The organism is Pseudovibrio japonicus, assembly GCF_014651595.1.
GTDB classification, from domain to species: Bacteria; Pseudomonadota; Alphaproteobacteria; order Rhizobiales; family Stappiaceae; genus Pseudovibrio; species Pseudovibrio japonicus.
On the sequence record NZ_BMXE01000004.1, the window covers coordinates 457,321 to 514,991 of the forward strand.

Genomic DNA, 57,671 nt, shown 5'->3' on the forward strand with positions numbered 1-57,671 from the left:
CACCATAATAATCACCTGATCGCAGGGCACTATCAAACTCCATCGCACCAAGGTGCATCACCCGCACCTCTGCACCACCCTTACGCGCAGCAGCCGCATAGGATTCAGCAAGAGCATGTCCAAGACGATCGTTTCCAAAATGACCGCTAAACACAAAAATCCTGTTCGTCATGGGGACTCCATTTATTTGACCACGGTCAATTTATTTTCAAAATATGACTGGAGTCAATTTATTTTTTGACCATAGTCATATTATTGAGTTTGAGGGAACCATGCTTCAGGGAAAACAAAAACGCGCGCAAGAAACCCGCCAGCGCATTCTGGTGGCAGCGACGGACCTGTTCAATCAGGGTAACTTCAACGCGGTCAGCACAGAAAGTATCGCAGAGCAGGCCAACGTTTCCAAAGGCACACTCTTCGCCCATTTTGGCGACAAGCTCGGCCTATTTGCTGAGATCGGGCTCAAAGAGCTGGAAACCTGTGTGAACGAGCTTCACAGGGACGCAGAAAGCAGCACTTTAAGTGGGCGTGGACTTCTAACCCAGTCTCTCATGAAAATCTTGCAATACTTTGAAAAACAACCAGAATTCCTTCATATCTTTATCGATACGGCAGGCTGGGAAAAAGGCGTGCGCGCGCAAAACTTCATCGCGGTTGCAAGCAGCATCGACAAGCTGTTTCAGCGTTTCATTGAAAAGGGCCAGCAGGATCAATCCATCAAATCAATGGAGCCAAAGCTCGGCGCAGTATCCGTCCGCGCTTTCATGATCCACTCCGCCATCAGCCGTGTCTGCGGCGAATACAAAGACACCGAAGAGCAGCAATCTGAAGTTAAAAAACTGCTCTCACTGGTGCTCTAAGCCGCATCAAACACCATAGGCACCCGACGCGGCCCGACTGGGGAAAAGTAACCTACTGACTTACAAGGCCAGCACCTTCCCCTTTCAGAAAGCACAGATCAGGTCATCGCACCTTGCGTAACCAGCGCCTGATCGATGGCCGCCTTGAACCGGCTGGCGACTTTGGCAAAGCCGTCAGACGTGCCGTGGATCTCATCCACCCAGTCACTCAGGTTCGGCATGGCCCCGCGGCAATCAACCACGATCACGTTCTCGTCCATCGCGACCAGACCATCAAGCATGTCATAGAGTTCATCCAGCAGCACACTGATGATCTTGCGTCCAAGCACACTGGGAATGTTCCGCTCAGCCAGCGGCTCTCCCAACCACTCATCCTGTGCTGCATGCAATGGATTACGGGTATCGCCCTCCCATTTATACGGGAACACATAATCATAGCCGTGCACGAACACCGGCAGGTTCTTCAGCTCCGGAACCGCACGAATGTCGCTGATCACCCGCTCATAAGCCCCCTTCAGAAAAGCCAGCTTCTCGTCTAATACTGCACGGTCGATATGGCCCTCCACATCCGAGATATCGCCGTTGAAGTCCTTCAGGATTTCCAGAAGCGTTGCCACACCCGTGTCTGGGTCTTCGCCAATAATGTCATTTCCGGCAGCGGAAAACAGGAAGCCGGAGACCTGGTCCTTGTAGTCTTTCAGCGCAGAAAGATACTCCCGCCGCCGCGCCCTGTTAGCCCCATACACCATGTTCTGCGCGGTATCACCCGCAGCGCCCAGTGAGTAGATGTTGTAGTGCGAGCTCAGATGATCAATCACGTCATCAACCAGAATGGGGAACTGAAACCAGCTGTCCCCCTCTGAGATCAACATAGGCCGTTCAGGATGATCATGAAGTGCATCTTTGAAGCTCCAGTACCGGCGGATGCGAGAGGCCCAGTTGCCAATCTGAAGAGCGTTCTCGAACTCTTCATCAATCTCGGTCATCTCCACCATGTCCGGTTTAACCCGGAACTGTATGTCAAATGCACCCGTATGCTTGACAACATCACAGTATTTCAAAAGCTCTTCTGCAGGGACACTCGGGTCCCGAGCCAACCTCAGAAATTCATCATATGTAATTCTCATAGTATTCCCCCTCCTAGATTTACGGATAAACTTTACACAAGAGGTGAGTTTACGGTTAAGCTTGCCATATGCAGATAACAATTTAAAGGTACATTTCATGACCATTAAATTACAGAGTTTAAACAGCGTATTACTGGAAAAAGCCGCAGAACGACTGAATGCCCGAAAGGGAGAGTTGAGCAAGACTAGAACTGCAATTATAACGGGTATGACAGCGGAGATCGACAGTGACGAACGCCTCAAACTCTATCAGAAACGACAGGCCACCCTTGCCTTGTCAGAAGGCTGCCCCGTTCCGCCGCAGCCCCCGATTTTCGAGGAGACCCCGACTGATTTGACCAAGTTGGGGCAGGAAGCCTTGATCGGTACAAGTAACGATCTTTTACCAATCGAGTTCTTCGAATACGGCCTTTACGCAGCACGATCCGTGGGAAGAATCGAGCACGTAGAGGGACTTAGGTTCGGCACCGGCTTTCTTGTCGGCCATAACCTCATCATGACCAACCACCATGTGCTGCCAAATGAGCACGAAGCACGCCAGCACTTCTTCGAGCTTGGCGCAGAAGCAAACCGCATCGGCAACCAGACACCCTCAAAGATATGCTCCATCGAGCCAGACCGTTTCTTCTGGGCCAGTGAAGAGCTCGATGTCGCCATTGTTGCGGTGGTGGACGAAGATCCCGGATTTATTCCGCTCGACCATTACGGCTGGCACGCCCTCATTCGCCAACAGGGCAAAATCAAGAAAGGCGATCCAATTAATATTGTTCAGCATCCATTGGGACGCAATAAGGCAGTGGTTGTCCATAACAACCACCTTCTTCATATTGAAAATGGAACTGATGCACACATGTTCTGCTGGTATTCAGGGGACACCCAAAAAGGCAGTTCCGGCTCTCCCGTCTTCAACAACCGCTGGGAAGTGGTCGCCGTACACCATATGGCCATCCCACAAACCAACACCGACGGTGACATTCTGAGCAAGAACGGCGAACCCATAACCCGCGCGATGGCACGCAAACGCCCGGACATGATTGCCTACGCCGCCAACGAGGGCATCCGTACCTCATGCATCGTCGACGCTTTGGAGACTGCCCAGTTCACCAAGGCCCACCACGCCGACATCCGCAACTGGCTCCTCAAAACATGGTCCAGCCCCGGCGCCCACAGAAGAGGCCTGCGCGCCGCCATAAGAAGCACACAGGCCTTGTAAGATCACTCATTGACCACTATTCGAATTTCATTGGGAAGCGGCTAGACTTCCAACCGTATCCAGATGCCTGGAAATTCGTAGGAGTTAGGCCCAATTGTTGTTGCTGGCTTCACCGTCAATCCGGTTTGTAACTCAAAATTGCTGGCAATGGGAATTTTCAGAACATCTCCGGTTGCGGGGTCATAGATCACGGCATTCTTTGCGTCATTCACGTCCAAGGTTCCGGCAATCCAGTGCATAGTCTCGGTATCTTTATATCGCACCAAAATTACATTCATCTGGGTCTTCTGAAATGGTATCTCCTTCAATGGAGAAGACTTAACCTGCTTTTTAATGTTGGTGGTGATCAGTTTTTCCTCTCTGTCAAACAGATCTCCCCCACCAGCATTCATAAGCGTTAAGCCATTGAACAACGCCTTCCCAAATGCAGTATAATAGGTGATGTTTTTCGCTAGTGTCGGGCAGGTTTTTGCTGCGACTTCGACCATACCGGAGGGACTGTTCTCCAGGTCAGTACAATCAGAACTCTCACGATATAGAGCTTGCTTACTGCCCATACGCAACTCAAGATTGCCGGTAACACCGTATGTCTTTTTGCCGACTTCTGCCGCAACTTGCAGCCGCTCAGACTCAAAATGCTTCACGCGCCACAAATTGACCCGCTCATCACCAAACGAACCATCATACCCGTTACTCACATCTGCAGTATTGAGCTTGTTTGCGTCTGCCGCTGTTGCAGTAAGACCCAAATCGGTCAACGCAGCGTTGATGCAGTACGCACCGCAAGATTTCGGGGAATGCTGTACGATACCTTTATAGACTTCAAAATCTGCCATTTTTTGTTTTTCCTTGTTGAGAGCAATGCTCTGCAAGGAAAGACGCGGCATTTGGTGCACTGTGAAAATCGTGAGGTCACAGGCACAAAAAAGCCCCGCTGAAACAGCGGGGCTTTGAACTTCGAACTCTGACCAGATCAATGGTTGAGGATCTGGGAGAGGAACAGCTTTGTACGCTCATGCTGAGGATTGGTGAAGAATGGCTCTGGCTCATTCTGCTCAACAATCTGGCCCTGATCCATAAAGATCACGCGGTTTGCCACTTTACGGGCAAAGCCCATTTCGTGGGTCACGCAGAGCATGGTCATGCCCTCTTCCGCCAGACCGATCATCACGTCCAGCACTTCCTTGATCATTTCAGGATCAAGCGCAGAGGTTGGCTCATCAAACAGCATAACCTTCGGGTTCATGCACAGCGAACGGGCAATCGCCACACGCTGCTGCTGACCACCGGAAAGCTGACCAGGATACTTGTTGGCCTGCTCAGGGATCTTCACGCGCTCAAGATAGTGCATCGCAATCTCTTCAGCCTGCTTTTTAGGCATCTTGCGAACCCAGATTGGAGCCAGTGTACAGTTCTCCAAAATGGTCAGATGCGGGAACAGGTTGAAGTGCTGGAAGCACATACCCACTTCGCGGCGGATCTCATCAATCTTCTTAAGGTCAGAAGTCAGCTCGATACCGTCAACGACGATCCTACCCTTCTGGTGCTCTTCAAGACGGTTGATGCAGCGGATCATGGTAGATTTACCGGAACCGGATGGACCACAGATAACAATCCGCTCGCCGCGCATAACCTTCAGGTTAATATCGCGCAGAACGTGAAAGTCTCCGTACCATTTGTTCATACCTGTAATCTCGATAGCCACATCGGTATCGGACACATGCATTTTCGAGCGATCCGCCTGGATATCTTCGGCAAGGTTTACGTCACTCATTTTTATAACTCCGAGTTTCTTTGGGCGCGTATCAAGTACGTATCAAGCACGCACCAGGCGACTAGCGATGGCCGGTATGCAGTTTGCGTTCCAGATACATCGAATATCGGGACATTGCAAAGCAGAAGATAAAGAACATGAACGCGATAAACGCATAAAGTTCCACAACAATACCATTCCAGCGTTGGTCAGCCAATGTTGGCGCAACCAGTCCGAGAGGATCCATAAGGCCAATAATCAGCACCAGTGTAGTATCTTTGAACAGGCCGATAAAGGTATTCACGATTCCCGGGATGGAGATCTTCAGCGCTTGCGGCAGAATAATCAGACGCATGCTCTGCCAGTATCCAAGCCCAAGCGCGTCCGCAGCTTCGTACTGCCCCTTCGGCAAGGCAGCCAGACCACCGCGGATAACCTCCGCCATGTAAGCACTCGCAAACAAGGTCACCATGATAACAACACGCAGCACGATGTCAAAGTTCACGCCCTTCGGCAGGAAGTAGTTGAGCAGCACGTGCGCAACAAACAGCAAGGTAATCAGTGGCACACCGCGAATGAACTCGATGAAAATCACCGCCAGCGACTTAACGATCGGCAGGTTGGAGCTACGCGAAAGCGCAAGCACAATCCCGATCGGCAGCGAGAACGAGATACCGGATACACCGATGATCATGGTCAGCAGCAGACCACCCAGCTGAGTGGAAGAGACCGGCTCAAGACCGAAACCACCCCAAATCAGCCAAAACGCCACAAATGGGAAAGTCATAGAACCCATCAAGGCCAGACCACGCTTCGGCATACCATCCCAAAGAGCTGGAACAAGAGCCACAAACAAAAGCGCGAAGGCAAGGATCGGACGCCAGTAAAGCTCGCTCGGATAGAACCCGAACAAGAACTGATGATAACGCTCGCGTACAACGCCCCAGCAAGCGCCGTTCTCAGTCAGTGCCCGGCACTCATCCAGTGAGTTTGCATTCCAAACAGAGTTCACAAACGCCCAGTTAACCAAGCCCGGCACAGTCGAATAGACCACGAACAGGGAAAGCAGCGTCAGAAATGTGTTCATCGGCGAAGAGAACAGGTTCTCACGAACCCAGCCAATAGCACCGGTTGTGCCCTTAGGCGCCGGTAACTGAGGCTTGTCAGAGGTCGCAACAAAGGCGAAATTAGTTTCACTCATTTTAGCGCCCCTTCAGCTTTACGGATTCGTTGTAGTAGTTCATCACCGCTGAAATCGTTAGCGAGATCACAAGATAGGTCGCCATGAGCAACAACATACATTCCATCTCACGACCGGTCTGGTTCAGCGTAATTCCGCCGAGTGTACCCGTCAGATCCATATAACCAACCGCAATCGCCAGAGAAGAGTTCTTGGTGATGTTCAGGTAGTTGGAGATCATTGGCGGAATGATGATGCGCAAAGACTGCGGCAACACCACAAGGCTCATGGTCCGCTGAGGACGAAGGCCAAGAGCATAAGCAGCTTCAGTCTGCCCTTTGCTGATCGCCATGATGCCCGCACGTACAATTTCCGCGACAAACGCAGCAGAATAGATGGAAAGTGCAAACCACAGCGCAATCAGCGGTGTACCAGCCTTTGTGCCACCAACGTAGTTGAAGCCCTTTAGAGTTGGGAACTCCAGGCCAATTGGCATGCCCGCAATGAAGTACACAATCGCTGTTGGAACAATCAGCAGGCCAAGGCTGTAAAGCCCAACCGGCAAGATCTGTCCAGTTTCTTCCTGACGTTTCTTAGCCCAGGAGCGAAAGATGAAAATACCCGCGATTGAGGCCAGAAATACAGCTACGACGGCAAGATAAGCGCCTTCATAGGTGAACCCTGGAATATAGAAACCACGGTTAGTTGCAACCAACGCCCCACCGAGAAGCGGCTCGGCCTGCTTTGGCTTCGGGAACACATGAATGAAGACAGCATACCATGCCAAAATCTGCAGCAGCAGCGGCACGTTACGCACACCTTCAATGTAAACCGCCATCAAACGGGAAATGACCCAGTTGTTAGACAGACGCAGCACACCGACGAAGACGCCGATGACAGTCGCAGCCAGACATGCCAGAAAAGCAACCAGCAACGTGTTGAGCAAGCCAACAAGTGCAGCCTTCCAGTGCCCGGAAGCGGAAGTGTACTCTACCAGCCTCTGACCAATGTCATATCCTGCTGGTTCAAATAGGAATCCGAAATTGAAATCTTTGCCAAGTGCTTCGAGGTTCTCGACAGCATTGCCGATGAGCATCATCACAACTGACAGAGCAACGACAAGCGCGATAATCTGGATCGTATAGGATCTGTATCGAGCATCTCGCCACAGTTGCGACAACTGGAAGCTATTATCGGCTGGTACGGTTGAAGTGCTCATAAGTAGCCCGCCTTATTTATTATGCTTAGAAAAAGGGCGCTGTCAGCCTGCAACAGCGCCCCCTTTTGTCAGATCTCAATCAGATCAACGGAATGGAGGTGCGTACTGCAGACCACCTTCGGTCCACACCGCATTCAGACCGCGAGCAAGGTTAACCTTGGTCTGTGTACCCAGGTGACGCTCGAAGGATTCACCGTAGTTGCCAACTGCCTTAATCGCGACCAGAGCAAAGTCGTTGTTCAGGCCAATAGCAGCACCCATTTCGCCGGAAGCACCAAGCAGACGCTTGACTTCTGGATCTTTGGAAGTTGCAGCCATTTCGTCAGCATTTGCAGCGGTGATGCCTTTTTCTTCCGCAATCTTCATCGCGTTCAGAACCCAGCGACCAATGTCTGCCCACTGATCGTCGCCATGACGGACGAGCGGACCAAGTGGCTCTTTAGAGATGATTTCTGGAAGAATGATGTGATCAGCAGCGTTCTCGAATGTTGCACGAGAAGCAGCAAGACCGGAAGCATCGGTGGTGTAAACGTCACAAGCGTCTGCAAGGTAGTTTGCACGACCTTCAGTGTTTGTCTCGATGGACAGTGGCTCGTAAGACATGCCTTCAGCAGTGAAGTAGTCAGACAGGTTCAGCTCTGTGGTTGTACCGGTCTGGATACAAACGGTTGCACCGTCCAGCTCTTTCGCAGAGGTAACGCCGAGAGACTTCTTCACCATGAAGCCCTGACCGTCGTAGTAGCTCACACCCAGGAAGGTGAACTTCAGGTCAGCATCACGGGAGTATGTCCAGGTAGTGTTACGGGACAGGATGTCTACCTCACCGGAAGCCAGCGCAGTAAAGCGGGTCTTACCAGTGGTTGGAGAGAACTCAACAGCATCCGCATCGCCCAGAACAGCAGCTGCGACCGCACGGCAGTAGTCAACGTCAAAGCCCTGCCACTTGCCGTTCTCATCGGTATAGGAAAAACCAGCAAGACCAGTGGAAACCGCGCAGCGCAATGTGCCGCGCTCTTGCACGTCTTCAAGAGTGCCAGCAGTTGCAGCAGACAGTGAAGTTGCCGCGAACGCTGCACCCAGCGCGACTGGAAGGATCATTTTTTTCATAGAATTGGAGCCTCTTTTTTTTGTCCAATTTTAAAATTCATCACCGGAAGTAGCAGGCTGTTCCCCTTCTCCTAGGACAACATCCAGGACAGACATGTCAGCGCATGCCCTTAAAGCCCCCCTATTGGCTTCAACCACTCCTCGCTAAGCATTCGATGATATTTCTATTAAAACGTCAAGAGGTTTTTATTAATAAGTTAGTCTAGCAGGCTATATTCGTGCGCTTCAGCAAAGTTTCTGTGCAATCTATATCTCGCCTGCACACGCTTTAACCATTAATCAAAATGACAAATATAGCGGCATTTACAACATCAAACAAATTAATCCAAACAATACTGAAATATAGCGGAAATATTACTTAGATAACGGACGAAATGAAAAAACTAATCTTGAAGACTGATCTCGAAATCAGAGCAACTTTCTTCAAAAATACGTATTTCACACTAACGTTTACAATCGGATTGCACAAATAATACGCAATTTTACGAAAATGCTACGAGGAAGTCTACCTTCCCCATAGGCAAACCACGTTCAGCATTTTGGGTGCATTCAAGCTGCATTAATTGCGGATAAATCGCCTAGAAATTCGGGTCCCGGCGTTTTTCCTTGTAGATAAGCCATAGGTTTCGGAAATAAATGATCAATCCAAGGCTCTGTCCCGCAATAAAAACAGGGTCTTCCTTGACGATTGCGTAAGTCAGAAGCAGCGTACCGCCCCCTATGGAGAAGAACCAAAACGCTATTGGAACGATCGACCTGCCGACCCGCTCAGAGGCGACCCATTGAATCATGAAGCGCATCATGAACATGAATTGCGCCACAAACCCCCACATCACCCAGAAGTCCCATTGAGCAACAAAGACATCGTAGAGCCAGTCAAGCAGACCTGCGAACATCAAGAATCCTCCTTCGCAGGAGACTGTTCAGTGTCTGTCACCACCGTGATATCAGGAATGACTTTCCGCCGCCGCCGCAACCACCACACCCCAAACAGGTCGAGAGCTCCCACCAGGGCGCGATCAAGAATTCCATACTTTGAAACACCAAATGCCCGTTCCCGGTCAACCACATCAACATGGACGACCTCGTAGCCTTCACGAATAACTAGAGCAGGCAAAAACCGATGCCAGCTGTCAAAGTAGGGCAGCTGCAAAAATACCTCACGCCGCAACAGCTTCAAACCACACCCGCTGTCACGCGTATTATCTTTTAAAATCGCTCCGCGTAGCTTGTTCGCTGCTTTTGACGCATAGCGTTTAAAGACCCCTGCTTTGCGCCCGAGCCGTTGCCCTGCAACTAGACCAACACGTTCCCCGCCCTCCTCCATGGCAGCAAGCATCTCACGGTAGTAAATCGGATTATTCTGCCCATCCCCATCAATAGTGGCGACATAGGTACCGCGCGCGTGCAGAACTCCGGAACGCACAGAACAGCTCTGCCCCCCGGAGTGCTTATGATGCAGCAAGCGCAAGAACTTGTGCTCCGCCCCATAGCTCTGCAGAACGTCAAGACTGTCATCGGTCGACCCATCATCGACCACAATCACCTCAAACCTGTAGCCAACCAGCGCCTCGGCAATTTCGTCCAGCAGTGGGGGAAGGTTATCTCTCTCGTTCTTGGCCGGAATGATGACGCTAACATCGATTTCGCTCTTACCGGTACTCATGGTCATTCCAGCTACCCCTACCCTTTAACGGTACTCCGCAGAGGCTAAGGGCAGTGACCTTATTCAGCCCGGAGTGTCTCCGATTGTTTTTTCACGGGCGAAAAACTGTCAGTGCGCGCTGCTCGCCAGGACCTTAAACATAAGGCCGCAGAGAAACTGTCCATGATCGGTTGCACACTGCCATTCTCACCAAACCTGAACCCGATCCGCCGCCGAGCCATCCACCGCGCGCAGCAGTAAGAAAACACCCCACCTACAACAAGACCAGCAACCACATCACTTGGATAATGGGCACCCACAATCACCCGGCTACCAGCTATCCAGAGCCCTACAACAACAAGCAACCAGCGGATCTTCGGTGCAATCAAGGCTAAGGCAACAATCAGAGCACCTGCGGTTGTCGCATGCCCACTTGGAAAACTTGAGAGCTTTGCCTCCCACGCGAAAAAGTCGAAATACAATGGCCCCGTCTGATCAAAGAGAACAGGCCGCGCACGCCCGATATTCCACTTCAAAACAATGGCAAGCAGACCACTGGCAGCAACAACAAAAAACAGATAACTCCCGTATATCGTCAAATACGACACTGCCATCTTTCTACGAAACGAGAGACGCTGCCAGCCACCAAAAATCACGGCTAGAATCCATAGCCCGGTTGGAAACAGGACCCAATCGGACTCACCTAAATTCGTAACCATCGAAAAAAGATCATAGTAGGCACCAGGAAGCTGGCGCGCCCAGATCGGGCTACTATGGTCCAGAAACACAATCGCCAAACCACACAGCCCAATCAGCAGGGCCGCAATATTTTGAGGCTTCAGAAGAGGTGGCAGCGCTGGAACAGCAACAGTGCGCCGCTCTCCCCGATTTTTCAAAATAACAAAGGCATCCGCTAGCTGGCTTCGCGCATTAGACGCTGCAATGCCTAACAGGTCTCTCAGACGATCCCAAACGGTAGGATCTTCTTCAACAACGCTCGTCGTGCTTTTAACTCTTTCATAGGCATCAACTTCAGGCACCGCATCTTCCACCCGGAAAGACTGCCTTTCTTGCGAAACCTTTTCTGGATTATCCACGCCCCGCACCGGACGCTCTAGAGTGTCTATGGAGCCATCATCAATCATCACTGCGCCCCACCTGCAGAGAAAATATGTATCAGCAGCGCCTTGCCACCATTGATATTCAAGCCAGAAACACTTGAGACTTCTGAAGCAGTCATACCCAGTTGATGCACTTCCGCATCAAATCGATCCAGCTGTCGTTTTTCCACCAGCACGACCCTGCAAGTCCCTTCGGAAGTAACCGTTTGCCGCTCTTCTCCTGCTAGAAAACGCGCTGCGTCTACCGCACCCAATAGTTTTGTTTGCGTACCCTGCAAAAACACGAAACTGGGCTCATAAAAACCTGTGATTGCAACCTCTTTCTGCTCACACCCCGGGATCTGTTCAATGGCCTCCACAAGGCGGCCCGAGATCCAGATTGTTGTAAGCGCTGGACTCGCAAACACCCAAAATCCGGCAAACATCATCAAGGCCGAGACAATTGTTGCAGGCAGCGCACTTAATAGCTTTCCCTCTATCAACCGGCGCGCCCCTGAAACCGCCGCAACAATCGCGAACCCGCACAACATAAATCCGGGAGGAGACGGCCACAGATCAAGCAAGAAGGGCCCAACGAGCACTGCGATGAAAATGCTCAGCGGCACCAGCAAAAGCAATATGGCGGAGGCATAGCGCCAGTAAGCACTACTCTGCTTTGTGCCACCGCTCATCACCGCACCTGCCGTCAGTAAAGCCACGGCTGGCATCATGGGCAGTGTGTAGTGAGGCAGTTTCGTTAAGACCATCTCAAAAATAACCCATGACGGAACCAGCCAACACAAGAAAAACCTATAGGAATGCGTGTTCCACTCCCTCTTAAGCACCGGAAAAGCAGCGACAAGGAAAGGTGGTATCGGCCAAAATGCGATGAAACTCACGAGCAGATGTGTAAGTGGAGGGGCACCGTGGGATTCACGTCCAACTGCCACCTTCGCCCAAAAGTCGCCGCCCAACGCGTCGCTGAAAAACACACCATCCGTCTCAATGTAAATCGCAATGAGCCACGGAGAGACCAAAGCAAGAAACAAAAGAGGTCCAACGATGGGTGCGAGCCCGCGCAGCCACGAAACCTTTTTCTCCCAGAGGCATAAAGACAGCACGGTAAGTCCACACACCATGAGGATAATGGGCCCCTTGATTAAAGTGCCCAGCGCCAGACCAAGCCAGAACAACAAGGCCGAACCCCATAATGCGCGGTTCTGCTGTGCTAGCCAGACGCGAGCAAGCGCCCCTTGAGCCAACATGACACACGCCAGCAAGGCGGCATCTGCGGTGGCCAGATGCGCCTCCGCATTTAAAACAAGAGCTAAGGCAACAAACAACGCCGCCAGAAATGCTTGTTGCTCCCTAAAAAAGGCCCGTCCGGCCCAATAAGTCAGCAAGACTGCAGCGATTGCTCCAATGGCAGAAGGTAGACGATAAACCCAGATCGGCGCCTGTTCGTTATACCCCAGCAGCTTGGCGGCACCCGCCTGGGCCCAATAGATCCCGATTGGTTTTTTATTGCGTGCAACATCCTGATAATAAATGGAAACATAGTTGCCCGTCTCCATCATCTGTTTCGAGGCTTGGGCGAACCGCGCCTCATCGCGGTCAAGCGGTGGCACCACCGGAAGGCCCGGCTGATAAAGAAACACGCACACCAGTATAAGCACGATCGGTGCCACCCAATCGCGTCCTACAATGCGGAGCCAAAGAGCCTGCTGTTCAGGCCTCTCAACTTCGTCGTCCGTCAAAGATATTGCAAGATTCATTTGCGCCGACATAATTGCCGTGAGGCCCTCCACACTCCCGAGCAAAACAAGAGTGAAAGCATGTTGCTCCCCAAGAACAATACGCACCTCACTATCCAGAACACATTCCCCAAAATTCTACAGTCAAATTAAGGGACTACCCAAATGCCAAGGCAGCACCATCAAAGGCCAAGCTGAAGGACACCTGAAGCACTGAAGGCACAAGAAAAAGTTCTGAAATTACGCAGATTCACGTTTATCTGTACAGTTTTAGCCAAATTTCATAATTAAGGTGGAACGACCAAGGCATTTCGGGATTACACAGGTGAATTTGAATTTTCAGGCAACGGCAGCTGTATTGCTGGCTGCAACTCTTGCTGGCTGTGCCAGCTTCCAATCAGAAACAAAAAAAGCAGAACTAACTCAGATTGCAATCAACAAGCAGGAAGCCCTGCGCCAGACCAATGCGTGGCGCGCGCAGCACTCCCTACCTCCGCTCAAGCTGGACCCGCACCTCAGTCAGGTTTCGCAGGACATGGCAAACCATATTGCCCGTCGCGATTCCCTCAAGACGCGTCGGCATTCTTCAACATCTCTGATCAGACGCACCCAGACCAACGGATATAAATCGAAAGCGGGCGCGGAAAATTTGGGAGCGGGCTACGCAAGTATCTCTGCGGCCATGACCGGTTGGAAAACCTCCCCCGACCATAACAAGAACCTGCTCAACAAGTACGTCACCCATATGGGGATCGCCCGCACCAACAGAGCAGACGGCACCTACCGCAATTTCTGGGTCATGACACTCGCCGCACCCGAAGAGCCGGTCGTAGCAAAGGGCAGCGCCGCAGCCACACTACCAGTCCAGATCAGATAAGGCTCATATTACGAAAATGACAACAGGCGCGAGCATAGTGCTGCCTAGTAACAACAGGCAGCACACCATCCAAAAAACACCTCTCAATAGGTGGACCGCACCTTCAAGGGGCAACCTGAAGGACACTTGATGCCCCTGGTTTTCCACCAAAACTGGCAAGGGCACGGAAAAAAGCTCAAAAAACAGCTCGATTAACCATGAATTGCACAGATTTAGCCCGATTTCGCGCCTAGGGAAAATCCAAATCATTGGTCTATTCGGGATTACAAACGTGAATTTCAAATATAAGGCGACAGCGGCCCTATTTCTGGCTGCAACTCTTGCTGGCTGTGTTGGCTTCGGTTCAGGTTCACCAGAACTGACCCACGTCGCAGTCAACCAGAATGAAGCACTGCGACAAGTTAATGCTTGGCGCGCCCAGCACTCAGTGCCTCCCCTTCAGCTGGACCCGCATCTCACAAGTGTCTCACAGGACATGGCCGACCACGTAGCCCGCCGAGACACCCTTCAGACACCCCGCCACTCTTCCTCTTCACTGTCCCGCCGCACCCAGACCAGCGAATACCGAACCGCAGCAGGCGCAGAAAATCTGGGCGCGGGCTACTCAACTCTGACCCAAGCCATCACTGGGTGGAAGAACTCCCCCGGACACAACAGCAATCTACTCAGCCGGCACGTCACGCATATGGGGATCGCTCGCACTAACAGAGCAGATGGCACCTACCGCAATTTCTGGGTCATGACACTCGCCGCACCCGGTACCCCCGCCGCAGCTTCAGGCGGCCCCACAGCCGCACTGCCGGTCCCCGCCAGATAAAGCTCTGCGCACTCCTAAGAGAATCCCCAGCCCAACAAGATGTGGAGCCAAACACTCCACCTCCCCCACCTTCAAGGAACGATCCAAAGGTTCCCAAAGCAGCAATGCACCATCAGAGCTGACCGCCACATAGATAACATTCAAGGTGAGGCGGTTTCTCTTGAGACGTAAAGGTTCAGCCCAATTTCACTCATAAGAACGGGATTACGAACATGCATTTGAACTTGAAGACAACAGCAGCCGCACTACTGGCTGCTTCTCTCGCTGGCTGTGTAGGTTCCGCGACAGGAACAACGCAAGATACACAAATCACCCATGCAGGAAGTGACCGAAGCGAAGCGCTTCGACAGGTCAACGCCTGGCGCGCCCAGCATTCCCTTCCAGCGCTGGAACTGAACTCGCAACTGGAAGCCGTCTCACAAGACATGGCCGATCACCTTGCCAGTCGAGACTCCCTCCAAACGCCCCGCCACTCTGGCTCCTCTCTGGCCAGTCGCCTCCGGGAGAAGGGATATCAATACGCCGCTGCCGGAGAAAATCTGGGCGCCGGCCAATCAAACGTAACCGATGTTATAAACGGCTGGAAAAACTCACGTGGCCACAACCGAAATCTGCTCAACAGGAACGTGACCCAGATGGGCATTGCCCGCACGCGCAGAGCAGACGGCACCTACCATAACTTCTGGGTCATAACACTGGCATCGCCAAGACCCCCGGCAACTGAGACAGACGTCCCTGCCGGTATGATGCCCGTCCCGTTCTTATAAAGTACGTCCAGTGGGATCAATTGCGGGAATTTTCACTCCGCTTCCTTTACGCCGGTCCCATTAGCACCCATATTCACACCACCAGCGCGCGTTCCCTTTAAGAAGCAATACCTTCCTGCGAGAGCGCGCGCGCCATATTGTCTAAAAGCTGTTTGTCTTTCCCGCATCTATCGGAAAGACAAACCTGCATTTTTAATGTCACCGGAGATTAAACATGAGCGAGACCGCAAAGGTTCTTTTGCAAGATTGGAAAACCCCATTTGGACTTCCACCTTTCTCACAAATCAAACCGGAAGACTTCGAAGAAGCTTTTGAAGAGGCCTTTGAGGCAGGCGAGGAAAACATCAATCGCATCGCTCAAAATCCTGAAGCACCGACTTTTGAAAACACCATTGCCGCTTTAGAGCTGGCCGAAGATTCTCTGGAGCAGGTCGCAAGCATATTTTTTAACCTCTCCTCTGCAGATACCAACGAAACTCTGCAGCAGATCGAGCGCAACATTTCTCCGAAGTTAGCTGCCTACAGCACCAAAAAGCATCTGAACCCGGCGCTCTACAAGCGCATCGAAACCCTGATAGCCAAGAAAGACACGCTGGCCCTGACACCCGAGCAGAACCGCGTGCTGGAGCGTTACCACTCCACCTATCAGCGCGCCGGCGCTGGCCTTGACGCCGCAGACAAAACCCGCATTGCAGAAATCAACGAGCGTCTCGCCACGCTTGGGACCAGCTTCGCGCAGAACGTTCTAGCTGACGAAGCCTCCTACAAACTGCTTCTGCAAAACGAAAGTGATCTGGAGGGCCTGCCGGACTTCCTCATCAAAGCTGCCAGTGCAGCTGCGGAGGAACGCGGAGAGCCAGGTAAATACGCCATAACCCTCTCTCGCTCCTCCATTGAGCCATTCCTGCAATTCTCCAAGCGCCGCGATCTGCGTGAGGAAGCCTTCACCGCTTGGGCGAACCGAGGTAACAACCCCGGCGAAACCCATAACTCTGCCATCGTTCGGGAAACCGTTCAGTTGCGCAATGAGAAAGCCAGATTGCTCGGCTTTGAAAACTTCGCCGCCTTCAAGCTGGACGATGTCATGGCAAAGAACACCGGCGCGGTAGAGGAACTGCTCACCAACGTGTGGGGCCCAGCCAAAGAGCGAGCACTGGAAGAAGCTGCCGATCTACAGGAGATGGCGCAGAACGAAGGCGAAAACATCAAGATTGCCCCATGGGACTGGCGCTACTATTCAGAAAAAGTGCGCAGCGAAAAACACGATCTGGATGAAGCTGAAATCAAGCCGTACTTCCAGCTCGACCAGATGATCGAGGCCTCCTTCCACACCGCAACCCGTCTGTTCGGCCTCACCTTCAAAGAGCTGAAGGATCAGGATCTCTATCATCCCGACCTGCGTGTCTTTGAGGTCTTTGACAAGAACGGCGAACACCTCGGCATCTTTATCGGCGACTACTTCGCACGGTCTTCCAAGCGGTCTGGCGCGTGGATGAGCGCGTTCCGCTCCCAGCAGAAGCTGAAAGGCGATATCCGGCCCGTCATCATCAATGTGATGAACTTCTCCAAAGCACCAGAGGGCGAACCAACCCTGCTGACCTTTGACGATGCCCGCACCTTGTTCCATGAGTTTGGCCACGGTCTGCACGGCCTCATGTCTAACGTCACCCACCCGCTTGTCTCTGGAACCAGCGTGGCACGGGACTTTGTGGAACTGCCTTCCCAGCTCTTTGAACACTGGTTGGCTCAGCCGGAAATCCTGAAGAAGTTCGCTCGCCATTACCAGAGTGGCGAAGTCATTCCGGAAGCGCTGTTAGAGCGCCTGCTGTCCGCCGCAAACTTCAATCAGGGCTTTGCCACCGTTGAGTACCTGGCAACCGCCATTGTTGATATGGCAATCCATAAGGACGAAAACCTCGCCGAGCTTGACCCGGCACAGGTTGAAGAAAAGGTCCTTGGCGACATCGGCATGCCAGAAGAGATCATCATGCGGCACCGCATCCCCCATCTCCTGCACGCTTTCGCAGGCGACGGATACGCCGCAGGTTACTACAGCTACCTCTGGTCAGAAGTCATGGACGCAGACGCGTTCGAAGCTTTTGAGGAAAACGGTGACGCTTTCCATACGGACACCGCATCCAAACTGGAAGAGTTCATCTACTCCGCAGGTGGTTCTCAGGACCCGGCCAAAGCCTACATGGATTTCCGGGGAAAAATGCCATCCATCAAACCACTACTCAAAGGCCGCGGACTGGTCAGCTAAGCACCAAACATTGCAAACCAGATATCACAAAACGACAAAGGGCGGACCAAACGGTTCGCCCTTTGTCGTTTCTACCAGAGTTGAGAGGCCCTAACTCTTGATCAACCGGTTCAGGCCAGTCAGGAAGACAACAAGCCAGCCAAAGATCATCAACATCCCACCCGTGGGTGCTGCAAAGTCAAAAAGCTTTTCCCCCACGAACAAACGCTGAGCAAGATCACCGCAGAATAACCCGACCCCGGCAAACAGCAGCAGCATCGCAAGCCCGATCCCCTTTGAATTGGTAATCCCGTGAGCTACACCAAGCCCCACAAACGCAGCTGCATGCATCATCGTGATTTGCGAAATGATCGGCAGAAGCTGATTGTCTACCGCATGTGAGCTTGCCGCTGAGCTCAGAATAGCAACAACACCGCAAAAACCGCCAAGCGCCAACCCAAGACCAAGCCCCTGACCAAGTTTAATCCGTGACTGGTCTACCGGCGCCGCGTCACTTGCATCCTCGAGCATAGCTACTCCTTAAATCCCTGTTCCAAAGCACATACTGCGCGAAACACAAGTATGCATCAACTGCATTTAGGAGAACCGACGAAAATTGCAAATCTCTACGCAAAACAACCTGATGTTTAAGACTGACATATTCCGCAAACGCTTAGGCCAATGATGGCGGACGCCTCATCAACACCATGTGTAGACCCGGCCCATACCCGTCCTCTTTAATTGACAGGGTTTCAAATCCCATCTTTTCGTAAAAGGCACAGGTGTGCTGAGAGGTGTCGATCGCGACGGCCTGATCCGGATGATCCTGTGCGATACGCTCAAGCCGGTAACGCACAAGAGCCGATCCAATCCCCTGCCCATGCAGATCACACCGCACCATTCCCCACGCTAGCCCCATCTCCTTGGGGCCCTGACAGTAACCGCCTGCACCTACAACCTTCCCATCCTGTTCAAAGACGAAATAAGGATCGTTCAGTGTTTCCAGATAGCGGCGAAAATCGTCCCGCTCACTCGGGTCAAAGAACTTGGGTGCGTTGCCCTCAAAAATCTCAAGGCAGCTATCCAAATCATCTGCTTGGTACTTACGGATACTCATCAAAACTCCCTTGTTGGTGTTGGTTCAAGAGCGTACCGCATCACTGGTAGCTGCCGCCCTTCAGGAACAGAAGGCTGCGATCCAACCATAACAGCCCCCATACGCTCGTAAAATCCTTTGGCGTTGGGGTCAGCAACGATCATGAGTTCCGACAGTTGCCGAGTCTGAAGCCAGTCTTGAACAAAGCCAAACATCATCCGGCCAGCGCCTTGTCCCATAAACTGCGGCAAAACCCAAAAGTCCTCCAACTCGCAGCACAGCTCTTTGTTCACTGAAATGGAAAACACACCTGCAATTCGGCCTTCATCCTCCAGTGTCCAAAAGCGCCTGCTCGCCAAGACACCCTCATCAACCAGCAAATCAGGCAGCCAGGCGGTAATCATCTCTTCCGGGTAACCCCAATGACGCTTCGCGGCGAGGATAACCTCGTTCATTTCCGGAATCTGGTGTGATGATGCCTCCAGTATCACCGCTCCTCCAAAAATCAATTTCATCCCCATTCTATTCGTAGATTACACTACAACTTAGCAGTTCTGATGTGTCTCTAGGTAATAATTGGTGTTCACCCACTTCAGCTGCGTGCACCCTCCATTACTCATCTGTCTGCCTTTACCAAAGACAGAGTAAATTTCCTTCTCATCTCCATCTTCAGAAAAATAAAGCTGGAGATCCACACTGCTGGAATAGAACCCCAGGGAACCCCAATCAATCACTTTGACATTACCGACATGAATGCTCTTAGAAAAATCGGGTGGATCAAAAATGAGCCTTGCGTTACTCATAATGACAAACGCGATTGGTGAGAGCACTGGTTGCACCGCTAAAGCAAGCACAATCCATGGAATGATCCAAAACCGGCACAATTGAATACCGAAATAAAAGAGGAATGGGACCAAAGCTATGAGTAAGCCGGGAATCGAGTACCCATAATTGACTTTGTAGCCCCATAGTGAAATTACAAATGCAAAAGCAAGTAAACACCCACCATGTTTGAGCAAAGGTAACTTCCAGTTTTCTAATCTCAACTTAGGCTCCAAACTGCCCCTTGGCCGGATCAGCAACATCAATTATGCGTAAGGAGGGCTTCGCCTGCCCCTGCCAGGTATCAACACTCAAACTACCGGCGATATGCAAGGGTTTGCCGCGTGCTTGAAGAAGTGCCTTTCCATGTGGCTGATCTTCCGCCTTAAAGGCAATGGCCTTCAAATTGGTCCCGTCATTACCACCCAGCGTCACGCTCACGTGGCCCTGTCCAACCACCTTGGAAAACTTGATCGGCACCGACGGCAAAGCAAAAACCGGCTCCGCGTGCGAAGCTCCATAAGGACCAGCCTGCTCCAGCATATCCAAGAGGCTCAGGTTTGCACCCGCAGGCGTCAGGACACCATCGACAGTCAGTTCATGATCCGCAGAAGCCTGCTCCACATCGTGACCAAGTTGCACGGTCAAGAATGCCTCAAACTCCGGCACTTTCTCTTTTTCGATGGTCAAGCCTGCCGCCATGGCATGTCCGCCACCTTTGACGAGCAAACCGGCCTCCACAGCAGCCCGTACAGCCGAGCCAAGATCAACGCCAATAATCGAACGACCAGAACCTGTACCAAGCCCGTGCTCGTTAAACGCCATAGCAAACGCTGGTCGACGGTAGCGCTCTTTAAGCCGCGAGGCGATCAACCCCACAACACCGGGATGCCAGCCATCTGCACCGGTTAGAAGCACAGCAGGTGGAGCAGTGACCTCCATCTTTTGGAACGCCTGCCCCTCGCCTTCTTCCAGCATAACCGCTTCCATCGCCTGACGTTCCTGATTGAGCCGCTCCAGCGTCCCTGCGATGCGTTCTCCCTCATCTCGATCATCAGAGGAAAGCAGCCTCATGCCAAGCGCAGAATCGCCAATGCGACCACCTGCATTAATGCGCGGCCCAAGCATATAACCCAGATGGTACGGCGTCGGTTTGCCGCTGAGCCGCGAGATATCAGCAAGACAGGAAAGCCCGACATTCTTGCGTTGCGCCATCACCTTCAGGCCCTGCACCACATAAGCTCGGTTCAGTCCTTTCAGCGGCACCACATCACAAATGGTTCCAAGCGCAACAAGGTCCAGCAGGTCCATCAGCCGCGGTTCAGTGCGTTGGGCAAAGGCGCCACGGCGACGCAGCTCCCGGTTCAGCCCGACAAGGAACAGAAAGGTCACCCCCACAGCCGCCAGATGGCCTTGGCCGGACAAATCGTCCTGCCGGTTGGCATTCACCAGCGCATGTACCTCCGGGAAACTCTCATCCACCTGGTGGTGATCCAGAACCACCACCTCAAGCCCGATGCGTTTGGCTTCCTCAAACGCCTCAAACGAAGTGGAGCCACAGTCCACGGTGACCAGCAGCCGAGCGCCTCCTGCATGAAGCTGGTTGATTGCAGTCGGGTTCGGCCCGTAGCCGTCGATGATCCGGTCCGGGATATAAACATCCGGCTCCACACCAAGCTCCATGAAATAGCGCTTCAGCAAAGCCGAGGACGTCGCCCCGTCCACATCATAATCACCGAACACAGCAATCTTGACGCCCGCCTGCAGCGCATCGGCAACTCGGGCGCAGGCCTTATCCATATCCACCAGTTTGGAAGGATCCGGCATCAGGTCTTTAATGGAAGGATTTAAGAAGCCGGATGCCTCTTCCAGCAACACATTGCGTCCGGCCAGAACCCGGCCCACCACTTCAGGCAGCTCCGTTCTCTGCGCAATAGCCAGCGCCTGTGAAAGCCCATGATCATCAAGCCGCTCGCGCCATACACGTGCGCTCAAAGACTTTTTGACACCAAGCACCACTCGTCGCTCGGCACCAGCTGCATCCAATGTCATAACCATAGAAAGAAACTGCCCGGATTCTTGTAGAAAAGCAAAGGCGGACGCGTGTAAATTACACCCGCCCGCCTGAAGCATCTAGCTCGAAGGAGATCCTAAATCAATCCAGATGGAATTTTTCCAACTGGGTATGTTTGGCCTCGATGAAGCGTACGGTGCCGGTCGTAGAACGCATCACAACAGTGTGTGTGGTGATGCTGTCACGGCCCAGCTTCACACCCTTAAGGAAGTTACCAGTGGTCACACCGGTCGCAGCAAACAGCACATCGCCGCCTGCCATTTCTTCCATGGTGTATTTGCGGTTGATGTCATCAATGCCCATACGGCCTGCGCGCTCAACCTGCTCTTCGCGGGTGATCACCAGACGGCCCTGCATCTGACCACCGATACAGCGCAGAGCTGCAGCAGCCAGAACGCCCTCAGGCGCACCACCAATACCAACATAAAGGTCGATACCGGTCTCTTCAGGGTCTGTCGTATAGATGATGCCAGCCACATCACCATCACCAATCAGGTAAATGGATGCGCCGGTGCTGCGAATGTCGTCAATCAGCTTCGCGTGACGCGGACGGTCCAGAACACAGACGGTGAGTTCTTTGACTTCGCAGCCCTTTGCTTTTGCAACAGCTGCAAGGTTTTCCTTGATAGGACGATCCAGATCGATGGTTCCCTCAGGGTAGCCCGGCCCGATCGCAATCTTGTCCATGTAGCTGTCTGGCGCGTTCAGCAAACCACCTTCCGGTGCCAGTGCAATAACAGCAATGGAGTTTGGCATGTTCTTCGCGCAGATCGTGGTGCCTTCCAGCGGATCAAGGGCGATATCAACCTTTGGTCCACCTTTAGTGCCAACCTTTTCGCCAATGTAGAGCATCGGCGCTTCATCACGTTCCCCTTCACCAATCACGACAGTACCGTCGATTGGCAGCTGGTTCAGTTCGCGGCGCATTGCGTCCACAGCAGCCTGGTCAGCTGCCTTTTCATCGCCCCGTCCACGAAGACGTGCTGCAGATACAGCGGCACGTTCCGTAACGCGTGCAAGTTCCAGTGTCAGAATACGGTCAAGAACGTCAGTTGCGTCCTGATGACTATCCGCCATTTAAACCTCTCGGGTGTCCTGTTTTCACGTTAAACGTGAGGAAGTTTTATTTTAGGTCTTCTATACGCAACATCTGGGGTTTACCAGATGTCACTTTTTCAGCTGCGATCGCATCCAAAGCTTCACGCACAGCCAGTTCAGTGGTCTCATGTGTGATCAGGATAACGTTTCGCGGCGCTGCAGGATCGCTTACACCATCCTTATCATTTCTGGAATGCGGCCCACGTTGGACAATAGACTCAAGTGAGATTCCCTTGTCCGCCATACAGCGCGCAATCGTGGCAAATGTGCCTGCCACATCCAGAACAGCAAGCCGAATGTAATAACCACCTGCATGCGCCCGCATCCGTGCCGGAACATATTCTTCAAGCGTAGTCGCAGATTGGCTAAACACCGGCAAGGAAACATTGCGTGCAATGTCAACAATGTCGGAAATCACGGAGGATGCTGTCGCATCACCGCCCGCACCCGGTCCAACCAGCACAACCTCGCCAACCGCATCACCATCAACCGCAACAGCGTTCAAGACGCCGTCGATGCGGGCAATAGCAGAGGACTTGGGCACCATCGTCGGGTGCACGCGCTGCTCAATCCCCGTATCCGTACGCTGAGCAACACCCAGCAGCTTGATACGGTAACCAAGTTCATCAGCAGCACGAATATCAGCAGTCGTGATGGAGGAAATACCTTCAACGTAGATCGCATCGGCATTGACTTCACAGCCAAACGCTAGGCTAGTCAGCAACGCCAGCTTATGCGCCGTATCAAACCCTTCAATATCAAAGGTCGGATCAGCCTCCGCATACCCAAGACGCTGCGCATCAGCAAGACATTCAGCAAACGACAGACCCTCACGCTCCATGCGCGTGAGGATGTAATTGCATGTACCATTCATGATGCCATAAACGCGGGACACATCATTGCCCGCAAGGCTCTCCCGCATGGTCTTGATGATTGGAATACCGCCAGCAGCAGCAGCCTCGTAGTTCAGGCTTACGCCCTTCTCTTCCGCAAGGCGGGAGAAGGAAACAGCATGCTTGGCAAGCAGAGCTTTGTTGGCTGTGACAACGTGCTTTCCGGTTTCCAAAGCAGTGCGAACACTCACCTCCGCCGGCCCCTCGTCACCGCCAATTAGCTCCACAAAAACATCAATCCCGTCGAACTTGGCAAGTTCAACGGGATCTTCAAACCAGGTCAATCCATCCAGATTAACACCACGATCTTTAGAGCGGCTGCGAGCACTCACAGCCACTACTTTGATAGGTCGGCCACATCGATTGGCAAGAACGTTCGCCTTGGCTTCGAGGATACGCACCAACGAAGCACCGACGGTTCCAAGACCAGCAACGCCAACTTTCAAACTATCAGTCATAAATACCCAGTATCTGTAGGTGGGCGGACGCCTAAGCGTCCGATTTACTCAATTCCTTTGAATCGCTATCCGCTTCCTCAAAGAATTTTCGAATGCTACGTGCAGCCTGTCGAATACGCTGTTCGTTTTCAACCAAGCCCAAACGCACAAAACCTTCACCGTGTTCACCAAAGCCGATACCCGGAGCCACTGCCACATCTGCCTTCTCAATCAGCAGTTTGGAGAACTCCAAAGACCCAAGATGCCTGAACTGCTCTGGAATTGGCGCCCAGGCAAACATGGAAGCTTCCGGAGCCGGTATATCCCAACCAGCGCGCCCAAACGAGTCAATCAGCACATCGCGGCGTTTTTTGTAAATCGCGCGCGTCTCCCGGATACAGTCATCTGGTCCGTTCAGCGCCGCTGCCGCTGCCACCTGAATTGGGGTGAAAGCCCCATAATCCAGATAGGACTTCACACGGGCAAGCGCCGCGATCAGACGTTCATTGCCAACAGCAAAGCCCATACGCCATCCTGGCATTGAGAAGGTTTTGGACAACGAGGTAAACTCAACGGCGATATCCATCGCCCCCTCCACCTGCAGGATGCTCGGAGGGGGAACATCGCCGAAGTAGATTTCAGAGTACGCCAGATCGGAGAGCACATAGATCTCGTGCTTGCGCGCAAACGCCACCACGTCCCGGTAAAAGTCCAGATCAGCAACACTGGCGGTCGGGTTGGCAGGGAAACACAAAATAATCGCGATTGGCTTCGGGATAGAGTGGACAACAGCCCGCTCTAGCGCATCAAACAATTCCGGACCCGGATTAGCAGGAATGGACCGCAGCGAACCGCCAGCCATCAAAAAGCCGAAGGCATGGATTGGATAAGATGGATTAGGCACCAGCACCACATCGCCCGGCGCAGTAATCGCCTGAGCCATGTTGGCAAAGCCTTCCTTGGACCCCAGCGTCGCAACAACCTGCGTATCCGGATTCAGCTTCACCCCAAAGCGGCGTTCATAATAGCCAGCCTGCGCTTTACGCAGTCCCGGAATCCCTTTGGAAGCCGAGTAGCGATGCGTGCGCGGGTTCTGGACTGTCTCCACCAGCTTGTCGACAATATGTTGAGGCGTTGGCAAATCAGGGTTACCCATACCCATATCGACAATATCGGCCCCTGCCGCTCGCGCTTTGGCTTTCAGACGATTGACCTGTTCAAAGACGTATGGCGGGAGCCGGCGTGTCTTGTGAAAGTCGTCCATGACGCGAGCCTCACTTTCTTCAATTTGGCGTTTAAAGCTACAATTTGATTTCAGAACAAACATGTCCCCGAGTCATCAAGGCCAAGTTTCCACGGCCTTTTAGCAGGTGCGAACATTTTTCGCATCATGCTTCAGGCATAAAACCTACATTTTTTTAAAGTTTTCAAAGGAGGGATGCAGCTCTCAATTCAAAGAAAAAGCCGCAGAATTCTGCGACTAAGAACGTTACCAACGGTTTCAACTTGAGAATTTGGACGGGTTAGCCCACGAAATACACAACTAAAGATGCATTCAATACAGAAGGACGCAGCGAAAGTTATTGCGGCTGTGCACCCTCGGATTGCTCAGGCTCCTCGCCGGCAATTGATCTCAACTGCTGTGAACTGTCCTCAAAGCTGTCGCCCATGCCAGCTCTGCGTTTGCTTTCAGAAGAGATCGCAAGCAAGTCCGACTCAGAAGCTGCGCGCTGCTCAGGTGAGAGCAACTCACTGGGTACCTCTGGCGGCAACTCCGCAATACCGGTCTGCCGAGTGCCGTTGCCTTTCTCGATAGCCTCATAAACCGTCAAAGATTCGCCAAACGCGCAGCCGCCAACAAAACCTGCCAGTACAACAGCACAGCAAACTCGTTGAAACTTAAGCAACATCTGGAACCTCGCGTTTGATCCGTCGACTACACAAAAGCAGTACACATAAATTTAATCAAAATGCACTTAGCAGTTGCATCACCCGTAGTCCATATATATTACCCGGTTAACAACATATAGATCATTACTCTAGGGCAATAACTATTTGATGAAGGGCGGAACACGATACCTCCCAAAGATACCTTATATATATTAACAAGAAACATTATGAAAACTAAGAGTATTCCCAGTTTTCCTCAAAAGTTGAAGACATACACAACACTTAAGAATAACCCAAAATTTCTCACTGTTCCTCAAGGTCACTTTCCTTGTTAAATACTTACTGAGAATCCTCCTAATGACTAAGACGCGTAAGGTGTATTTTCACGTGCCTGTCAAAATTCTTAGGGATATACTCATTATGCCGTTTTTGTAGGCTAGGAGACTGGCCGATTGCGCATGCGTGTATGTGGCAAATTTTTGAGCGACGAGCATACACACCAGATGGGGTTGAGACAGGCATAGCTCAACCAGATACCAGAGACGAGGACTGAGCAGTTAGATGACCGGTGAAGACAACACCAATCCATTGTTGCAGTACATCCTTAATAACCCCGAGGAGTTCGCCAAAAACCTCTCTGAAATAGCTGAGAACGGCGGCAAAGCTCTCGCAGCCTATATGGAACCCCGCGAAAAAGGCGAAGTGTCACCTGGAGGCACTGAAGAGCTCAACACGGTGGTCAAAACCCTTGCCGAGGTCGGCAACTATTGGATGAAAGACCCCTCTCGCGCCATTGAAGCCCAGACGAAGCTCTGGTCTGGCTATATGAACATCTGGAACTCCACTCTCAAGCGCATGGCTGGCGAGCAGCAGGAACCAATCGTCGTACCAACCAATACCGACAAGCGCTTCAAGGACAGCCAGTGGGACGACAATAACTTCTTTGATTTCATCAAACAGATGTACCTGCAAACCAGCAATTGGGCAGAAGAGCTGGTGGATGGCGCCGACGAGCTGGATGACCACACCCGCCACAAAGCCGGGTTCTATGTACGCCAGATCTCCAATGCCATGTCGCCCTCCAACTTCATCCTTACCAACCCGGAGCTGCTGCGCGAGACCATGTCCTCCAACGCTGGCAATCTGGTAAAGGGCATGAAGCTGCTGGCCGAAGATATCAAAGCCGGCAATGGTGACCTACGCATCCGTCAGACGGATCCCGACAAGTTTGAGGTGGGCGTGAATGTAGCGGTGACACCGGGCAAGATCATTGACCAGAACGAGGTTTGCCAGCTCATTCAATATACACCTACAACCGAGAATGTCCTCAAGCGGCCCCTGCTCATTGTTCCTCCGTGGATCAACAAGTACTACATCCTCGACCTCAATCAGGAAAAGTCGTTCATCAAATGGGCCGTGGACCAGGGACACACCGTGTTTGTGATCTCCTGGGTCAACCCGGATGCAAAACAAGCTCAAATGAGCTTTGAGCACTACATGCGCGACGGCATTATCAATGCACTGGAACGCATTCGCAAAACCACACAGCAATCCCAAGTCAACGCCATCGGCTATTGCGTCGGAGGGACTCTGCTTGCTGCCACCCTCGCCTACATGGCAAAAATCGGCGAGCAAGACCGCATTGCCTCAGCTACCTTCCTCACTACGCAGGTGGACTTTAACGATGCAGGTGATCTGAAGGTCTTCGTTGACGAAGAGCAGATCGAAATTCTTGAACACCGCATGGGCCAGAAAGGTTATCTGGACGGCTCCAAAATGGCGACAGCCTTCAACATGCTGCGCTCGAACGACCTGATCTGGCCCTACGTGGTCAACAACTACCTCCGCGGCAAAGATCCGTTCCCGTTTGACCTGCTCTACTGGAATGCCGACAGCACGCGCATGCCAGCAGCCAACCACTCCTTTTACTTGCGCAAATGCTATCAGACGAACGCACTGGCGCAGGGGGAGATGGAACTGGCCGGGGAAAAACTGGATTTGAACGACGTCAAAATCCCGGTCTACAATCTGGCAACAAAAGAAGACCACATTGCTCCTGCAAGTTCTGTATTTAAAGGCTGCGAGTGTTTTGGCGGACCCGTTGAGTATGTTCTCACTGGTTCCGGTCACATTGCCGGTGTAGTAAACCCGCCATCCAAAAAGAAATACCAGTACTGGACGGGAAGCAAACCTGAAGGTTCTCTTGAGGATTGGATGCAAGACGCATCTGAAACCCCAGGATCATGGTGGCCTCACTGGCAAAAATGGATTACATCCCAGGATGATAATCATGTGAAAGCCCGTAAGCCGGGTGCACGTCGCACGAAAATTTTGGAGGATGCACCCGGCAGTTATGTTAAGGTGCGCGTGTAGAGGAAAAAAGCAGCGTGTCCGGCAAGAGCCACGCTGTTCTCATGGAATAAATGGAGGACCAAGTGGCAGGAGATCCTAAGCTCTCACAGATGCAACCGCAGAAGATTGGCGGCTGGGATCCCAGACACGTACGGCACCTCAACACCCAAAGCGCAGCTTTAACGCGCCTGAACAAACCCAAGAACCTGCTCATAAGAGCGTTTCTGCTACCTGCCCTGCTGGTGCCCTTGTGGTACCAGCCAGTGCTCGGCTGGTTCTGGGCGATTGCCTTATCCCTTGCAGCTGTGGCATGGGTTTGGGTCATTCCGCCAATCGGAAAGAAAACTGTTGGAGCACAAACGTGGCTGCAAAAGGCAATGCTGGGTGAACGCATGTGGCTCAACCGCATGTTCGTTCCAGTTCCTGCCCCTTACCACAAAAAGGCACTCGCCCTTCTAGTCGTCGGGCTCATTGCTGTTGGCGTAGCTATCTGGGCTGCAGGCACCAACAACCTCCCACTCATGCTCACAGGCGGCGGCCTCGCCTACCTCGCCAAGTTCGCGTCATTGTTTGTGATGGTGAAGATCTTCGAGCACATGAAGAATGCCCATCCACTCTACAAGAGCTGGCGCCACGTGCCCGGCAATGACAACAGCCTGAAAGCCAAAGCCAGCTAAAACCTGAGCAAGTCAGCATCCGATCATCGCGCGCCTCCCGTTGCATAACAGGGAGAGCCTTACTGCGGGTCGTAGATACATTCGCGCACTCGGAAGCGAACAACTTTAGGCCACCTCATGCAATCCGGCACCAAGAAATAGCGCCCTCTTAAACCTGACCACCACGCGCACAGCAAGGCACGAGCCAGTGTCAGAGCAGCATCTCCAAACACAAAAAGGGCCGCCAAATGGCAGCCCTTTCCGTAAAACTGTTTCCAGTCGCGTATTAGCGCTTGGAGAACTGGAAGGAACGACGAGCTTTACGCTTACCGTACTTCTTACGTTCAACAACACGGCTATCACGAGTAAGGAAGCCTTCTTTCTTCAGAACCGGACGCAGTGCTGGCTCGTAGTAAGTAAGGGCTTTAGAGATACCGTGACGTACTGCACCAGCCTGACCAGAAAGACCACCGCCAGCAACAGTTACGTTGATGTCGTACTGGCCATCGCGGTCGGTCAGCATGATTGGCTGACGAAGGATCAACTGCAGAACTGGACGCGCAAAGTACTCAGCGTACTCTTTGCCGTTCACAATGATCTTGCCGGTACCTGGCTTGATCCATACACGTGCAACAGCGTCTTTACGCTTACCAGTTGCATATGCACGACCCTGTGCGTCAAGCTTCTGAACATGTACAGGAGCTTCGTTCTCGTTAGGGGCGATTGCGCCGCCCAGTTCCTCAAGGGACTGTAGCTCAGACATAATTAACCCCGCTTCGCGTTCTTAGCATTCATGCTCTTAACGTCCACAACTTCTGGGGACTGAGCGTCATGCGGATGTTCTGCAGCTGCATATACACGCAGGTTACGCAGCTGTGCACGGGAAAGAGGGCCACCTGGCATCATGCGCTGAACAGCTTTTTCCAGAACGCGTTCTGGGAAACGGCCTTCGATCAGGGCGCGAGCGGTACGCTCTTTAATACCGCCAGGGTAACCTGTGTGCCAGTAGTACTTCTTGCTTTCGTACTTCTTGCCGGTCAGGAGAACCTTGTCAGCATTGATCACGATGATGTTGTCACCATCGTCGATGTGTGGAGTGTAGGTCGGCTTGTGCTTGCCGCGCAGACGATTTGCGATGAATGCTGCCAGACGGCCAACAACAACGCCTTCTGCGTCGATCAAGATCCACTTTTTCTCGACCTCAGCCACTTTAGTGGAATGAGTCTTCATAAGATCTACCGTAGTTTTTGACGGTTAAAATTCTTGGGAGAAATTCGTCTAGGCCGCGAAGAGCAGCCAAACAACATAGCTCCGTGTAGGAACGGGTAGATACGCGAGCTTGAGCAGAACGTCAAGCACAAAAAAACAAGCACTCAAGCAAATTAATGAACAAAATCAATTAGATACAAAATAGGTATTATAATACCACACTTTTTCCGCATGAATCTGAAGATTCCAGTCCCTTCCCGCTGATCTGTATGATGCAGAAACCGATTTTCTGGAATAAAAATGCACTCCAGCAATTCATTTAAGAGGGATACGAAGTGGTAAACCCCAGCTTTAAGCCTAGGAAACACCAGCAGCACGGGCAGCCGTCAGAATAAGATCGTCCACCTGCAGCTCATAGAACACCCAATTGGCGCTGTAGCAACTCACATAGTACCCCACTCCAGCAAACGCCACACGATACTCGCGCAGATTAATTGGTGTAAAGTGGGTTGGATAGAAAAAACGCCAGCGGCTGCGTGTCAGTCGGGTCGTCAAGGTAGCATTTGCCAGCAGAAGGTTGAAGAACACCAGACTTGCGAAAACAATCGGATCGCCGATGAACGCCGTATCCTGATAAAGCATCGTATCGCGGAATTCAGCAAAGACACGCGGTTCACTGGCAACATATAAATCAAAGAATGCAGGCACGGCTAGGATGAACCCGACATTCAGCACGAGGAACCCGAGATAGCCGATTGTGGCAAGCAGGGTGCCAAACCGAAGTGGCACCAACAGAAAATCAAAAATAAAACCGAAAAATGCTCGATAGAACACAAGCCTGCTCCCCCACATGCCATCTCCGCAGGTCTCCCACCCATGAGAAAACGGCCTTTGGCTTTAGTCCCTGAATTTTAAGTGGCTTTCTGCTTTTCGATCAACCGGCATTTCAACTTTCAGGCAAATTTAATTCAAAAAATTCAATAAGCTGGAAGTTTTAGGCATTTCAACACAGTGCAGATTTATGGAGCACATGCCTCATGCATTGGATAACATGGGATGAATCAATTTCAGTGTGGTAATCATCGAATCGATTATTCAGTCCAAATTTGCTTTCTCAGATATCAGAATTAAAAAATGCGCGTTCCTAAGCTCTCCCTAATAGCACTCCTGTGCGCCACTGCCGCTGCGGCAGAAACCCAGCCACTCCGGATCCTCATCAAACCCCATGCCTACAACCCGACAGCGGGTATGGCCTCCCTCATCCTCCCTGCAAAGCAGAACCTCGCAATTCTCCAACCACGCGAGCAGCAAAACAACTCAGAGGCAGCTCCCCTTCTGGTCTCATGCGATGGAATTGAGAAGCCGTTAGACACCCACGAAACCTTTCTATCATGCCGTCAGCTGCAATGGACGGTGACGTTCGACAACACACGGACGGCCCCTTACGCTCTTGCAAACCAACAGAACCTTTACTCTCCCACAGGTTGGTGGAGCCTTACGGAATGGGATGATATTCCCCGCTTCAAAGACATGTCGAAGATAGAAGTCTGCGGAAAAGCTCCGGGCATGGATACGCAAGCCAGATGCCATCCTCTGCCTACAACGAACGAACCACCCCTCATTCTCACATGGGGCAATTCCACAAGGACACTCACCGCCGGACAGACCACACTCACGCTCTTTAAGGATGATCCGACCGGAGCTTTGACGGAAGAGAACCTGCCTGCACTGCAACAGCAACTTGAGTATCTGCAACAGCTGCTCACCTCTGAGCGAAAGACGCCGGAGACAATCGATCTCGTCTGGGTCGCGATAGATGAGAAACTGCGGCAAATCGCAGGTGCCGCTGGCAAACAGGCCTTCCTCGCCAACTTCGCAGTAACGGACACAACAACAACCGAGTACAGCAGGGCGAAACTGCACTGGGTCTCTGCCCACGAACTGTTCCACTTGCTGGCTACCCAACCCTACCCGCTCTGGATGTCAGAAAGCCTCGCCCAATATTATGGCTACAAATCACTGCAAAAAGCAGGTCTGAAAGCGCAAACGCCGACGGAACAATGGCAAGGTTTTCAGCAGCACTTTCCTCATGCAGCAACAGGTCTTTACGAAGCCCACAACAAGGTAACGCGCGAAAACAATCCTAGCTACTATCCGCTGTTTTATGTGAAAGGCGCCGCCTTCTGGCAGGCCGTTGATGAGGAGCTTCAAAAATCAGGATCCTCACTGGATAAGATCCTGCCCCATCTAAACTCTGCAGAACCAAAGGGACCAACCCTTTCTGCAGTCACACTCGACCTGCTTAAAGCGTCACTCTCAGAACAAGTCATAACGTCGTTACACCAACAATACCTCCACTAAGCACAGCGCAGTCCCATATGATCAAAACAGAATCAATTGAATATCAGCATCTCACCAGCATCCGCCACAGGCAGGACGGAACCCCATGCGCGGTAAAGGCTGGTGGCGTCGTGACAGACATCGCACTGACGAACTGTGGGTTGAGCAACCTCCCGTCGGAGCTTTTGCAGCACCGCGCGTTGAAAAGCCTCTACTGTGGACAAAACCAGATCAGCGAACTGCCAGCAGAGCTGTCCAGTCTTCAGGCCATGCAAGAACTCTATATCTATGCATGCAAACTAAAACAGCTTCCGGCCAGCCTCTGTGACATGACTGCTCTGAGAATTCTGGACCTCAGTCATCAGGCTCTGGAGCGCCTTCCAAAAAACATAGGTGCCCTGAAAAACTTGCGGGTGCTTTACGCAAGCAACACAGTGATGACGCAGCTCCCAGAGAGCATTGGCGAACTCTCTTCACTTGAGTATCTCGGCTGCACTGATAACTCCATGCCGCACCTGCCAGAAAGTCTCGGGAACCTGCAAAGCCTCAAAGAGCTTCGACTCTATGGGAACGGCTTGCGCGCACTACCAAAAAGCTTTTCCAACCTCACCTCCTTGCGAGAGGCCTATTTACGCAACAACACCCTCACAAAACTCCCCGACAACCTGAGTAATCTGCGTCAGCTTGAGGTGCTGGACCTTCGAAACAATCAGATCACACAGTTGCCAGACGATATGGGAGACCTGCCCAATCTCTACCAGCTGGATCTAAGAGCAAACCCGCTGGAAGAACTTCCCGTCACCATACGCAACCTGAAAAACCTGCGCAAACTGGACCTACGCTGGACACGAATAGCCAGAGAGCCCGACTGGTTTGAAACTTTGCGGGAGCAAGGCACACTGATTTACCTCTAAGCCTCAACGCCTCCCCAAAATACAGCAGTAGCGAAGCAAGCCCTGCGTCTTATCATGGGGCATGCATCGCTATCTTTTACTCACTCTCGCAATGTTGCTGCTGTACGCGTGGAGCGCTCAGGCACAAGAAAGCAGATTTAAGAAACGCCCGCGCCATCTGTTTAAGACGCCCGACTGCTACTGCACCAATCGTGGTATTAGGATCGAGCTGGGCGACTTTTCCTGCCTCTATGTTGACGGCACCACCTATCTGGCTCAATGCCAAATGGCCCTCAACAACCCAACATGGCGTAAAATCCAGGACGGCTGCTCAACAAGCCGTCTTGAGAACAAACAGCTCGCATCCTACCCTTTAAACGAAGCTGGCGGGATGGAATAGGTTGCGGTGGCGTGGGCAATCAGGTCATCACTACCTTCGCGCACGATCTCGCAGTCCATAACCACAAGTCGCTTACCGCCTTTCAGGATGCGGCAAGTGGCGATCATATCGCCTGCTTCGGCCTTGCGCAGAAAGTTGATATTCATGTTGGTGGTCACAGCAAGCGCATGAAGGCCAATATTGCCCATCAGCACCACATAGGCCGCGTAGTCAGCCAGCCCCATCAAAGAAGGGCCGGAAACAGTGCCACCGGGACGCAAATGAGAATCCCCTGCCTTAAGTCTGACAATCGCCTTTCCCGGCAAAATCTCGTCGATGAAAAACGCACGCCCCTGCGCGTGCATCTGCGGAAAGATCTTATCCAGATACTCTGTCAATTCTGCCGGACTAACTTGAGCAGCAGGCGCTGCCACCTCACTTGCCATAAAGTTTCCCCTCCCCATGCAAACAGGCATGCTGGTCTATCACGCCAAAATTTACCACCTGAACAAAAGTTCTAAACCGTTGCGCCGGACACAAGTCTTGTTCACTCTGTGATTTAACGCTTAATTGACGCAGCAGAGCCTGCTAAACGCATCGCAACTTTATTTTTCGCAACTTGAACTGAAGTACGACGGAGAACCATCATGTCTGACGCAGACACCACCAAAGATCAAAGCGAAGCAGACCGCCCAATGCTTGGCAAACTGCTGCACAATGGTGTTCAGCGTATCGTCATGCAGCGCCCGGAGCGCATGAACGCCCTGTCCATGGCCATGATGAAGGAACTCTGCGCCGCCCTCGACGAAGCTGCCACGAACCCGGAAGTCCGCGTCGTCCTGCTCGGTGCCGAAGGCAAAGTCTTCTGTGCGGGCCATGACCTGAAAGAACTCACAGCTGCACGGGCTGAGGCTGATGGCGGCAAGGCCTTCTATGAGCAAACCTTCGACCAGTGCGCAGAACTTATGCAGAAGATCGTAAACCTGCCAAAGCCCGTCATCGCCGTTATCACCGGCGTTGCAACCGCTGCTGGTTGCCAGCTGGTAGCCTCCTGTGATCTTGCATTGGCCCTCGACACCGCAACCTTCTGCACGCCGGGCGTCAACATCGGCCTGTTCTGCTCCACCCCGATGGTCGCCCTCACTCGCAACGTTGGCCGCAAACAAGCCATGGAAATGCTGCTGACTGGTGAAAGCATCGATGCCTCAACTGCCAAGGACTACGGACTGATCAACCGTGTGGTGCAGGCTGACTATCTTGAAGTCGTAGTGCAAAAATACGCTGAAGTAATTGCCTCCAAATCCGCTCTCACTGTCAAAACCGGTAAGGAAGCCTTCTACAAACAAGCCGACATGCCACTGGCAGAAGCCTACGCCTACACCTCGAAGGTCATGGCAGAAAACATGCTGGCCAACGATGCAGAAGAAGGCATCAACGCATTCCTTCAAAAGCGCACACCAGATTGGAAAGACAGCTGATCGAAATGTGAGGCGCAGGGTAGGAAACGGAGGGTCGCTTGAAGCTTAAGAGCTCGGCCCCCTAGCCTGCGCTGTCAGCAGCAAGTGGTTCCAGCTGAAATTGCAACAGGAGTATCGATCAGATCCTCCTACCTGCTCTGGAAACTACCACACCCACTGCCCATATCTTCGGAACGGACACTCGCAATGAGCCATGTACGGCACATGCAATTGACAGTCTGAGAGTTTGAACAGGGGTGGAAACGAAAATGAACCACAATCACTATTCAGATGGCTACATCCGCGACATTCTGAAGAGCTCCAAGACGATCGCACTCGTGGGGGCCAGTAACAAGCCGGAACGCGCCAGCTTCCGCGTGCTCAACTTCCTGCTGGAAAACGGGTACGATGTTTACCCCATCAATCCGGGACAGGCGGGCAACGAGATTGCAGGTAGAAAAGTCTACGCCTCCCTCAACGATCTTCCTGCCCCCGTCGACATGGTCGAAGTTTTCCGCAATTCGGAAGCTGCTGGTGGCGTCATTGATGAAACGCTTACTTTGACAACACTGCCGGACGTTATCTGGCTTCAGCTCGGCGTGCGAAACGACAAGGCAGCAGCACGAGCCGAAGCAAAGGGAATCAAAGTGGTCATGGACCGATGTCCAAAGATAGAAATCCCGCGACTAGCGGCTCTCGGTGCCAGCTAATCGGGCGTTATAGGGCGCTCTTGCTCGCCTCAGGGGGAGCGCGCGCCCGCCGAATTAGAATGATTTTCTAGCCTTACACAGTAGAAGCAAACAGATTTCAAGGACCAGCCACCGATGGCTTGCTTGAGCTTTCTGCAAGAATACGCCGCGCCCATCGTTTCATCTGCGCTTGCCAACCTCTGGTTGCCCCCTCATAGTCTCTCACGAAAGATTTATGAATTTTAGCAGAGAATGACGCGCCTGTTTTTAAAGGTTTGCACGCCGTGCACCTTGAGCAGTGCGGCTCCATCCTGCAAGCGCATTGAAAGGACTGCCTCATGAGCGATCACACCCCGGGCTTTGACACCCTTGCAATTCACGCAGGCGCTCAACCAGACCCAACAACTGGCGCACGTGCAACACCAATCTATCAAACCACATCCTTCGTGTTTGAAGATGTAGACCACGCCGCCTCACTATTCGGACTTCAGGCATTTGGCAACATCTACACCCGCATTACAAACCCGACCACAGCAGTCCTTGAAGAACGCGTCGCAACGCTAGAAGGCGGCACCGCCGCTCTGGCCGTTGCATCCGGCCACGCTGCCCAGCTCCTCACCTTCCACGCCATGATGAGCCCAGGGTGCAACATTGTTGCGTCCAAACGCATGTACGGCGGCACCATCAACCAGCTCAACCATTCCTTCAAAAGCTTCGGCTGGGAGGTCAAGTGGGCAGAAGATCTGGACGCACAAAGCTTCGCAGACCAGATTGATGAGAACACTCGCGCCGTCTTCATTGAAAGCCTGGCCAATCCGGGTGGCGTTGTTATGGATATCGGCGGCATCTCCGCAGTTGCCAAGGACGCTGGCATTCCGTTGGTCGTCGACAACACCATGGCAACCCCATACCTGTGCCAGCCGATCAAACATGGCGCAGACATCGTCCTGCACTCCCTAACCAAGTTCATGGGTGGTCACGGCAACTCTATGGGTGGTGCAATCGTGGACGCTGGCACCTTCGACTGGGCAGCTTCCGGCAAGTATCCCATGCTCACCGAGCCACGCCCGGAATACAACGACATCCGCTTGTTCGAGACTTTTGGCAACATTGCCTTTGCAATCTGCTGCCGCGTGCTCGGACTGCGCGATCTCGGCCCTGCAATCTCGCCGCACAACGCCTTCCTGCTCATCACTGGCATCGAGACACTGGCACTGCGCATGCAAAAACACTCTGATAATGCACAGCAGGTCGCAGAGTTCCTCGAAAACCATCCAGCTGTCAGCTGGGTCTCCTACGCAGGCCTTGTCAACGATCCGTTCTATCAAGCCCACCAGAAGTACTGCCCGAAAGGCGCTGGCGCTGTCTTCACCTTTGGCCTAAAAGGCGGGTATGAGGCTGGCGTTGAACTGGTGAAAGGCCTTGAACTCTTCTCTCACCTTGCCAACATCGGTGACACCCGCTCCCTCGTGATACACCCGGCTTCCACCACACACCGCCAGCTGTCCGACGCTCAAAAAACCGCTGCTGGCGCTGGTCCCGATGTGGTGCGCGTTTCCATTGGCATTGAAGATGCAGCCGATATCATTGCGGACCTAAAACAAGCACTCGAGAAGGTATAATCCCTTACACTTCAGGCCACTAGGCCTGATAGGTGAATCATTCTGCAAGCATCAGGCAGAAAATAGAAAAGGCGCCCAAGCGGCGCCTTTTTACTTCTTTTTCAGCTACTTAATTTAAAGGGCTGAATCTCTACCTTAACGCAGCTTCTTTCTCCCGCCGCAACAGGCACACCTGTTCCACCGCAAGCGCCAAAACAATAAGCGCCATCGCCTGATGCGCCAAGGCGCGGTCCATCGGCACCATACCAAGCAGCGTTACAATGCCAAGGAACACCTGAATGACAATCGCGATCATCAGCCAGCTTGCATTGCGTTTCAGCGCGCCATCACGGTTCCCGCGCATCAGATACAAGCCCTGCAGAAACACCGCGACCACCAGCAAATACGCCACCATGCGATGCTGGAACTGCACCATCATCACATTTTCAAAGAAGTTCTCCCACCACGGCGACATGACAAACAATCCTGCTGGAATGATCTGCCCATCCATCAAAGGCCACGTGTTGAAGGTCAGCCCTGCATTAAGACCCGCAACGAGCGCCCCAAGGAACAGCTGGAATAAAACCAGAGCAACAAGGAAATATGCCCCTGCCAAACCATTGCCAAACACATCCCAACCATCGCGCTTCAACTCAGGGCGACGCTTCAAAACACCGGCCAGATAGTAAAGATAGGCAAACAGAATACAGGCAACGCTCAGGTGCACGGCCAACCGGTACTGGCTCACATCCACGCGGTTCACCAGGCCGGACGCAACCATCCACCAACCAATTGCGCCTTGTAGCCCCCCAAGCAAAAACGCCACGACCAGTCGCGGTTTAAGCCATGAGCTCACTTGCCCCCGCGCCCAGAACCACACTAGAGGAATAAAGAAGAAGAGCCCGATCACGCGGCCAAGCAGCCGGTGTCCCCATTCCCACCAGAAGATGCCTTTGAACTCATCAAGCGTCATGCCCTCGTTAAGAAGCTTGTACTGGGGAATTTGCTGGTACTTCTCAAATTCCTCCGCCCACTCCTCAGCAGTCAGCGGCGGAATAGCGCCGTGAATGGGCTTCCATTCTGTAATGGAAAGCCCAGAATCCGTCAGCCGGGTCGCCCCGCCAACAACAACCATGGCCAAAATCATGAGGCAGATAAACAGCAACCACACACGAATTTGCCTGCGATTGGAAAGGTCTTGAGCAGAAAGATCTGGACTATAAAACGGAGTAGACATGACACCTATCTGATGAACTGGTTTGCCCCTATATAGGTCAGATCCGCAGCTAAATCAGGAAAAATACGCTGATCCTAACAGCAGTCTAGACAAATTACCTAGATTTCTCGGAGGAACCTGTGCTCCCTAATTGCGCTTCTCTGTCATAGGCTTAGAGAGTTCCAAGTGGAGTCAGCCCCACATAAACCTAAGATTATCAGCAAGATCCTCTTGAAAAATATATGCATTTTGAACTATGCCTTGCGCACAAAACCAAGGCCTACATACTGGGCTTTCAAGGAGAACTACATGGTTTCGCCATTGCGCCGCTTCATTGGCATGATTTTTCTGGTCACGTTTGTTGTGATCTATGTTTTCGTCGCAATGGTGATCGGCGACCTGACAATGGCAGACCAGCACTGGTCCATAAAGCTGATCTTTTTTGCGGTCGCTGGTCTGATCTGGGTCATCCCGGCCGGGCTGATCATCAGCTGGACCTATAAGAAGCGCTAGGGCTCTTAACCCTCACGCCCTTTTAAAGAATGACCGGATGCGCCGAACGCAGTGGTAAGCCGCAAAGGCGGCGCCGGTCAGATACATATCAACCATTCTTTGGTTCTGGTGCAGTCCGTTCAAAGAGACACGCGGCAGATAATAGCGCCGCTGCAGGTTGACTGCCGACAGCGTGCCTGGTTGCGTGGTAACCGCGGCGGCAAAGCCCAGCTCCTCAGCAACAGCCTCACACCGCGCGTCAATCGCCTCGGCAAATCCATAAGGATAAGCCAGCACGCTAGGCGTTTGCCCCAACCGCTCGCTCATCTCCTCCACGCCCGTCTGAATGTGCTGGCGGATATCCTCAGCAGTCAAAAGACGGGCAAGCATGGGATGCGTATCCGTGTGTGCGCCAAAGCTGACCAGTGGGTCACGAGAAAGCTCCTGCAACTCCTCAAAGGACAATATGAGTTCTGGGCACAACCTACGCCAATCCAGCCCGTAACGATCCGCAGCCTCACAAATCACCTCACGCTGCGCGCTCTCGGGAACTTTGCTCACCAAAATACAGCGCGCGCTATGAAACACCGCATGTTTTTGCTCCAGTGAGGCACACTCATAGTCAAAGCCCACATCTCCGTACCGCAAAGACAGTCTGTCATTTTCAGCAATGAGCATCTCCAGCATAATCCACCACAGCTCGGATTTGTGATTGCTGTAGTCGCTGGTGATGAAGATCGTGAACGGAACCCCCAACTCCTTTAGAACCGGATAAGCAATGTCCCGGTTATCCTTGTAGCCATCATCAAAAGTCAGAACCGCAAACTTCGGCCCGGACTTATCCGGATCTTTCAGCCGCTCCAACGCAACGTCCAAAGATACAAACTCGTATCCTGCTCGCCGAACGTGAACCACAGTTTCACGCAGAAACTCCGGTGTAACCTCCAAAATCTTGTTGGGCTGGAACGCCCGTTCTGATCCAGGCAGAACACGGTGAAGTGTGAAAATGATGCCATCACCAGCCGTGATCCCCCTGCAAAGCCGTGCGGGGCCGCGACTATTCAAGAGATAGCTGGCATATCTGATAAATGAATGCTTAAAAGAGTTCCGCAAGGAGTTCCCCTAACTCCAGACCGTAGTTACCTCACACCGTAAACTGCAATTATTTACGATTAATTTCTAATTGGATCATTCTCCGTAGTTTGATTTGAGTTTCATTAAGAGCTTGGAGCTAATAATTCCCCTATATCTTCTTAGGGCATTTTCAATGGCGCTTTCTCAATCCATGGCAACAAGCGATTGCACGTCCCATGCTACACGCCAGGACACTCTGGATTTGGACAGACTTTCCTTTCAGATTTACGTCAGCAACGATCTACTACACCTGCGCAGCGACTGGCTCAATCTGGAAGTCCAGGGCAACGGCAGCGCATACCACGCCTATGAATGGTGTAAGTGCTGGACAGACCATATCTCCGAGGAAGAAAAAGCAACCGCGCTGATCATCACCGGACGCATCGGCGGCAAACTGCACGTTCTCCTGCCTCTCGCGCTCCACAAAAGCCATTTGACGAACACTGTGAGATGGCTTGGGGAAGTGCTTTTTAACCAGAACACCGGCTACTGGTCAAAGGAGCTGCTGTCCGCGCCCCAGGCCCATGTACTCCGCCCGCGCATCATGCAGGCCCTCAAGGACTGGGGCGCAGACCTCATCCACCTTGGCAACATGGCCTGCCGGATCGGATCCCATGACAATCCTCTTGTCCGCCTCAGTGATACAACAAGCACCAACGCAATCTATCCGTTTCCGCTGGCGGCGCCTGCAGAAGAGTTCATCAAAACCAAACGTTCAAAAGCTGCCCGCAAGAAACACCGCAGCAAACTCAGTAAACTACAGTCATTAGGTAAGCTCAGCTTCACCGCAGAACATACCATCGATGGTGCCACTGCGGCACTCGACGCCATGATCTGCCAACGAGAATGCAGACAGGCTGAAACAGGCATCCCGACCGCTTTTGCCGAGCCCAACCACCAACGCTTTGTACGCGAAGCCTTCACAAATCTCGCTAAGAACGACAGTCCGACAAAACCGGAGATCTACATCCTGAAGCTCGATGACAGGATCATCAGCACGTGCCTCAGCCTAAGATCAGGAAAGCGCATCTACTGCTACTGCACCTCCATTATCAGCGGGGATTTGATGCGCTACAGTCCAGGCGAGTTACTCATGCAACATGTTATTGAAGACATGTGCAAGCAAGGCATGGAAGTCTTTGACTTTGGATTGGGAGAAGAACGCTTCAAACTGGCATGGTCTGAACCGGAATACCTGAAAGACTGGATTGAGCCTCTCACCCTGAGGGGTAAGCTCGCCGCCACTTTAGAAAACGCCAAACTCAGTTCAAAGCGCAAGCTCAGAAACAACCAAAGCTTCTGGCAACTTTACCGGCGCACTCGAGGCTTCTTCGCCCGCATGCAGCGCTAGCTTTCCATAAACATAGCTTAACTCAGCAGCGGTTACGCTGCCATATCACGCTGAAGCCAAGCCGCAGCTTCATTGCTGACCACACGCTCCACCTCAACAGGCGCCTTGGTGTGCTTTTCAAGAATAGCCAGAGCTTTTTCCAGCTCAGGGCCAGCAGGCGACCCATCTGTCGCAATGATCACACGATCAGCCTCTGAGAGCATCTGCGCACAAATCAGGCTCGGCTCGATTAAACCAAGATCGGCAACAATCACGTCATAGGTCAGGTCCAGGGCTTCCATAATCAGGTTATAGCGGCCACCATAAACCACCTCATCGCGAATAGGCATGACACCAGATTGTATCACGTGCGCACGAGAAACCGGGTCGCGGTGGATCACATTGGTAAAGGCAGCTTCACCCTCCAACAGTTCAGAAAAGCCCGGTTTGACTAAATCATCACATTCTTCAGCATGCGGAGCATCACCGATCTCCTCAAGAGGTGTTTCATCCAACACCGACACAGCCCCCTCACCGCCTTCTGAGCGCACTTCAACAACCACCGGCATTATACCGCGCGCGGCAATCTTGCGGGTGCAGCTCAGGGCAACACGGGAGGAAAGGCTCTCATCCTCAACGCTGAGCACAACAACGCGGCGAACCTTCTCCAACTGGTTGGTGTTCTCGGCTTTGACTTCCTTAAAGGTGATCGGAGAAACCTCGACGAGCTCGTGCTCGTCTTCAAGCTCCTCGTCAAATTCTTCGTCTTGCGCCTCGTCATCAGAAGCACATTCCTCGGAGTAATCAGTCAGGCTATCATGCTGCTCATCTTCCTCAGCAACCGCTTCTTCCTCCTCTTCTTCAAAAGAAGGTTTCAGCTCAATTGGTGGCGCTGCAACTGTATGGCTCCGAGCTGCAGCATCCACAACACTATTGAGCGCATTGGAGGTCGCGGTACCGGTTGCTTCTTTCGGGTTGGCGGCAGGCGCAGCAGGCGTTGAAAAGCTTTCACGGCGCAGAACTTCACCAGCAACGAGAGCCCGCACAATCACCCATAAGCATCCAAGGAAAAACGCTGCAAAGCCAGTAATGGCCGCAAGCGCCGACGGTTTGCGCCCGGAAGGTTCACTTGGAACAGAGGCACGGGAGATCACACGAGAATCAGCGTTTAAAACGCCCACACCTTGCAAAACTTCCGCTTCACGCAGGCTGACGAGCAATTGGCTCAGCTGCTCTTCTTTAGAACGCGCTTCCCGCTCCAACTCCTGCAGGCGAACCTGATCTGCACCGGAACGAGCTGCTTCTTTCTTCAGCTCATTTACTTGGGCATTCAGCGTTACATAACGGTCCTGAGCAATCTTAGCGTCATTCTCAAGACCAATAACAATCTTCTCCGCTTCCGCACGGATCTGGCGATCAAAGACAGTCCGCTGCGAACGCAAGGATTTGATCTGCGGATGATTGGGTAGCAACGTCGTTGACAGTTCAGCAATGCGGTTCTCCAAAGCCAACTGACGCTCACGCAAGCGCTGGATCAAAGAGGAGTTCAGAACCTGCGTTGCAGTGTCCAGTGCTCCGCCATCTTCGAGCAAAGACCGGATTTGTCTGGCCTGCGCTTCGGCCTGCGACTTTGCCACAATGGCTGAGGAAACCTGCGAGCTCAGCTCAGCAAGTTGCTGCTGATTAAGCGTTCGGTTTTCAGACCCAAGCAGCAGGTCAGCACCTGCACGAAATTCAGCTGCCTTTCTCTGAGCTGCCTCCACTTCGTTCTCAAGGCGCGCGACTTGCGGAGCAAGTGCATCAGCCGTATTGCTGGTTACTGCGCGCTTCGCATTGTCTTGCAACATGCGGTATTCATTAACAACAGTGTTGGCAATGCGAGCAGCAAGTTCCGGATCTTTGCTCTTAAAGCGTACCGCAATAACGCGGGACCCATCCACCTGATAGACATCCAGATTGCGGGTAAACTTGTTCAGAAGTCGCTCCGCTTCACTTACCTGATTGAACGTTGGCTCAAAACCAGCACGCGTCAGAAGCTGGTCAACAAGGCCCGGCTCGCTCTTGGCTGCAAAAACACGATTGTTTTCGAGGTCCAACTTCTGCACCGCATGGCGCGCAAGATCGCGCGATTGAAACAATTGCACCTGACTGGCAATACCTTCCTTGTCCAGCAACGAGCGCTCTTGCTCGCTATTCCGGATCTGGCCGGGCAGCACAATCTTGGCAGTATCAATGAGGATCTTGGATTCGCTGGTGTATCGGGCAGATTGTTTGCTGGCCAGATAGAAAGTGCCAAAGGCGATCAGCGCAGCAAATGGGATCACCCACAACAGCCCCTTCAGCACCTTTTTGAACAGCACGCCCATATCAAGAAAAACATCTTCTTGCGGCACAGCCCTCTACCCCACTCAATACAAAGCCCGAAACCTTTTCTGCTCACAAGAATGCATAGACAGGGTAACCAAGTTATTAAGCACCTCAATCAAATGCTGGAAAGAAATAACAAAGCAGCAAAGACAACAACAAAAATTAATTAGACAATAATTATAATATTTAGACTCTATTAACCTACTGATCCGAAATATACACCCAGTGAATTTAAAGGATTTTGTAATGCGCCCGCGTCTACTAGCCGTGATTGCTGGTTTAACTCTATTAGCAAGTTGTTCCTCCTATAAGAAGCCGGGCCCTGCCTTTCATGAGGAACTGATCCAACCCTACACGCTAGCAGCCAGCGACGAAGTTCGGATTATCGTGTTTGGTCAGGCCAATCTGTCCAACACTTATAAGATTGATCAGGGCGGCATTCTCGCCTTTCCACTCATCGGCCAGATCAACGCATCTGGCAAAACACCGAAGCAACTAGCTAGCCTGATCCGCACTCGCCTGAAGAGCGATTTTGTCCGCGACCCCGATGTCTCCGTTGAAGTCGCAACCTATCGCCCAATCTTCGTGATGGGTGAAGTCAATAATGCAGGCCAGTACGCCTACTTGCCGGGCATGACCGTCCAAAACGCCATTGCAACTGCCGGTGGTTTTTCAGCAAGAGCCCACCACCAGAACATTGATCTGACTCGCCAACTCGGCAGCGAAGTCGCAAGTGGCCGCGCAACAATCACAGCTCCTGTTCGCCCCGGCGACACACTCTACGTGCACGAAAGACTCTTTTAAATTAATAGCATGCACCATGCACGCCTTCGCGATTTTTTAGGTCAAGTACCAAAATTAAGGGTAAATTAACCCTGTCAATTAACAGCTCAAACAGTATTTTAAGCTTACAACTTATTAGCGCGGCCCTCTGTGCTGGGGAGCATCAGACAAAGCTGGCGCGGTGGGGAGTGAGCTGGAAATGTCCACGGACAAGCTGAAAATAGTGCATTTCATACGCGCGCCTTTAGGCGGTGCGTTTCGCCATCTCATGGATCTTGTCGAAGAACAGATCAAGATAGGACACGAGCTCGGCATCATCTGCGCCTCCAACCATATCCCGCCGTCTTCAAGGGATCAGCTGGAAGCCATAAGGCCAAGACTCGCCCTCGGGTTAACCTCGGTCCCAATGGCCCGCTCCCTCTCCCCTAAAGACCTTCCCAACTTCCATAAGCTCTTTAAACACCTCTCCTTGCAAAAACCAGATGTCCTGCACGGGCACGGAGCAAAAGGCGGTGTCTTTGCCCGCACCATCGGATCAGCACTAAAGCTGCGTGGCATCGAGGCCCAGCGTGTTTACAGCCCACACGGCGGCAGCCTGCACTACGATTCTTCAACCAGTGCAGGCAAGGTTTACATCAGACTGGAAAAGCTCTTAAGACCGCTCACAGACGCCCTTGTCTTTACCAGCGCCTTCGAAAAAGCAGCCTACCAGCAAAAAATCGGACTAAATGCCACTTCTCTCCGCTACAAGATCGTCCACAACGGCCTAAAGCCAGACGAGTTCAAATATAGCGTGCCACCCGACGACGCTGCCGACCTTTTGTTCATTGGCGAACTGCGTCATCTGAAAGGCGTCGACCTGCTCATCAACGCTTTGCACGACCTGAACAAAACCTCAAAACTAACGCTCGCCATCGTTGGAGACGGACCAGACCGTTCAAAGTTCGAGCAGATGGTGCGTGAGAAGAACCTACAAGCCACTGTCACGTTCCATGGGTTTCTACCGCTCAATCAGGCCCTGCAACTTGGTAAAACAGCAGTCATTCCTTCACGCGCAGAAGCGTTACCGTACATCGTACTCGAGCTTCTTGCTGCGCAAAAACCGTTGATCACAACACATGTAGGCGGCATCCCGGAGATTTATGCTGGTTACGAAAAGACCCTTGTCCAGCCTGATGATCAACAAGCCCTGACAAAAGCAATCGCTCACGCTCTTTCCCACCCTGCAGAGCAGACCCAGTTAAGCCAGCAGTTGCAAAACCACCTCAGAACAAAATTCGTTCTGCCGCAAATGGCGCAAAGCATCACCCAATTTTATCACCCTATTCAAAGCGCAAAGGATGAACTGGCCCACGCCTCATGGCGATCTGGACAGTCAAACCTAAGCGCTCAAAACAGACATACCTAGGCACCCGGCACATGGTCAAACACCGCTTCGAGTTAATTGATAGTAGCCTAGCACCCGATGATCTTTCTGGATCAGATCGCCATAAGCCGGACACGCCACAAAACGAAACAGGAACGGATAGTAACCTCTCCAAAGATGCTTTGGAGATCGCAGCAACCCTGCGTACGAACACAATCTCCAAGACGGTTCTTGATGGCTTCCTGCGTAGCGCGGATGCCGGCATTATTCTCCTGACCGGGATCATTACCTCGCTATATGGCGCCTCAATCAACGTTCCTCCACTCTGGCAGGTCGTTGCTCTGCTCGAAGCAGCTATGGTTGGTGTCATGTTGTTTCAGACGGCTGATCTCTATCAGGCAAGCACTCTGCAAAAAGGCTTTTCCCAGCTCATGCGCCTTGTCAGCGCCTGGGCACTTGTCTTCGCCGCACTGATCACTTCCCTGTTGCTCATCCTGCCATCCGCAGAGATCCCACAGGCTTTCCTGATAAGCTGGTTTGTCAGCGGCGCAGTTGCGCTCTCACTCTTCAGAATGATCATGCGCAGCCTCATTGTGCGCTGGACGCGGGCAGGCCGTTTGAACCGGCGAGCCGTCCTTGTGGGCGGCGGTCAGGCAGCAGCAGACCTGATTGCCGAACTAGAGCGCCAACCCTACAATCCCATTGAAATCTGCGGCATCTTTGATGACCGTGACAACGACCGCTCTCCGCCCAGCGTCTCAGGTTATCAGAAACTGGGCAACATCTCGGACCTGGTCGAGTTCGCCCGCATCGCACAAATTGACATGCTGCTGGTGACGATCCCGATCCGCGCTGAAAAACGCATTATTCAGCTGCTGGAGAAACTCTGGATCTTGCCGGTCGATATTCGCCTGTCCGCCCATACAGACAAACTCCGTTTCCGCCAAAGAGCCTCCTCCTTCGTCGGTTCTGTGCCCTTCGTTGATGTAATGGAAAAACCGATCACGGACTGGGACACCATCACTAAACGCGCGTTTGACTTATTCTTTGCAAGCTTGTCACTAATCATCCTGTCGCCAATCATGCTTTTCACCGCCTTGCTGATCAAGCTGGACAGCCCTGGACCAGTCATCTTCCGTCAGAAGCGCTACGGCTTTAACAACGAGCTGATCGACGTTTTCAAGTTCCGCTCCATGTACCACGACATGGCAGACACCAACGCTTCCAAGCTGGTCACCAAAGGCGATCCCCGTGTCACTCGGATTGGCCGTATCATCCGCAAAACTTCTCTGGATGAACTGCCTCAATTATTGAACGTGCTCATGGGACAGCTCTCCCTCGTTGGACCCCGTCCCCACGCGCTTTCAGCAAAGGCAGAGGACCGCCTTTACGAGAACGTGGTGGACGGCTACTTCGCGCGCCACAAGGTCAAACCGGGCATCACAGGCTGGGCCCAGATCAAAGGTTGGCGCGGTGAAACCGACACGGAAGACAAGATCCAAAAGCGTGTCGAATGCGACATCTACTATATTGAGAACTGGTCGGTTTTCTTTGATCTCTACATCCTGATCAAAACGCCGTTCTGCCTTCTGGAAACGGAAAACGCCTATTGACCGACCTGTCACGCCCACCCACTGCTTTAAAGAACACGCGCCCCTTCTGGCACGTGCCGCTGAAAGTTAGTACGGAGACAATTGCAAGAGCACTTCTATTCCTGACCGCATCCGTGAGCGCACTTGTTGTCATCGAACCGGCACCGTATGACCTGTTGATCGCATTGCTCCTCGTCGGCTGGTCCTTTTTCGGGCTCGAGCTTCGCAAAGACGTCCTACCCCTTCTCATCCTGCTGTGCTTTTACATCGCTGGCGGCATACTGGCCCTGCCCGCAGCAACGGATACCAAAGAAGCTGTCATCTTCTATGCGGTGACCGTCTTTCTAGCTTTTTCCGCTTTTCTCTACGCGGTCACGTTGTCATCAAAGATTGAGCGACTGGATGCCATCGAAAAGGGATATCTAGTGGCTGCCATATGCGCCACACTGCTGGCCATCGCAGGATACTTCAACGCGTTCCCAAGCGCCTATGACCAGTTCACCCTCTATGGACGCGCAAAAGGCACTTTCAAAGACCCAAACGTTTACGGCCCGTTCCTGCTGCTGCCAACACTACTGATCACCTACGACATTCTCACCAAGCCTTGGCGCCAGAGCATCTTTAAGGCAGGAATACTGCTCGTCCTGCTGCTTGGCGCCTTCCTGTCCTTCTCCCGCGCTGCCTGGGGCATGACACTTGGCGGCGCTTTCATGGTCTTCCTGCTGGTATTCATCAACGAGCGCCGCTCCGTACCTCGCCTGAAGCTGCTCGGCATCCTAAGCCTTGCAGCCATAGGCCTTGTCCTTGCACTCATTGCGGTTCTTTCCATTGAATCAATCTCAGAGATGTTCACCGAACGCGCCAAACTTGTACAGGACTATGACGGAGCCCGTATGGGCCGGTTTGGCCGCTGGGGCGAAGGCTTCACACTTGTCACCGAACGGCCCTTTGGCCTTGGTTTCGGCGGCTTCAATGCCATCTTCCCGGAGGACGAACACAACGCATACCTTAAGGCCTTTACCACCTACGGCTGGCTTGGTGGCCTTTCCTACATAACCCTTGTTTTCTGGACACTGATCAAGGCTCTGCCACTCGTCTTCAAGCCACGCCCATGGCAGAAGTACATCATCTGCACTTACGTGGCGTTCCTGTTACACGCCTGTGTCAGCTTCATTATCGACAGCGACCATTGGCGGCACTATTTTCTGCTACTCGGAATCCTCTGGGCCATCATTGCAGTGGAATCCGGCATTGCCCGCCACAGGCGTTTTCCACCAGCACAATAACGCCAGCATCATTTGATCCTTGATCAGACAACCTGAATTGGGTAGGAAAGCTGTAAGGGTAAGCCACTAAGCTTACTCTGAAAATAGGAATCCTTGCATTTGCGCAAGCGCATCCAGGCGCAAGGGTCCTCACGGTTCGGGTAGTAGCGCAGCCTGGTAGCGCACTTCACTGGGGGTGAAGGGGTCGTCGGTTCAAATCCGGCCTACCCGACCAATCTTTCCAATCGCTCAACTACTCTAAGTGTGCCTCACTCAATATCAACGTGAGGCCCAACTACGCGGTTCCTTAGACCCAACCCATTTGGTGATACGGATGCATAGGTGATCAGTCACCTATCCCGAATTACCCGACCCAGCGCTTCTCTCTTCACTCTGCTTTCCCAGATGCCCAAGCGGGAGCGTCAATAGAACCGCCAAAAGCACCATCAGGCTGGACGTTATCAGGCACGCTATCAGTCCATAATATTGATAAACAAGCCCAGATAACAAAGTTCCAAGCAACCTGCCCACTGCGTTTGCCATATAATAAAATCCGATGGTCAGGGATACTTTTTCGCTATCGGAAAATGCCACGATCAAATAGGAGTGGAGCGCTGAGTTGATAGCGAAAACAACACCGAAGATCACCAATCCAAGTATCAGAAAGGCGACTGCGCCCAGCCCCCAGAACGCCTGAGCCGAAGTTTGGTCTTCGAAGCTATACAAACCGAATGCGATCACAGCTGGCGTTACTGCCAAAACAACACCCCAGATTACTGCACCACTCGCAGCTTTTTTGCTACTGCGCGTACGATGGAGAAGCTTGGGAACGCCTGCCTGAACGATACCATATCCGATGACCCAGATAGCCATGAAGCCGCCGACCTGATCAAAGTCCCAACCGGCAACACTAGCTAGAAAGACAGGCACACCAACAACAAACCAGACGTCACGACTTGCAAACAAGAAAATGCGGGCTGCGGAGAGATAGTTGACCTCCGGCGTCTTGGAAAAAAGGTCCTTCTTTTGAATTTTCTTCTTTGCCTTGCCAAGGTCGGTTTTAAGATTGACAGCGGAAAGCGCCAGGACGATCGAAAGGGCTCCCGCCATCCCGTAAAGAGCACCGTTAAACCCGACAAGGTAAAGCAGGTAGCCCCCAACAAAGAAGCCAACGCCCTTAAGAGCGTTCTTCGAGCCAGTCAGGATCGAGACCCATTTGAACAGCAGGCCAGAATTGTCCTGGGGCACGACGAGTTTAACCGCTGACTTACTGCTCATCTTCGTCAGGTCTTTTGCGATGCCGGATAAAGCCTGTGAGCTCATTACGTAAATGACGGACAAGCCCAGCGTCAGTGTTGATGGCATCATCGCAAGCATAATCAGCGCAAAAATCTGGATGAGCAATCCGGAAAACAGGGTTGACCGCAAACCAAAGCGGGCACCAACCCAGCCACCGAGGAAATTGGTAACGATCCCCATTGCCTCGTAAAGAAGAAACAGGAAAGCGAGATCCAGCGGCTTATATCCAAGCGAGTTGAAGTGCAACAGCACCAACATGCGCAAGGCGCCATCGGTGATCGTAAAACCCCAATAGGAGGCCGTCACCGTGGCGTAACTTTTAAGATCGGCCATAGCTATCGCCTCTTAAAGACCAATGGAAATGAGATCAGCAAGCTCCGCCATTCGGTTCACATAGCCCCACTCATTATCATACCAGGCGTAGACTTTGAGCTGGGTACCGTTCACCACCATTGTGGAAGCGGCATCTATGATAGACGAGCGCGGATCATTGACGTAGTCGGCTGAGACAAGCGGGCGTTCTTCAAAGCCAAGAATATCTTTCATATAACTCTGGGAAGCTTGGCTGAATAGCGCGTTGACCTCTTCAACTGTGGTCGCTCGCTCCAGCTCGAAGACGCAATCCGTGAGTGATGCATTCAGGAGCGGCACTCTCACCGCATGGCCATTAAGGCGTCCTTTCAATTCCGGATAAATCAGGGTAATTGCCGTCGCCGACCCGGTCGTTGTGGGGATGAGGGAGTTTAAACAGGAACGCGAACGGCGAAGGTCTTTATGCGGGGCATCTACGATCACTTGTGTGTTTGTTACATCATGGATCGTCGTGATTGAACCGTGTTTGATACCAAGCGATTCATGGATCACTTTAACGACGGGCGCCAGACAGTTCGTCGTGCAGGATGCTGCTGTTATAAGATCATGCTGCAGCTTATCATAAAGAGAATGGTTGACGCCCATAACAAGGTTGAGCGCCGTTTCTTCTTTGACAGGAGCAGACACCAATACCTTGGCTATGCCTTTGTCATAGTAAGGCTGCAAGCTCGCCCGCGACTTGAACTTACCCGAACACTCGATAACCAGATCAACATCATCGCCACTCCATTCGTTGAGCTCCGGGGATGCTGCGTCTGTAAACGGTATCCGCTTATCGCCAATGATGAGGTGGTCTGCTTCAGCTTTTACGCCATGTTCCCACCGACCATGCACACTATCGAATTCCAGTAAGTGTGCCGCAGTCTCGACATCACAGTTTGGGTCATTGATGCCAACCAACTGGAAGTTAGGGTTGCTCCACGCAGCGCGAAGAAACAGTTTTCCCATACGGCCAAAGCCGTTAATTGCAATTCTAGCTGTCATGTTTTTTGCTTTTCTTATTTGTGAAGCTAGGGATATTACATCCATATTCGTCGATATATCGAACAAATAGAGAATTGGCAAGACCTTTCAAAAACAGCGGCAATGCAGGAGAACGGGTCATCGGTTCAAATCCGGCGTACCCGATCAGATCTCTTCAAAGTGCTGCGCCAGCCTCAACCTTCTCGTGCCTTCTGCACCATCAGGTAGCCTCCCACACCCACGCCAATCAGCAGCGAGATCGCAAACGCCCATTGCAAGGGGCCGGATCCTGCAGCCATCCCTGCAAGACCGGAGAGCACTGTGCCAGCCTTGCTCAGGCCCTCCATGCTTAAGCACGCACTAACCGCACGCATCTCCTGCCCCAGCGCTTTTGCCCCCTGCCCGCGATCAAATCCATTTAGAACTGGGACTTCCTGCTCTTCTGCAAGCTGCCCTTTCATCAGGCTTAGAGATTTTTCCTGCACTTCACGCACTCGGCGCGACCAGCCATTCTTGTTGTAAGGCCAGTTGCGAAGCCGCTTCATGAAAGACAGTCGCCGCACAGAAAGCTCATTGACCAGAAAAGCAGACGGTCGCTGCTTGATTGCCGTGCGCGTCTTGATCCCGAGCACACCATCAACGTCCACACCAAGAATTGCCTGCAACGTCTTCACCGCCCGCGCAGGCCCTGAGTTCACAGCAAAGTCGAACAATGCAAAGTCAAGCCCAAGAGGAAGCCGGTCTCCCTGCACCGCATGCCAGTACTGCACCCGATAAATCTCGATAGCCTCTGACCGGTGGAGCGCCTGAACCTCCTCGACACCAACCGGACGTTCCCGCCACGCACTTAGTGTACCCTGTGTGATCCCATAGTGCGTCGGCCCTCCCGGATCTGCCTTACGGCTCCGATGGGCAAACCCACCCTCAATGTGCAGCAGATCAGCAATAATCAGATCAAACGTGGACTTCATCAGCCTCTCCCAACAAAAAAAGGAGGCTCAAGACCTCCATCAAAACAAAAAAGACCGCAAAAGCGGCCTCAAGAAATTGCAAAAAACTATGATCAGCCTTGTGGCACAACAGGCAGGAAGTAATGCAGCGACAGCCGGATCTTGCCGCCAGTAAAGCTTCCCCCGTTTGCGGTAAGACGCAGCGGTGTATCTGAATAATAGGCGCTCGGGCCGATCACGCCCGCATTGTTCGAGCCCTTTGCAACTCCCAGCAAACCACCGAACTTGCTAGTCTCACCAGCAATCCCACAGCCATAGGAACTGGCACCCGTCACCGCTTCAACCACACAGGTGGAAGCACAAAAGACAATCGCTCTGGAAGGGATAACAAGGGAACTTTCGGCGAAACTGCCGGAAACTGAGATCAACTCATCAACAGTCACAAACTGACTCTGCGCCTTGTACTCACTCTCGCAAAGGACGGAGACTTCCTGCTGAAACGCAGCACCGCCAGTCACATCATCAACGCCGAGCCCTGCAACAGAAGACAACCCGCGCCAGCTGCCGCCAGAAAAAACCAGCATCGCGCCGAAACTCTGCACCCAGGCCGCCCAGCCATCAACCGGTACCAAGAAACGCCATGCACCGCCATCAAACGCAGCAACCTCACCGTCATGCCCAGCAAAAGCCCCAGTGGCACCGACGGGCACGATATAGCGCTCCCCCTCTTCCGGTGCATCAGGTGGCGCACCCATATCGTTAGAAACAACACAAAGCTGCACAACCAGGTCAATCAGAGCCAGCGCCTCGTTGTGCGTTACATGCTTTTGTGCCTGAGCAGCTGCCAGAAACGGCAGTTGAAGATGCGTCGTCGTCTCACTCATCTAAATCCCCATAGATCACCTAGTCTACGCAAAAGCGTATCATTCAGCGCAGCAAGGGGGATAAGTTGCGAAAAGAACGCAGGCCAACCAGCCTGCGCAAACAGGGGAAAGCTTAGGCCACCCGCCGTCCGGTGCCATCACCGGCCAAAGACCAGATGCGCGTGCGATTGCGAGCCATTTTTTCGTCAATTGCAAAAGAAAGCTCAGCCCCATGCAAACCAACTAGGCGGTGCAATAAAATTGCAATCTCGGCGGCATCAGCAACAACATCGCGCACGCTATCACCGTTCTCAATGGCCTGTTGCAAAACTTCCAGCTCTTCTCTGGCCCGTTCAATCAACGCATTCAGGTCAGACACCTTACCAAAGGTCTGTTCGCCCCAGGCGGTAATACTCTCGCTGCTTTCAATGGTTACCATATTTGCCCACACTCAAACTCTGGGGTCTGTCCGGTTCGGGTGGAACTCCAACCCGTGTGAAAACAACCCCGATACAACAAACCGGAACATCCCTGACATCATCGTCGAGAGCGACACCTCCGGTAGTTAACATAAACAAAATTCACGCTTCGCCTCATCCAAACGGCCCTCAGAACAAGAAAAAAGCGGAGGCAGGTACCTGCCTTCCGCCTATTCTTCAGCTAAAAAAGGCCAGACTTGGGCCCTTTTTTGACAGTCTACATGGTTTCCAGAGCTGAGACAGATTCATTTATGGCCTGATCCAGCACGTCCAGCAGGTAATCAGCGTTGTCCTTGGAAAAAATCATTGGTGGACGCATCTTCAAGACATTGTCGAAGGGCCCCTCAGTGCCCATCAAAATGCCCAGATCCTTGGCACGGTTTGCCACACGCCTGGCCACCTCGGTTGCTGGCTGCTTGCTGCGCCGGTCGATCACCAGCTCAACCCCAAGAAACAGCCCCATACCGCGCACATCGCCAAGAACCTCATACTTCTCCATCAATCGGTGCAAGCCGGAAAGGATATAGCCGCCAACCACACGGGCATTATCGCGCAGTCCCTCCCGCTCAATCACGTTCAGAACAGAAAGCCCGACCGCACAGGAAACCGGATTACCGCCAAAGGTGTTGAAGTACTCCATCCCATTATTGAAGCTATCTGCCACCTCCCGCGTTGTCACGAGCGCCGCCATGGGATGACCGTTTCCAATCGGCTTGCCCATGGTCACCACGTCCGGCGTTACCCCTTGCGTTTCAAAGGCCCACCAATGAGACCCAACACGACCAAACCCAACCTGCACTTCATCGGCCACACACAATCCACCTTCCGCGCGGATCAGCTTGTAAACCTCCTCCAGATAGCCATCTGGCAGGAAAACCTGACCAGTCACGCTTGGAATAGATTCAGCAATGAAGAACGCAGGCGCACGGCCTTGGCGCTTCATCAGCGCTAATTGCTCGACCACACTGTCCACGTAGCGCTGCGTGATCTCCTCATGCGCCCAGTCAGCAGGCGCGCGGTAGGCATCTGGTATGGCTGCCTCAAACACATGATCCGGACGGCCCTTGCCGCCATTACGCTTGTATTTGTAAGGACTCAGCCCAATCAGCTCCGGTGTGGTGCCATGATAGGCCCAATCCAGCACAACCGCCTCGCGGCGTCCCGTATGTGCTTCTGCCATGCGAAGCATCAAGCTGTTCGCCTCACTGCCCGTACACACAAACGAAGCTACCGCCAAATCACCCGGAAGCGTCGCCGTAAGGCGTTCCGAATACTCAACGATGTTGTCATGCAGATAGCGCGTATTGGTGTTCAGCAGCCCTGCCTGATGGGAAAGCGCTTCAACCACTTCTGGATGAGCGTGACCCAGATGGCACACATTATTGAAGCAATCCAAATACGCCCGCCCACGATGGTCAATCAGGTACGCCCCCTCACCGCGCACAAACTTGATCGGCTCGCTGTAGGAGATGGAAAGGTTCGGCAACAAGGTCTGATGGCGGGAGGCAACAATCTCATCCACGCTGCGCCCCGCACTCCCAAGCACTTCATGCGGGAGGCCAGCAAAATCGATAGCAGACGGGAACATTTCCGCCCAAACATCAAGATACTTCTCTTCGCCAACACCAAGGATCTCTTCGGCACTCAGCGAAACATCTGCGGATAGCTGCAAGTGCAGATGCGGCGCCCAACCGCCATTCTCATCATCGTCCCCCAGATATCCGATCATCTCGCCCGCTTTGAGCACATCGCCGGGACTTAGACGCATTGCCGCTTCATGTGCCATGTGTCCCCACAGGCTCACAAACGGTTGCCCGCAATCAGTTTCATGCTCCAGCGCAACCATACAGCCATACCCAAGCGGGTCGGTCTCAATTACAGCAGAGCGAACCTTGCCATCCATCGGTGCATAAACACAGGTTCCAGCCGCTAAGAACAGATCAAAACCGAGGTGGTTGGTCCGCCGTTCGCCCTCTATAAAGCGGCTCTCAAAAAAGTCGGAGGAGTATACACTGCGGCTTTCCCCCCAGGGACCAATGCCAAGCTCGACATTGTGTGCCTCACAAAAATCCTCCCACCACTCCTGCGCTGCTTCCGGCTGACGGCGACGGGAGGTCACGGTCATCTCATGGTCAGCATCCCCATAAGGCACCATTGCCTTTGACATAAGCTTGGGGTGACGCGCAAACAAAGAGGCAAACGAGTTTCGGTTCTTGGCGCAGAACTCTGCCACCTTGTAGGCGCCCCGCACAGCCTCAAACCCACACGCTTTGCGCAGCATCGCCGTCGCGAACGCAGGCTTCATCCCATAAAGCTTGTAAAGCAGGGTCCACGCGGGCGCCTCACTGACAGCCAGATAGGGATTATCCTCCCGCTCGCCCTTACGAAGCGCAGAAAGGGTCACGCTGGTCACAAGCCGCATGGCAATCAGATCAAAGAGAAGATCAACTTCCTCCTCTTCCAGGGCATTCTCCTCATGATAGGCCGCCGCGAGCTCCGCCGCCGCCCCAATCGGATCTGCACTTTCCATAATCGCATAGGCCGCTGCAATCGCAACCTCCGCAACCACCGGCGTATGTGCACTGTCACCAAAGTCAATCAGACCACAAACCCGCGAGTGATCATCAGGATCAACCAGAACATTCCAGTCATTGGCATCATTATGAATAACCGCTGCCCGCAATCCGGCAAGTTTCGGTGCAACCAGCCGCTCAAACCGATCGAGGAAGTACTCCAGTACCCGCCGCTGATCAGGATCCCCAATCGCACCAAGACGCCCCCGCGCCGCGCCTGCAGCTCGCATATCCCAGTCAAAACTCCGCAGTGCCCCCGGATGCATAAAGCCGCGCAGCACACGATCCACCTTCCCAAGCAGCGTGCCCAGACTGGCAACAACGCCCTCTTCCCGCGCAGTCTCAGCAAGCGGAACACCATCCAGCCAAGAAACCACGCGCATGGCATGACGCGTACCATCAGGTCCAGCAACCCACTGGATCGCATTACCATCCTTGGTCAGCCGCAAACGCGGGATCGGAAGCTCAGGAGAAGAGGCCGCAAGATGCTGCAGAAGCGCCGTCTGAAAACCGGTCTCTTCCTCAGGCTCACTGGCGTTGACCACCTTAACCGTCCAACGCGTTCCATCCTCCGCATCAAGGCGATGATTCTGATCACGCTCACTTTCCAGCGGAGAAAAATCTCCTGTCAGTCCCCAATGCTCCAGCAAAAGGGCGGTGATGCGCTCACGGTCAAAATTCGGGACGGGAAAATGAATATCAGTCATGGGTCTCTCCAGTTACCCAGAACATATCCCACTCTGATATTTCAACATACCGACCTTATGCCAGTTGCGCCGTCACTCTGTCGCGACTAAGAGGTTTTATGACGGCACTCATCCTGTCAGCTTGATCAAAGGACCTTCAATGCACGACGCTATCGACCGCAAGATCATCGCAATCCTCTCCAAAGAAGCACGTATCCCGGTCAAAACGCTGGCAGCACGTATCAACCTGTCGCGCAGCGCCACAAGCGAACGTATCACACGGCTGGAGAAAAACGGTACGATCCGAGGCTACCGGGCGGATATCGGAGGCCTCGATCCAGCCAATATCTCGGCCTTCCTGTTTATCCGCTTGTCACACACACCTATGCTCGGA

54 protein-coding genes and 1 tRNA gene (2 of these 55 only partly in view) are annotated in these 57,671 nt (G+C 52.7%); 22 read left to right on the forward strand and 33 right to left on the reverse strand.

The features are described 5' to 3' along the window. Window positions 1–172 carry the 5' end (the start) of an NAD(P)H-dependent oxidoreductase gene (locus IE076_RS13650; RefSeq protein ID WP_189437320.1) on the reverse strand. It extends 440 nt beyond the left edge of the window, so 172 of the gene's 612 nt are visible here — the first part of the coding sequence; its start codon is at window positions 170–172; its stop codon lies off the left edge, out of view. A 100-nt stretch (window positions 173–272) separates the two neighbouring features. Between IE076_RS13650 and IE076_RS13655 the strand changes: the two genes are divergently transcribed. After that, window positions 273–860: a TetR/AcrR family transcriptional regulator gene (locus tag IE076_RS13655; RefSeq protein ID WP_189437321.1), complete on the forward strand. Its 588-nt coding sequence runs from the start codon at window positions 273–275 to the stop codon at window positions 858–860. A 98-nt stretch (window positions 861–958) separates the two neighbouring features. On the opposite strand, the gene IE076_RS13660 is transcribed toward IE076_RS13655, so the two are convergent. After that, window positions 959–1,987 carry a hypothetical protein gene (locus tag IE076_RS13660; protein ID WP_189437322.1) on the reverse strand — a complete coding sequence of 343 codons (1,029 nt, stop codon included), beginning with the start codon at window positions 1,985–1,987 and terminating at the stop codon, window positions 959–961. Between the two features lie 97 nt (window positions 1,988–2,084). Between IE076_RS13660 and IE076_RS13665 the strand changes: the two genes are divergently transcribed. Beyond that, window positions 2,085–3,200: a trypsin-like serine peptidase gene (locus tag IE076_RS13665; protein ID WP_189437323.1), complete on the forward strand. Its 1,116-nt coding sequence runs from the start codon at window positions 2,085–2,087 to the stop codon at window positions 3,198–3,200. 41 nt (window positions 3,201–3,241) lie between these two features. Here IE076_RS13665 and IE076_RS13670 read toward each other — a convergent pair whose 3' ends face one another. The 9 genes from IE076_RS13670 to IE076_RS13710 all read right to left on the reverse strand — a co-directional run bounded on the left by IE076_RS13670 (window position 3,242) and on the right by IE076_RS13710 (window position 12,979). Then, window positions 3,242–4,036, reverse strand: coding sequence for a hypothetical protein (locus IE076_RS13670; RefSeq protein WP_189437324.1), 795 nt, complete (start codon window positions 4,034–4,036; stop codon window positions 3,242–3,244). A gap of 137 nt (window positions 4,037–4,173) precedes the next feature. Further along, window positions 4,174–4,974 (reverse strand): amino acid ABC transporter ATP-binding protein, encoded by an 801-nt coding sequence (locus tag IE076_RS13675; protein WP_280514299.1) that lies wholly within the window; start codon window positions 4,972–4,974, stop codon window positions 4,174–4,176. A gap of 61 nt (window positions 4,975–5,035) precedes the next feature. Then, the gene (locus IE076_RS13680; protein WP_189437325.1) at window positions 5,036–6,154 is read right to left on the reverse strand and encodes an amino acid ABC transporter permease; all 1,119 of its coding nucleotides are present in this window, start codon (window positions 6,152–6,154) and stop codon (window positions 5,036–5,038) included. A gap of 1 nt (window position 6,155) precedes the next feature. After that, window positions 6,156–7,352: an amino acid ABC transporter permease gene (locus IE076_RS13685; RefSeq protein WP_189437326.1), complete on the reverse strand. Its 1,197-nt coding sequence runs from the start codon at window positions 7,350–7,352 to the stop codon at window positions 6,156–6,158. An 84-nt stretch (window positions 7,353–7,436) separates the two neighbouring features. Beyond that, entirely contained in the window at window positions 7,437–8,459 is a 1,023-nt protein-coding gene (locus IE076_RS13690) for an amino acid ABC transporter substrate-binding protein (protein WP_189437327.1), read from the reverse strand. Window positions 8,460–9,037: 578 nt separating this feature from the next. Further along, window positions 9,038–9,355: a lipid-A-disaccharide synthase N-terminal domain-containing protein gene (locus IE076_RS13695; protein WP_189437328.1), complete on the reverse strand. Its 318-nt coding sequence runs from the start codon at window positions 9,353–9,355 to the stop codon at window positions 9,038–9,040. Further along, the gene (locus IE076_RS13700; protein ID WP_189437329.1) at window positions 9,355–10,131 is read right to left on the reverse strand and encodes a glycosyltransferase family 2 protein; all 777 of its coding nucleotides are present in this window, start codon (window positions 10,129–10,131) and stop codon (window positions 9,355–9,357) included. Before IE076_RS13700 ends, IE076_RS13695 begins: the two co-directional genes overlap by 1 nt. A gap of 53 nt (window positions 10,132–10,184) precedes the next feature. Next, window positions 10,185–11,249: a phosphatase PAP2 family protein gene (locus IE076_RS22870; RefSeq protein WP_189437330.1), complete on the reverse strand. Its 1,065-nt coding sequence runs from the start codon at window positions 11,247–11,249 to the stop codon at window positions 10,185–10,187. Then, window positions 11,249–12,979, reverse strand: a complete 1,731-nt coding sequence (locus IE076_RS13710) for an ArnT family glycosyltransferase (protein ID WP_189437458.1) — start codon at window positions 12,977–12,979, stop codon at window positions 11,249–11,251. The genes IE076_RS22870 and IE076_RS13710 overlap by 1 nt, the downstream gene beginning before the upstream one ends. 304 nt (window positions 12,980–13,283) lie before the next feature. On the opposite strand from IE076_RS13710, the gene IE076_RS13715 reads away from it, so the two are divergent. The 4 genes from IE076_RS13715 (at window position 13,284) to IE076_RS13730 (ending at window position 17,682) form a co-directional block, all read left to right on the forward strand. Then, on the forward strand, window positions 13,284–13,835 hold the full coding sequence (locus tag IE076_RS13715; RefSeq protein ID WP_209009095.1) for a CAP domain-containing protein: 552 nt from the start codon (window positions 13,284–13,286) through the stop codon (window positions 13,833–13,835). Window positions 13,836–14,106: 271 nt separating this feature from the next. Next, window positions 14,107–14,652 (forward strand): CAP domain-containing protein, encoded by a 546-nt coding sequence (locus IE076_RS13720; RefSeq protein ID WP_209009096.1) that lies wholly within the window; start codon window positions 14,107–14,109, stop codon window positions 14,650–14,652. Window positions 14,653–14,864: 212 nt separating this feature from the next. Further along, window positions 14,865–15,419 carry a CAP domain-containing protein gene (locus IE076_RS13725; protein ID WP_209009097.1) on the forward strand — a complete coding sequence of 185 codons (555 nt, stop codon included), beginning with the start codon at window positions 14,865–14,867 and terminating at the stop codon, window positions 15,417–15,419. Window positions 15,420–15,633: 214 nt separating this feature from the next. Continuing rightward, window positions 15,634–17,682 (forward strand): M3 family metallopeptidase, encoded by a 2,049-nt coding sequence (locus IE076_RS13730; RefSeq protein ID WP_189437331.1) that lies wholly within the window; start codon window positions 15,634–15,636, stop codon window positions 17,680–17,682. 90 nt (window positions 17,683–17,772) lie between these two features. Here the strand turns inward: IE076_RS13730 and IE076_RS13735 are convergent, their stop codons facing one another. The 9 genes from IE076_RS13735 to IE076_RS13775 form a co-directional block, all read right to left on the reverse strand. Continuing rightward, complete coding sequence (locus IE076_RS13735; protein ID WP_189437332.1) at window positions 17,773–18,192, reverse strand: DUF423 domain-containing protein; 420 nt, start codon at window positions 18,190–18,192, stop codon at window positions 17,773–17,775. Between the two features lie 142 nt (window positions 18,193–18,334). After that, the gene (locus IE076_RS13740; RefSeq protein ID WP_189437333.1) at window positions 18,335–18,778 is read right to left on the reverse strand and encodes a GNAT family N-acetyltransferase; all 444 of its coding nucleotides are present in this window, start codon (window positions 18,776–18,778) and stop codon (window positions 18,335–18,337) included. Next, window positions 18,778–19,248: a GNAT family N-acetyltransferase gene (locus IE076_RS13745; RefSeq protein WP_209009098.1), complete on the reverse strand. Its 471-nt coding sequence runs from the start codon at window positions 19,246–19,248 to the stop codon at window positions 18,778–18,780. Before IE076_RS13745 ends, IE076_RS13740 begins: the two co-directional genes overlap by 1 nt. Window positions 19,249–19,302: 54 nt before the next feature. Then, entirely contained in the window at window positions 19,303–19,803 is a 501-nt protein-coding gene (locus IE076_RS13750) for a hypothetical protein (protein ID WP_189437335.1), read from the reverse strand. 1 nt (window position 19,804) lies between these two features. Next, complete coding sequence (gene recJ / locus IE076_RS13755; protein WP_189437336.1) at window positions 19,805–21,637, reverse strand: single-stranded-DNA-specific exonuclease RecJ; 1,833 nt, start codon at window positions 21,635–21,637, stop codon at window positions 19,805–19,807. 97 nt (window positions 21,638–21,734) lie between these two features. After that, a complete protein-coding gene (gene glpX, locus IE076_RS13760) occupies window positions 21,735–22,730 on the reverse strand; it encodes a class II fructose-bisphosphatase (RefSeq protein ID WP_189437337.1) in 996 nt (331 codons plus the stop codon). A gap of 46 nt (window positions 22,731–22,776) precedes the next feature. Then, window positions 22,777–24,102 carry a homoserine dehydrogenase gene (locus tag IE076_RS13765; RefSeq protein ID WP_189437338.1) on the reverse strand — a complete coding sequence of 442 codons (1,326 nt, stop codon included), beginning with the start codon at window positions 24,100–24,102 and terminating at the stop codon, window positions 22,777–22,779. A gap of 31 nt (window positions 24,103–24,133) precedes the next feature. Next, a complete protein-coding gene (locus IE076_RS13770) occupies window positions 24,134–25,345 on the reverse strand; it encodes an LL-diaminopimelate aminotransferase (protein ID WP_189437339.1) in 1,212 nt (403 codons plus the stop codon). A gap of 316 nt (window positions 25,346–25,661) precedes the next feature. Then, a complete protein-coding gene (locus IE076_RS13775) occupies window positions 25,662–25,991 on the reverse strand; it encodes a hypothetical protein (RefSeq protein WP_189437340.1) in 330 nt (109 codons plus the stop codon). 541 nt (window positions 25,992–26,532) lie between these two features. Between IE076_RS13775 and IE076_RS13780 the strand changes: the two genes are divergently transcribed. Both IE076_RS13780 and IE076_RS13785 read left to right on the forward strand, forming a co-directional pair. Beyond that, on the forward strand, window positions 26,533–28,344 hold the full coding sequence (locus IE076_RS13780) for a PHA/PHB synthase family protein (protein ID WP_189437341.1): 1,812 nt from the start codon (window positions 26,533–26,535) through the stop codon (window positions 28,342–28,344). 62 nt (window positions 28,345–28,406) lie between these two features. Further along, complete coding sequence (locus tag IE076_RS13785; RefSeq protein ID WP_209009099.1) at window positions 28,407–29,000, forward strand: DUF6653 family protein; 594 nt, start codon at window positions 28,407–28,409, stop codon at window positions 28,998–29,000. Window positions 29,001–29,265: 265 nt separating this feature from the next. Here the strand turns inward: IE076_RS13785 and rpsI are convergent, their stop codons facing one another. The 3 genes from rpsI to IE076_RS13800 form a co-directional block, all read right to left on the reverse strand. Next, window positions 29,266–29,742, reverse strand: coding sequence for a 30S ribosomal protein S9 (gene rpsI / locus IE076_RS13790; protein WP_189437343.1), 477 nt, complete (start codon window positions 29,740–29,742; stop codon window positions 29,266–29,268). A gap of 2 nt (window positions 29,743–29,744) precedes the next feature. Beyond that, entirely contained in the window at window positions 29,745–30,209 is a 465-nt protein-coding gene (gene rplM, locus IE076_RS13795) for a 50S ribosomal protein L13 (protein WP_189437344.1), read from the reverse strand. Between the two features lie 336 nt (window positions 30,210–30,545). Continuing rightward, window positions 30,546–31,022, reverse strand: a complete 477-nt coding sequence (locus IE076_RS13800) for a hypothetical protein (protein WP_209009100.1) — start codon at window positions 31,020–31,022, stop codon at window positions 30,546–30,548. Between the two features lie 300 nt (window positions 31,023–31,322). On the opposite strand from IE076_RS13800, the gene IE076_RS13805 reads away from it, so the two are divergent. The 3 genes from IE076_RS13805 (at window position 31,323) to IE076_RS13815 (ending at window position 33,821) form a co-directional block, all read left to right on the forward strand. Then, the gene (locus IE076_RS13805; protein WP_189437346.1) at window positions 31,323–32,549 is read left to right on the forward strand and encodes a hypothetical protein; all 1,227 of its coding nucleotides are present in this window, start codon (window positions 31,323–31,325) and stop codon (window positions 32,547–32,549) included. A 17-nt stretch (window positions 32,550–32,566) separates the two neighbouring features. Then, window positions 32,567–33,442 (forward strand): leucine-rich repeat domain-containing protein, encoded by an 876-nt coding sequence (locus IE076_RS13810; RefSeq protein ID WP_189437347.1) that lies wholly within the window; start codon window positions 32,567–32,569, stop codon window positions 33,440–33,442. 61 nt (window positions 33,443–33,503) lie between these two features. Next, complete coding sequence (locus IE076_RS13815; protein WP_189437348.1) at window positions 33,504–33,821, forward strand: hypothetical protein; 318 nt, start codon at window positions 33,504–33,506, stop codon at window positions 33,819–33,821. Here the strand turns inward: IE076_RS13815 and IE076_RS13820 are convergent. After that, window positions 33,788–34,246, reverse strand: coding sequence for a PaaI family thioesterase (locus IE076_RS13820; RefSeq protein WP_189437349.1), 459 nt, complete (start codon window positions 34,244–34,246; stop codon window positions 33,788–33,790). The genes IE076_RS13815 and IE076_RS13820 overlap by 34 nt on opposite strands. Window positions 34,247–34,447: 201 nt before the next feature. Here IE076_RS13820 and IE076_RS13825 point away from each other — a divergent pair, with 201 nt between their 5' ends. The 3 genes from IE076_RS13825 to IE076_RS13835 all read left to right on the forward strand — a co-directional run bounded on the left by IE076_RS13825 (window position 34,448) and on the right by IE076_RS13835 (window position 37,568). Then, complete coding sequence (locus tag IE076_RS13825; protein ID WP_189437350.1) at window positions 34,448–35,278, forward strand: enoyl-CoA hydratase; 831 nt, start codon at window positions 34,448–34,450, stop codon at window positions 35,276–35,278. Window positions 35,279–35,526: 248 nt separating this feature from the next. Continuing rightward, entirely contained in the window at window positions 35,527–35,967 is a 441-nt protein-coding gene (locus IE076_RS13830) for a CoA-binding protein (protein WP_189437351.1), read from the forward strand. 317 nt (window positions 35,968–36,284) lie between these two features. Next, window positions 36,285–37,568: an O-acetylhomoserine aminocarboxypropyltransferase gene (locus tag IE076_RS13835; protein WP_189437352.1), complete on the forward strand. Its 1,284-nt coding sequence runs from the start codon at window positions 36,285–36,287 to the stop codon at window positions 37,566–37,568. Window positions 37,569–37,698: 130 nt separating this feature from the next. Here IE076_RS13835 and IE076_RS13840 read toward each other — a convergent pair whose 3' ends face one another. After that, the gene (locus IE076_RS13840; RefSeq protein WP_189437353.1) at window positions 37,699–38,784 is read right to left on the reverse strand and encodes a COX15/CtaA family protein; all 1,086 of its coding nucleotides are present in this window, start codon (window positions 38,782–38,784) and stop codon (window positions 37,699–37,701) included. 288 nt (window positions 38,785–39,072) lie between these two features. On the opposite strand from IE076_RS13840, the gene IE076_RS13845 reads away from it, so the two are divergent. Next, a complete protein-coding gene (locus tag IE076_RS13845) occupies window positions 39,073–39,276 on the forward strand; it encodes a DUF2842 domain-containing protein (RefSeq protein ID WP_189437354.1) in 204 nt (67 codons plus the stop codon). 12 nt (window positions 39,277–39,288) lie between these two features. On the opposite strand, the gene IE076_RS13850 is transcribed toward IE076_RS13845, so the two are convergent. Beyond that, window positions 39,289–40,368 (reverse strand): polysaccharide deacetylase family protein, encoded by a 1,080-nt coding sequence (locus IE076_RS13850; protein WP_209009101.1) that lies wholly within the window; start codon window positions 40,366–40,368, stop codon window positions 39,289–39,291. A 154-nt stretch (window positions 40,369–40,522) separates the two neighbouring features. Here IE076_RS13850 and IE076_RS13855 point away from each other — a divergent pair, with 154 nt between their 5' ends. Further along, complete coding sequence (locus IE076_RS13855) at window positions 40,523–41,740, forward strand: GNAT family N-acetyltransferase (RefSeq protein ID WP_189437355.1); 1,218 nt, start codon at window positions 40,523–40,525, stop codon at window positions 41,738–41,740. A 32-nt stretch (window positions 41,741–41,772) separates the two neighbouring features. Here IE076_RS13855 and IE076_RS13860 read toward each other — a convergent pair whose 3' ends face one another. Further along, window positions 41,773–44,112: a GumC family protein gene (locus IE076_RS13860; RefSeq protein ID WP_189437356.1), complete on the reverse strand. Its 2,340-nt coding sequence runs from the start codon at window positions 44,110–44,112 to the stop codon at window positions 41,773–41,775. A gap of 220 nt (window positions 44,113–44,332) precedes the next feature. Between IE076_RS13860 and IE076_RS13865 the strand changes: the two genes are divergently transcribed. The 5 genes from IE076_RS13865 (at window position 44,333) to IE076_RS13885 (ending at window position 49,327) form a co-directional block, all read left to right on the forward strand. Then, window positions 44,333–44,890: a polysaccharide biosynthesis/export family protein gene (locus IE076_RS13865; protein ID WP_189437357.1), complete on the forward strand. Its 558-nt coding sequence runs from the start codon at window positions 44,333–44,335 to the stop codon at window positions 44,888–44,890. 178 nt (window positions 44,891–45,068) lie between these two features. Then, a complete protein-coding gene (locus tag IE076_RS13870) occupies window positions 45,069–46,277 on the forward strand; it encodes a glycosyltransferase (protein ID WP_189437358.1) in 1,209 nt (402 codons plus the stop codon). A gap of 11 nt (window positions 46,278–46,288) precedes the next feature. Beyond that, the gene (locus IE076_RS13875; protein ID WP_209009102.1) at window positions 46,289–47,848 is read left to right on the forward strand and encodes an undecaprenyl-phosphate glucose phosphotransferase; all 1,560 of its coding nucleotides are present in this window, start codon (window positions 46,289–46,291) and stop codon (window positions 47,846–47,848) included. Continuing rightward, window positions 47,845–49,113, forward strand: coding sequence for an O-antigen ligase family protein (locus IE076_RS13880; RefSeq protein ID WP_209009103.1), 1,269 nt, complete (start codon window positions 47,845–47,847; stop codon window positions 49,111–49,113). The genes IE076_RS13875 and IE076_RS13880 overlap by 4 nt, the downstream gene beginning before the upstream one ends. A 137-nt stretch (window positions 49,114–49,250) precedes the next feature. After that, window positions 49,251–49,327: transfer RNA gene (locus tag IE076_RS13885), tRNA-Pro, on the forward strand. A gap of 119 nt (window positions 49,328–49,446) precedes the next feature. Here the strand turns inward: IE076_RS13885 and arsJ are convergent. From arsJ to IE076_RS13915, 6 genes are all read right to left on the reverse strand, one after another. After that, complete coding sequence (gene arsJ, locus IE076_RS13890; RefSeq protein WP_189437359.1) at window positions 49,447–50,724, reverse strand: organoarsenical effux MFS transporter ArsJ; 1,278 nt, start codon at window positions 50,722–50,724, stop codon at window positions 49,447–49,449. 12 nt (window positions 50,725–50,736) lie between these two features. Continuing rightward, window positions 50,737–51,747 (reverse strand): ArsJ-associated glyceraldehyde-3-phosphate dehydrogenase, encoded by a 1,011-nt coding sequence (locus IE076_RS13895; protein WP_189437360.1) that lies wholly within the window; start codon window positions 51,745–51,747, stop codon window positions 50,737–50,739. Window positions 51,748–51,920: 173 nt separating this feature from the next. Further along, window positions 51,921–52,697, reverse strand: a complete 777-nt coding sequence (locus IE076_RS13900; protein WP_189437361.1) for a glycoside hydrolase family 108 protein — start codon at window positions 52,695–52,697, stop codon at window positions 51,921–51,923. Between the two features lie 92 nt (window positions 52,698–52,789). Further along, on the reverse strand, window positions 52,790–53,560 hold the full coding sequence (locus IE076_RS13905) for a DUF2793 domain-containing protein (RefSeq protein WP_189437362.1): 771 nt from the start codon (window positions 53,558–53,560) through the stop codon (window positions 52,790–52,792). Window positions 53,561–53,672: 112 nt separating this feature from the next. Then, window positions 53,673–53,978, reverse strand: a complete 306-nt coding sequence (locus IE076_RS13910) for a nucleoside triphosphate pyrophosphohydrolase family protein (protein ID WP_189437363.1) — start codon at window positions 53,976–53,978, stop codon at window positions 53,673–53,675. Between the two features lie 257 nt (window positions 53,979–54,235). Further along, entirely contained in the window at window positions 54,236–57,298 is a 3,063-nt protein-coding gene (locus IE076_RS13915; RefSeq protein WP_189437364.1) for an aminotransferase class III-fold pyridoxal phosphate-dependent enzyme, read from the reverse strand. A 139-nt stretch (window positions 57,299–57,437) separates the two neighbouring features. On the opposite strand from IE076_RS13915, the gene IE076_RS13920 reads away from it, so the two are divergent. Then, window positions 57,438–57,671 carry the 5' portion of an Lrp/AsnC family transcriptional regulator gene (locus IE076_RS13920; protein ID WP_189437365.1) on the forward strand. 195 nt of this gene lie beyond the right edge of the window, so only the first 234 of its 429 coding nucleotides appear in the window; the start codon lies at window positions 57,438–57,440; its stop codon lies off the right edge, out of view.

What these genes read in the sequence shown, in the direction of transcription:
- IE076_RS13655 (WP_189437321.1), top strand. Translation starts at nt 273, where the DNA reads ATGCTTCAGGGAAAACAAAAACGCGCGCAAGAAACCCGCCAGCGCATT.
- IE076_RS13660 (WP_189437322.1), bottom strand. Translation starts at nt 1,987, where the DNA reads ATGAGAATTACATATGATGAATTTCTGAGGTTGGCTCGGGACCCGAGT.
- IE076_RS13665 (WP_189437323.1), top strand. Translation starts at nt 2,085, where the DNA reads ATGACCATTAAATTACAGAGTTTAAACAGCGTATTACTGGAAAAAGCC.
- IE076_RS13670 (WP_189437324.1), bottom strand. Translation starts at nt 4,036, where the DNA reads ATGGCAGATTTTGAAGTCTATAAAGGTATCGTACAGCATTCCCCGAAA.
- IE076_RS13675 (WP_280514299.1), bottom strand. Translation starts at nt 4,974, where the DNA reads ATGAGTGACGTAAACCTTGCCGAAGATATCCAGGCGGATCGCTCGAAA.
- IE076_RS13680 (WP_189437325.1), bottom strand. Translation starts at nt 6,154, where the DNA reads ATGAGTGAAACTAATTTCGCCTTTGTTGCGACCTCTGACAAGCCTCAG.
- IE076_RS13685 (WP_189437326.1), bottom strand. Translation starts at nt 7,352, where the DNA reads ATGAGCACTTCAACCGTACCAGCCGATAATAGCTTCCAGTTGTCGCAA.
- IE076_RS13690 (WP_189437327.1), bottom strand. Translation starts at nt 8,459, where the DNA reads ATGAAAAAAATGATCCTTCCAGTCGCGCTGGGTGCAGCGTTCGCGGCA.
- IE076_RS13695 (WP_189437328.1), bottom strand. Translation starts at nt 9,355, where the DNA reads ATGTTCGCAGGTCTGCTTGACTGGCTCTACGATGTCTTTGTTGCTCAA.
- IE076_RS13700 (WP_189437329.1), bottom strand. Translation starts at nt 10,131, where the DNA reads ATGACCATGAGTACCGGTAAGAGCGAAATCGATGTTAGCGTCATCATT.
- IE076_RS22870 (WP_189437330.1), bottom strand. Translation starts at nt 11,249, where the DNA reads ATGATTGATGATGGCTCCATAGACACTCTAGAGCGTCCGGTGCGGGGC.
- IE076_RS13710 (WP_189437458.1), bottom strand. Translation starts at nt 12,979, where the DNA reads ATGAATCTTGCAATATCTTTGACGGACGACGAAGTTGAGAGGCCTGAA.
- IE076_RS13725 (WP_209009097.1), top strand. Translation starts at nt 14,865, where the DNA reads ATGCATTTGAACTTGAAGACAACAGCAGCCGCACTACTGGCTGCTTCT.
- IE076_RS13730 (WP_189437331.1), top strand. Translation starts at nt 15,634, where the DNA reads ATGAGCGAGACCGCAAAGGTTCTTTTGCAAGATTGGAAAACCCCATTT.
- IE076_RS13735 (WP_189437332.1), bottom strand. Translation starts at nt 18,192, where the DNA reads ATGCTCGAGGATGCAAGTGACGCGGCGCCGGTAGACCAGTCACGGATT.
- IE076_RS13740 (WP_189437333.1), bottom strand. Translation starts at nt 18,778, where the DNA reads ATGAGTATCCGTAAGTACCAAGCAGATGATTTGGATAGCTGCCTTGAG.
- recJ (WP_189437336.1), bottom strand. Translation starts at nt 21,637, where the DNA reads ATGGTTATGACATTGGATGCAGCTGGTGCCGAGCGACGAGTGGTGCTT.
- glpX (WP_189437337.1), bottom strand. Translation starts at nt 22,730, where the DNA reads ATGGCGGATAGTCATCAGGACGCAACTGACGTTCTTGACCGTATTCTG.
- IE076_RS13765 (WP_189437338.1), bottom strand. Translation starts at nt 24,102, where the DNA reads ATGACTGATAGTTTGAAAGTTGGCGTTGCTGGTCTTGGAACCGTCGGT.
- IE076_RS13770 (WP_189437339.1), bottom strand. Translation starts at nt 25,345, where the DNA reads ATGGACGACTTTCACAAGACACGCCGGCTCCCGCCATACGTCTTTGAA.
- IE076_RS13775 (WP_189437340.1), bottom strand. Translation starts at nt 25,991, where the DNA reads ATGTTGCTTAAGTTTCAACGAGTTTGCTGTGCTGTTGTACTGGCAGGT.
- IE076_RS13780 (WP_189437341.1), top strand. Translation starts at nt 26,533, where the DNA reads ATGACCGGTGAAGACAACACCAATCCATTGTTGCAGTACATCCTTAAT.
- rpsI (WP_189437343.1), bottom strand. Translation starts at nt 29,742, where the DNA reads ATGTCTGAGCTACAGTCCCTTGAGGAACTGGGCGGCGCAATCGCCCCT.
- rplM (WP_189437344.1), bottom strand. Translation starts at nt 30,209, where the DNA reads ATGAAGACTCATTCCACTAAAGTGGCTGAGGTCGAGAAAAAGTGGATC.
- IE076_RS13805 (WP_189437346.1), top strand. Translation starts at nt 31,323, where the DNA reads ATGCGCGTTCCTAAGCTCTCCCTAATAGCACTCCTGTGCGCCACTGCC.
- IE076_RS13810 (WP_189437347.1), top strand. Translation starts at nt 32,567, where the DNA reads ATGATCAAAACAGAATCAATTGAATATCAGCATCTCACCAGCATCCGC.
- IE076_RS13815 (WP_189437348.1), top strand. Translation starts at nt 33,504, where the DNA reads ATGCATCGCTATCTTTTACTCACTCTCGCAATGTTGCTGCTGTACGCG.
- IE076_RS13820 (WP_189437349.1), bottom strand. Translation starts at nt 34,246, where the DNA reads ATGGCAAGTGAGGTGGCAGCGCCTGCTGCTCAAGTTAGTCCGGCAGAA.
- IE076_RS13825 (WP_189437350.1), top strand. Translation starts at nt 34,448, where the DNA reads ATGTCTGACGCAGACACCACCAAAGATCAAAGCGAAGCAGACCGCCCA.
- IE076_RS13830 (WP_189437351.1), top strand. Translation starts at nt 35,527, where the DNA reads ATGAACCACAATCACTATTCAGATGGCTACATCCGCGACATTCTGAAG.
- IE076_RS13835 (WP_189437352.1), top strand. Translation starts at nt 36,285, where the DNA reads ATGAGCGATCACACCCCGGGCTTTGACACCCTTGCAATTCACGCAGGC.
- IE076_RS13840 (WP_189437353.1), bottom strand. Translation starts at nt 38,784, where the DNA reads ATGTCTACTCCGTTTTATAGTCCAGATCTTTCTGCTCAAGACCTTTCC.
- IE076_RS13845 (WP_189437354.1), top strand. Translation starts at nt 39,073, where the DNA reads ATGGTTTCGCCATTGCGCCGCTTCATTGGCATGATTTTTCTGGTCACG.
- IE076_RS13855 (WP_189437355.1), top strand. Translation starts at nt 40,523, where the DNA reads ATGGCGCTTTCTCAATCCATGGCAACAAGCGATTGCACGTCCCATGCT.
- IE076_RS13865 (WP_189437357.1), top strand. Translation starts at nt 44,333, where the DNA reads ATGCGCCCGCGTCTACTAGCCGTGATTGCTGGTTTAACTCTATTAGCA.
- IE076_RS13870 (WP_189437358.1), top strand. Translation starts at nt 45,069, where the DNA reads ATGTCCACGGACAAGCTGAAAATAGTGCATTTCATACGCGCGCCTTTA.
- IE076_RS13875 (WP_209009102.1), top strand. Translation starts at nt 46,289, where the DNA reads ATGGTCAAACACCGCTTCGAGTTAATTGATAGTAGCCTAGCACCCGAT.
- arsJ (WP_189437359.1), bottom strand. Translation starts at nt 50,724, where the DNA reads ATGGCCGATCTTAAAAGTTACGCCACGGTGACGGCCTCCTATTGGGGT.
- IE076_RS13895 (WP_189437360.1), bottom strand. Translation starts at nt 51,747, where the DNA reads ATGACAGCTAGAATTGCAATTAACGGCTTTGGCCGTATGGGAAAACTG.
- IE076_RS13900 (WP_189437361.1), bottom strand. Translation starts at nt 52,697, where the DNA reads ATGAAGTCCACGTTTGATCTGATTATTGCTGATCTGCTGCACATTGAG.
- IE076_RS13905 (WP_189437362.1), bottom strand. Translation starts at nt 53,560, where the DNA reads ATGAGTGAGACGACGACGCATCTTCAACTGCCGTTTCTGGCAGCTGCT.
- IE076_RS13910 (WP_189437363.1), bottom strand. Translation starts at nt 53,978, where the DNA reads ATGGTAACCATTGAAAGCAGCGAGAGTATTACCGCCTGGGGCGAACAG.
- IE076_RS13915 (WP_189437364.1), bottom strand. Translation starts at nt 57,298, where the DNA reads ATGACTGATATTCATTTTCCCGTCCCGAATTTTGACCGTGAGCGCATC.